47 protein-coding genes, 1 pseudogene and 1 riboswitch (1 of these 49 cut by a window edge) are annotated in these 57,148 nt (G+C 67.2%); of the genes and pseudogenes, 17 read left to right on the top strand and 31 right to left on the bottom strand.

Annotated elements, in window-relative coordinates; translation table 11 throughout:
* From oxc to FBQ73_RS04145, 6 genes are all read right to left on the bottom strand, one after another.
* Positions 1-1,331, bottom strand: the 5' portion of a protein-coding gene (gene oxc, locus FBQ73_RS04170; RefSeq protein ID WP_138398261.1) for an oxalyl-CoA decarboxylase. 424 nt of this gene lie to the left of the window's left edge; 1,331 of the gene's 1,755 nt are visible here — the first part of the coding sequence; its start codon is at positions 1,329-1,331; the stop codon falls past the left edge of the window.
* Positions 1,332-1,377: 46 nt separating this feature from the next.
* Positions 1,378-2,013: a GntR family transcriptional regulator gene (locus tag FBQ73_RS04165; RefSeq protein WP_138398267.1), complete on the bottom strand. Its 636-nt coding sequence runs from the start codon at positions 2,011-2,013 to the stop codon at positions 1,378-1,380.
* Between the two features lie 341 nt (positions 2,014-2,354).
* Positions 2,355-3,821 (bottom strand): tripartite tricarboxylate transporter permease, encoded by a 1,467-nt coding sequence (locus FBQ73_RS04160; RefSeq protein ID WP_392567221.1) that lies wholly within the window; start codon positions 3,819-3,821, stop codon positions 2,355-2,357.
* A gap of 488 nt (positions 3,822-4,309) precedes the next feature.
* Complete coding sequence (locus tag FBQ73_RS04155) at positions 4,310-4,825, bottom strand: tripartite tricarboxylate transporter TctB family protein (RefSeq protein ID WP_138398259.1); 516 nt, start codon at positions 4,823-4,825, stop codon at positions 4,310-4,312.
* Positions 4,826-4,903: 78 nt separating this feature from the next.
* Positions 4,904-5,917 carry a Bug family tripartite tricarboxylate transporter substrate binding protein gene (locus FBQ73_RS04150; RefSeq protein ID WP_138398258.1) on the bottom strand — a complete coding sequence of 338 codons (1,014 nt, stop codon included), beginning with the start codon at positions 5,915-5,917 and terminating at the stop codon, positions 4,904-4,906.
* 362 nt (positions 5,918-6,279) lie between these two features.
* Complete coding sequence (locus FBQ73_RS04145) at positions 6,280-7,134, bottom strand: IclR family transcriptional regulator (protein WP_138398257.1); 855 nt, start codon at positions 7,132-7,134, stop codon at positions 6,280-6,282.
* 205 nt (positions 7,135-7,339) lie between these two features.
* Between FBQ73_RS04145 and FBQ73_RS04140 the strand changes: the two genes are divergently transcribed.
* A complete protein-coding gene (locus FBQ73_RS04140) occupies positions 7,340-8,380 on the top strand; it encodes a 2-dehydropantoate 2-reductase (protein WP_138398256.1) in 1,041 nt (346 codons plus the stop codon).
* 176 nt (positions 8,381-8,556) lie between these two features.
* Here the strand turns inward: FBQ73_RS04140 and FBQ73_RS23345 are convergent, their stop codons facing one another.
* Entirely contained in the window at positions 8,557-8,682 is a 126-nt protein-coding gene (locus tag FBQ73_RS23345; RefSeq protein WP_269149852.1) for a hypothetical protein, read from the bottom strand.
* Positions 8,683-9,126: 444 nt separating this feature from the next.
* On the opposite strand from FBQ73_RS23345, the gene FBQ73_RS04135 reads away from it, so the two are divergent.
* Positions 9,127-9,708 (top strand): YqaA family protein, encoded by a 582-nt coding sequence (locus tag FBQ73_RS04135; protein WP_138398255.1) that lies wholly within the window; start codon positions 9,127-9,129, stop codon positions 9,706-9,708.
* Between the two features lie 96 nt (positions 9,709-9,804).
* Here FBQ73_RS04135 and FBQ73_RS04130 read toward each other — a convergent pair whose 3' ends face one another.
* Positions 9,805-10,590 (bottom strand): hypothetical protein, encoded by a 786-nt coding sequence (locus FBQ73_RS04130; protein WP_138398254.1) that lies wholly within the window; start codon positions 10,588-10,590, stop codon positions 9,805-9,807.
* Between the two features lie 652 nt (positions 10,591-11,242).
* Here FBQ73_RS04130 and gltB point away from each other — a divergent pair.
* Positions 11,243-15,946 carry a glutamate synthase large subunit gene (gene gltB / locus FBQ73_RS04125; protein ID WP_138398253.1) on the top strand — a complete coding sequence of 1,568 codons (4,704 nt, stop codon included), beginning with the start codon at positions 11,243-11,245 and terminating at the stop codon, positions 15,944-15,946.
* Positions 15,947-16,169: 223 nt separating this feature from the next.
* The gene (locus tag FBQ73_RS04120) at positions 16,170-17,591 is read left to right on the top strand and encodes a glutamate synthase subunit beta (RefSeq protein ID WP_138398252.1); all 1,422 of its coding nucleotides are present in this window, start codon (positions 16,170-16,172) and stop codon (positions 17,589-17,591) included.
* Between the two features lie 87 nt (positions 17,592-17,678).
* On the opposite strand, the gene FBQ73_RS04115 is transcribed toward FBQ73_RS04120, so the two are convergent.
* Positions 17,679-18,530 carry an outer membrane protein gene (locus tag FBQ73_RS04115; protein ID WP_170218739.1) on the bottom strand — a complete coding sequence of 284 codons (852 nt, stop codon included), beginning with the start codon at positions 18,528-18,530 and terminating at the stop codon, positions 17,679-17,681.
* Between the two features lie 105 nt (positions 18,531-18,635).
* Entirely contained in the window at positions 18,636-19,823 is a 1,188-nt protein-coding gene (zapE, locus tag FBQ73_RS04110; protein WP_138398250.1) for a cell division protein ZapE, read from the bottom strand.
* Between the two features lie 282 nt (positions 19,824-20,105).
* On the opposite strand from zapE, the gene FBQ73_RS04105 reads away from it, so the two are divergent.
* Positions 20,106-22,295: an FUSC family protein gene (locus FBQ73_RS04105; protein WP_170218738.1), complete on the top strand. Its 2,190-nt coding sequence runs from the start codon at positions 20,106-20,108 to the stop codon at positions 22,293-22,295.
* Between the two features lie 17 nt (positions 22,296-22,312).
* On the opposite strand, the gene FBQ73_RS04100 is transcribed toward FBQ73_RS04105, so the two are convergent.
* Complete coding sequence (locus tag FBQ73_RS04100; protein WP_138398248.1) at positions 22,313-23,440, bottom strand: 2'-deoxycytidine 5'-triphosphate deaminase; 1,128 nt, start codon at positions 23,438-23,440, stop codon at positions 22,313-22,315.
* A 75-nt stretch (positions 23,441-23,515) separates the two neighbouring features.
* Positions 23,516-23,596: riboswitch (SAM riboswitch) on the top strand.
* A gap of 80 nt (positions 23,597-23,676) precedes the next feature.
* On the opposite strand from FBQ73_RS04100, the gene FBQ73_RS04095 reads away from it, so the two are divergent.
* From FBQ73_RS04095 to FBQ73_RS04085, 3 genes are all read left to right on the top strand, one after another.
* Positions 23,677-24,897, top strand: a complete 1,221-nt coding sequence (locus FBQ73_RS04095; RefSeq protein WP_138398247.1) for an O-succinylhomoserine sulfhydrylase — start codon at positions 23,677-23,679, stop codon at positions 24,895-24,897.
* 112 nt (positions 24,898-25,009) lie between these two features.
* A complete protein-coding gene (gene apaG, locus FBQ73_RS04090; protein ID WP_138398246.1) occupies positions 25,010-25,402 on the top strand; it encodes a Co2+/Mg2+ efflux protein ApaG in 393 nt (130 codons plus the stop codon).
* 196 nt (positions 25,403-25,598) lie between these two features.
* Entirely contained in the window at positions 25,599-27,095 is a 1,497-nt protein-coding gene (locus FBQ73_RS04085) for a TrkH family potassium uptake protein (protein ID WP_210236659.1), read from the top strand.
* 71 nt (positions 27,096-27,166) lie between these two features.
* Here FBQ73_RS04085 and FBQ73_RS04080 read toward each other — a convergent pair whose 3' ends face one another.
* From FBQ73_RS04080 to FBQ73_RS04015, 14 genes are all read right to left on the bottom strand, one after another.
* A complete protein-coding gene (locus FBQ73_RS04080; protein WP_138398245.1) occupies positions 27,167-27,922 on the bottom strand; it encodes an SDR family oxidoreductase in 756 nt (251 codons plus the stop codon).
* 115 nt (positions 27,923-28,037) lie between these two features.
* Positions 28,038-29,162, bottom strand: a complete 1,125-nt coding sequence (locus FBQ73_RS04075) for a hypothetical protein (protein ID WP_138398244.1) — start codon at positions 29,160-29,162, stop codon at positions 28,038-28,040.
* On the bottom strand, positions 29,159-29,371 hold the full coding sequence (gene ccoS / locus FBQ73_RS04070; protein ID WP_138398243.1) for a cbb3-type cytochrome oxidase assembly protein CcoS: 213 nt from the start codon (positions 29,369-29,371) through the stop codon (positions 29,159-29,161). Before ccoS ends, FBQ73_RS04075 begins: the two co-directional genes overlap by 4 nt.
* Positions 29,368-31,599 carry a heavy metal translocating P-type ATPase gene (locus FBQ73_RS04065; protein WP_138398242.1) on the bottom strand — a complete coding sequence of 744 codons (2,232 nt, stop codon included), beginning with the start codon at positions 31,597-31,599 and terminating at the stop codon, positions 29,368-29,370. Before FBQ73_RS04065 ends, ccoS begins: the two co-directional genes overlap by 4 nt.
* A 211-nt stretch (positions 31,600-31,810) precedes the next feature.
* Positions 31,811-32,314 carry a FixH family protein gene (locus FBQ73_RS04060; protein WP_138398241.1) on the bottom strand — a complete coding sequence of 168 codons (504 nt, stop codon included), beginning with the start codon at positions 32,312-32,314 and terminating at the stop codon, positions 31,811-31,813.
* A 32-nt stretch (positions 32,315-32,346) separates the two neighbouring features.
* Positions 32,347-33,804: a cytochrome c oxidase accessory protein CcoG gene (ccoG, locus tag FBQ73_RS04055; protein ID WP_138398240.1), complete on the bottom strand. Its 1,458-nt coding sequence runs from the start codon at positions 33,802-33,804 to the stop codon at positions 32,347-32,349.
* A 422-nt stretch (positions 33,805-34,226) separates the two neighbouring features.
* Positions 34,227-35,111, bottom strand: coding sequence for a cytochrome-c oxidase, cbb3-type subunit III (gene ccoP, locus FBQ73_RS04050; RefSeq protein WP_138398239.1), 885 nt, complete (start codon positions 35,109-35,111; stop codon positions 34,227-34,229).
* Positions 35,112-35,115: 4 nt separating this feature from the next.
* Positions 35,116-35,277 (bottom strand): cbb3-type cytochrome c oxidase subunit 3, encoded by a 162-nt coding sequence (locus FBQ73_RS04045; RefSeq protein WP_138398238.1) that lies wholly within the window; start codon positions 35,275-35,277, stop codon positions 35,116-35,118.
* A gap of 4 nt (positions 35,278-35,281) precedes the next feature.
* Positions 35,282-36,028 carry a cytochrome-c oxidase, cbb3-type subunit II gene (ccoO, locus tag FBQ73_RS04040; protein ID WP_138398237.1) on the bottom strand — a complete coding sequence of 249 codons (747 nt, stop codon included), beginning with the start codon at positions 36,026-36,028 and terminating at the stop codon, positions 35,282-35,284.
* Between the two features lie 10 nt (positions 36,029-36,038).
* On the bottom strand, positions 36,039-37,706 hold the full coding sequence (gene ccoN, locus FBQ73_RS04035) for a cytochrome-c oxidase, cbb3-type subunit I (RefSeq protein WP_138398236.1): 1,668 nt from the start codon (positions 37,704-37,706) through the stop codon (positions 36,039-36,041).
* A 302-nt stretch (positions 37,707-38,008) separates the two neighbouring features.
* The gene (locus tag FBQ73_RS04030) at positions 38,009-39,145 is read right to left on the bottom strand and encodes an ABC transporter permease (RefSeq protein WP_138398235.1); all 1,137 of its coding nucleotides are present in this window, start codon (positions 39,143-39,145) and stop codon (positions 38,009-38,011) included.
* Positions 39,142-40,131 (bottom strand): ABC transporter ATP-binding protein, encoded by a 990-nt coding sequence (locus FBQ73_RS04025; protein WP_138398234.1) that lies wholly within the window; start codon positions 40,129-40,131, stop codon positions 39,142-39,144. Before FBQ73_RS04025 ends, FBQ73_RS04030 begins: the two co-directional genes overlap by 4 nt.
* Positions 40,128-41,102 carry an HlyD family secretion protein gene (locus tag FBQ73_RS04020; RefSeq protein WP_138398233.1) on the bottom strand — a complete coding sequence of 325 codons (975 nt, stop codon included), beginning with the start codon at positions 41,100-41,102 and terminating at the stop codon, positions 40,128-40,130. The genes FBQ73_RS04025 and FBQ73_RS04020 overlap by 4 nt, the downstream gene beginning before the upstream one ends.
* Positions 41,099-41,698, bottom strand: coding sequence for a TetR/AcrR family transcriptional regulator (locus tag FBQ73_RS04015; protein WP_246089556.1), 600 nt, complete (start codon positions 41,696-41,698; stop codon positions 41,099-41,101). Before FBQ73_RS04015 ends, FBQ73_RS04020 begins: the two co-directional genes overlap by 4 nt.
* Before the next feature lie 456 nt (positions 41,699-42,154).
* Between FBQ73_RS04015 and FBQ73_RS04010 the strand changes: the two genes are divergently transcribed.
* A complete protein-coding gene (locus FBQ73_RS04010) occupies positions 42,155-42,823 on the top strand; it encodes a transglutaminase-like cysteine peptidase (RefSeq protein WP_138398231.1) in 669 nt (222 codons plus the stop codon).
* Between the two features lie 129 nt (positions 42,824-42,952).
* On the opposite strand, the gene FBQ73_RS04005 is transcribed toward FBQ73_RS04010, so the two are convergent.
* The gene (locus FBQ73_RS04005) at positions 42,953-43,483 is read right to left on the bottom strand and encodes a gamma carbonic anhydrase family protein (protein WP_138398230.1); all 531 of its coding nucleotides are present in this window, start codon (positions 43,481-43,483) and stop codon (positions 42,953-42,955) included.
* A 138-nt stretch (positions 43,484-43,621) separates the two neighbouring features.
* On the opposite strand from FBQ73_RS04005, the gene FBQ73_RS04000 reads away from it, so the two are divergent.
* Together FBQ73_RS04000 and FBQ73_RS03995 are read left to right on the top strand one after the other, a co-directional pair.
* On the top strand, positions 43,622-45,331 hold the full coding sequence (locus FBQ73_RS04000; protein ID WP_138398229.1) for an O-linked N-acetylglucosamine transferase, SPINDLY family protein: 1,710 nt from the start codon (positions 43,622-43,624) through the stop codon (positions 45,329-45,331).
* Between the two features lie 67 nt (positions 45,332-45,398).
* A complete protein-coding gene (locus tag FBQ73_RS03995; RefSeq protein ID WP_138398228.1) occupies positions 45,399-47,111 on the top strand; it encodes an O-linked N-acetylglucosamine transferase, SPINDLY family protein in 1,713 nt (570 codons plus the stop codon).
* Positions 47,112-47,124: 13 nt separating this feature from the next.
* On the opposite strand, the gene FBQ73_RS03990 is transcribed toward FBQ73_RS03995, so the two are convergent.
* A complete protein-coding gene (locus FBQ73_RS03990) occupies positions 47,125-47,613 on the bottom strand; it encodes a low affinity iron permease family protein (protein ID WP_138398227.1) in 489 nt (162 codons plus the stop codon).
* 97 nt (positions 47,614-47,710) lie between these two features.
* On the opposite strand from FBQ73_RS03990, the gene FBQ73_RS03985 reads away from it, so the two are divergent.
* The 6 genes and pseudogenes from FBQ73_RS03985 to FBQ73_RS03960 form a co-directional block, all read left to right on the top strand.
* Entirely contained in the window at positions 47,711-48,067 is a 357-nt protein-coding gene (locus tag FBQ73_RS03985; RefSeq protein ID WP_138398226.1) for a hypothetical protein, read from the top strand.
* Between the two features lie 92 nt (positions 48,068-48,159).
* A complete protein-coding gene (locus tag FBQ73_RS03980; protein WP_138398225.1) occupies positions 48,160-48,822 on the top strand; it encodes a 5'-methylthioadenosine/S-adenosylhomocysteine nucleosidase in 663 nt (220 codons plus the stop codon).
* A 10-nt stretch (positions 48,823-48,832) separates the two neighbouring features.
* On the top strand, positions 48,833-50,134 hold the full coding sequence (locus FBQ73_RS03975; RefSeq protein WP_138398224.1) for an RsmB/NOP family class I SAM-dependent RNA methyltransferase: 1,302 nt from the start codon (positions 48,833-48,835) through the stop codon (positions 50,132-50,134).
* Between the two features lie 102 nt (positions 50,135-50,236).
* On the top strand, positions 50,237-50,461 hold the full coding sequence (locus FBQ73_RS03970; protein ID WP_138398223.1) for a hypothetical protein: 225 nt from the start codon (positions 50,237-50,239) through the stop codon (positions 50,459-50,461).
* 113 nt (positions 50,462-50,574) lie between these two features.
* On the top strand, positions 50,575-52,149 hold the full coding sequence (guaA, locus tag FBQ73_RS03965; RefSeq protein ID WP_138398222.1) for a glutamine-hydrolyzing GMP synthase: 1,575 nt from the start codon (positions 50,575-50,577) through the stop codon (positions 52,147-52,149).
* Positions 52,150-52,444: 295 nt separating this feature from the next.
* Positions 52,445-52,930, top strand: a pseudogene (locus FBQ73_RS03960) (tyrosine-type recombinase/integrase); the annotation flags it as partial.
* A gap of 37 nt (positions 52,931-52,967) precedes the next feature.
* Here FBQ73_RS03960 and FBQ73_RS03955 read toward each other — a convergent pair.
* The 4 genes from FBQ73_RS03955 to FBQ73_RS03940 form a co-directional block, all read right to left on the bottom strand.
* The gene (locus FBQ73_RS03955; protein WP_138398221.1) at positions 52,968-54,023 is read right to left on the bottom strand and encodes a hypothetical protein; all 1,056 of its coding nucleotides are present in this window, start codon (positions 54,021-54,023) and stop codon (positions 52,968-52,970) included.
* A 139-nt stretch (positions 54,024-54,162) separates the two neighbouring features.
* Positions 54,163-54,687, bottom strand: a complete 525-nt coding sequence (locus tag FBQ73_RS03950) for a phenolic acid decarboxylase (RefSeq protein ID WP_138398220.1) — start codon at positions 54,685-54,687, stop codon at positions 54,163-54,165.
* A 73-nt stretch (positions 54,688-54,760) separates the two neighbouring features.
* Positions 54,761-56,242 (bottom strand): UbiD family decarboxylase, encoded by a 1,482-nt coding sequence (locus FBQ73_RS03945; RefSeq protein ID WP_170218737.1) that lies wholly within the window; start codon positions 56,240-56,242, stop codon positions 54,761-54,763.
* Positions 56,242-56,874, bottom strand: a complete 633-nt coding sequence (locus tag FBQ73_RS03940) for a UbiX family flavin prenyltransferase (RefSeq protein ID WP_138398218.1) — start codon at positions 56,872-56,874, stop codon at positions 56,242-56,244. Before FBQ73_RS03940 ends, FBQ73_RS03945 begins: the two co-directional genes overlap by 1 nt.
* Positions 56,875-57,148: the final 274 nt, after the last annotated feature.

The following is a 57,148-nucleotide window of genomic DNA, read 5'->3' as shown; positions in this document are numbered from 1 at the left end:
ATGCCCATCACGCCCCAGGTGCCCACGTCCAGGCGCTTGCGCGGCTGGTACATGTCGATGATGCCGCGGGCGAGATCGAGCGTGTTGGCGCCCTCGTTGACGAGGATGGCGTCGGGCCGCTCCTTGATCACGTTCTTCAGCGCGCCGAGCGCCGAGTGGAAGTCCATGGGCACCGAATTCTTGAGCAGTTTCGGCGCCATCTTGGCGATGTTGGCTTCCTTCTTGGAGCGGATGGTCTCCACCCACTCGGCGGGCGGGGCCTGCCAGCTGCCGTCGATGCGGGCGTTCAGCGCCGCGATGACGGAGCCGATGTCACCCACCAGAGGAGCCTTGATCTCCACATTGGAGTCCATCTCGCGGGGCTCGATGTCCACCTGGATGAACTGCTTGGGCTTGTCGCCCCAGGTCTTGCCCTTGCCGTGGGACAACAGCCAGTTGAGGCGGGCGCCGACGAGGAGCACCACGTCAGCATCCTTCAGCGCGGTGGAGCGCGCGGCGCCGGCGGACTGGGGATGGGTGTCGGGCAGGAGGCCCTTGGCCATGCTCATGGGCAGGAAGGGAATGCCGCTGTTCTCGACGAACGCGCGGATCTCTTCATCCGCCTGGGCGTAGGCCGCGCCCTTGCCGAGGATGATGAGGGGCTTCTTGGCGCCCTTCAGGAGGTCGATGGCGCGGTCCACGGCGGCGGGCGAGGGGATCTGCGCCGGGGCCGCGTCGATCACCTTCACCAGCGATTTCGCGCCGGCTTCGGCATCCATCGCCTGCGAGAACAGCTTGGCCGGCAGGTCGAGATAGACGCCGCCGGGACGGCCCGACACCGCCGCGCGGATGGCCCGCGCCACGCCGATGCCGATGTCCGCCGCGTGCAGCACGCGGAAGGCCGCCTTGCACAGGGGCTTGGCGATGGCGAGTTGGTCCATCTCCTCGTAGTCGCCCTGCTGGAGATCGACGATCTCGCGCTCGGACGAGCCGGAGATGAGGATCATCGGGAAGCAGTTTGTCGTGGCGTTGGCGAGCGCGGTCAGGCCGTTGAGGAAGCCCGGCGCGGAGACGGTGAGGCACACGCCCGGCGTCTTGGTGAGGAAGCCGGCGATGGCCGCCGCGTTGCCGGCATTCTGCTCATGACGGAAGGAAATGACGCGGATCCCCTCCTCCTGGGCCATGCGGCCGAGGTCGGTGATCGGGATGCCGGGGACGCCGTAGATGGTCTCGATGCCGTTGAGCTTCAGGGCATCGATGACGAGGTGGAAGCCGTCGGTAAGCTCCTGCTCGGCCGCCGGGTCGAGATGCACCACGTTGTCTTCAATCTTGGTCTTTTCCGCCGTTGCCATGAGGCGTCTCCTTCAGCGCGTCGTCCCGGTTCGGCTTGTTCTCGGCCTATTCGGGAAAGACACCGTGCCGCTCCACATGGGCCGCAAGGCCCATGGTGTGTTCCCGCACCAGGCGCTCGGCGAGATCAGGGTCCCTTTGCTCGAGCGCGTCGATGATCGCCATGTGTTCCCGCATGGAGATTTCAAACCGGTTCTCCTGCCGCACCGACACCGCGCGGATGGCGCGCATGTGCAGGAACAGGTTCCCGGTCATGTCCACGATCAGGCGGCAACCTCCCATGCGGATGACCGCCTGGTGGAAGGCGATGTTCGCCTGCGAATATTCATGCATGGGACCCGCCGGCGGCGAGGCCTCGAATTCATTGAACAGCCGGCGCAGGCTGGCGATCTCGTCGTCGGAGGCATGGGTCGCGGCAAGCCGCGCCGCCATGCCTTCCAGCGCCGCCCAGACCACGATGAGATCGAGGATCTCGCGCTTGGTCTTGCGCACCACGAAAATGCCCCGGCGCGGCACCGAGCGCACGAAGCCCTCCTGCTCGAGGACCGTCATGGCCTCGCGGATGGGCGTGCGGGACACGCCGAGTGTCTCGGACAGCTGGCGCTCGTCGAGGCGGAACTCGGCGGCGCTGCCGTAGATATCCATTTGGGTGATGGCTCGCTTGAGCGCATCGTAGGCAAGCATGCGCAGGCTCGAGGCAGCCTCCAACGGCTCGACGTTGAGCTTCGGAGGGTCCGCGACCGTCGCGGGGGTCTGATGCACGGGCAATTGATGCACGACCTTGGCTTCCTCTCCCTGGAGCGGCCACCTTCTGGCGAGGCGGTCCAAATCCGTGAAATACTGTATACGGTCTTCATAACGCCAACGCAATCCCGCAGCCTGGACAATCGATTGCGCACCGCAGCATTACTGGGCTTTCGCGGGGTCGAGACAGGCCCGAAGTCCCCCGCGACTGTTCTCGTTCGGACCTGCCGAAGGCGGGGCGGCGACCGGTGCCGCCCCGCCGGATTTCGCTCAGGTCCGGCTCACTCGGCTGCGGCGGGCTTGGAGCCGTCCGCCTTGAACCGGGCGAGGAGCATGGCGATCAGCGGCCAGATCAGCATGACCAGGGCCAGCGTCACGATGGAGCCCACCAGTGGGTTGGACCAGAAGATGGAGAGGTGGCCCTGGGAGACCAGCATGGCCTGGCGGAACGAGGATTCCGCCATATCGCCCAGCACCAGCGCAAGCACCAGCGGCGCCAGCGGATATTGCAGCTTCTTGAACAGGTAGCCGATGACGCCGAACACCAGCATCACGGCGATGTCCAGCCCGGCATTGTGCACCGTGTAGGCGCCCACCGCGCAGATCACCAGGATGATGGGCGCGATGACGCTGAACGGGATGCGCAGGATGGCCGCGAAGATCGGGACGGTGGTCAGCACCACGATCAGGCCGGCGATGTTGCCGAGATAGATGGAGGCGATGAGGCCCCACACGAAGTCCTTCTGTTCCACGAACAGCAGCGGCCCCGGCTGGAGGCCCCAGATGAGCAGGCCGCCCAGCAGCACCGCCGCCGTGGGCGAGCCGGGGATGCCGAGCGTCAGCATGGGCAGCAGCGCCGAAGTGCCGGCGGCATGGGCCGCCACTTCCGGCATCACCACGCCCTCCAGTTCGCCCTTGCCGAAGTTGCGTCCGTTCTTGGAGAACTTCTTGGCGAGGCCGTAGCTCATGAAGGAAGCCGGCGTGGCGCCACCGGGGGTGACGCCCATCCAGCAGCCGACGATGGCCGAGCGCAGGCAGCCTACCCAGTATTGCGGCAGCTTCTTCCAGGTGTCGAACACCACTCGCGCGTTGATGGCGGCGCTCTTGCCCTTGAAGGCGAGACCCTCTTCCATGGTGAGCAGGATTTCACCGACGCCGAACAGGCCGATGACCGCCACCAGGAAGTCGAAGCCGCGCAGCAGCTCCACCGAGCCAAAGGTCATACGCAGCTGACCGGTCACCGTGTCGATGCCCACGGCCGCCAGGGCAAAGCCCAGCATCATGGCCGCGATGACCTTGGCCGCCGGTTCTCGCCCCATGCCCACGAAGGCGCAGAAGGTGAGGAGGTAGACCGCGAAGAACTCCGCCGGCCCGAACTGCAGCGCGAACTTCGCGATGACCGGCGCGAGGAAGGTGATGAGCAGCACCGCGAAGAAGGCGCCGATGAAGGAGCCGGTAAACGCCCCGGTCAGGGCTTCGCCGGCTTTTCCCTTCTGGGCCATGGGGTGCCCGTCGAAGGTGGTGGCGACACTCCATGGCTCGCCTGGAATGTTGAACAGGATGGAGGTGATGGCGCCGCCGAACAACGCCCCCCAATAGATGGAGGACAGCATGATGATGGCGGAGACCGGCGTCATGGAGAAGGTCAGCGGCAGCAGGATGGCGACGCCGTTCGCGCCGCCCAGCCCCGGCAGCACCCCGATGAGCACGCCGAGCATGATGCCGACAAACATGTAGACGATGTTCATGGGGTCGGCGAGGACACCGAACCCTCCGATGAGTGAGGTGAGCGCTTCCACGGGGTCCTCCGTTGCGCCGCCTCGACCGCATCCAGGGCGGCATCGAGGGGCGGGCGCGTTGTCTTTTCAGGGTTTGGCCGTGTTCAGGCATCGCGGCTGAGCCGGCGCGCCGGACTTGTCTTCGCGGGGCGCCCAAGGCCTGGGTCCACCGGACCAGGTGATGCGGGCGCAGCGCACGGTGCGCGGGCCTTGCCCTCGCGCACCTCGATCATTTTCGTGTTGTCCTAAACAGTAAAAAGGATCGATTACGAGATTCAGACCGTGCTCTTCGTGCGAACCGGCATGATGTTGTTTGCACATGATTTCGTGTGCAAAGACTCCGCCGTCCAAGCCCCGTGCGGGGAGGGCTTCGCCCAGACGCCGCGTGGAAGAGCCTTCCGCTCAGGCCCCGCGGACTTGGACCATGGCCGAAGAGTCAAGCTCTTCGGCCATGGACATCAGTAGCCGAGCGCGGTTTCGAGCGGCCCCTTCGGCAGGGGCACGAGGAACCAGACCTCGAACATCACGAAAAGCGCAAGGGGCACGCCCACCGCGACGGGGATGATCTTCGCCAGCGAATACTTGCCTAGCCACCACATGAAGAAGGCAATGAAGAGGGCGGAGGCGAGATAGATCCCCAGGAGGAAGATCAGCCCCACATAGGCCGTCGTCGGGATCAGCACCTGCATGACCGAGGCGAATTGCGTGCGATCGACGAAATTGGTGAGGTCGGGATGACGTGTGACCAGGTTCTGCACCAGCGTGACGGTGCTGGCGATGAACATGATGAGGCCCACGTAGAACGGGAAGTAACCCGCCTCGGGTCCGTCCGCCGCCCAGCTTGCGCCGACGCGCCAGCTGTCGCTCATCACCAGTGCCGAGAAGCCCATGAAGATGAGGGCCACCACCGCGTCCATGGTGCGGTTGGTGACGGTTTTCTCATTGCGGCCAGTATGGCCGGTTTCGCTGCTCATGACCCATTCTCCCGTTGACGAAGACAAGACTGCCGCGCCGGGAAGGGCTCCGCCGAAGGCCCGGCGGAGCCCCGCCCGCTACTTCGCGACGAAGCCGGCCTTCTCCATCAGGTCCTTGTGGGTCGCCTCGGCCTTGGTGAGCCAGGCGGCATAGTCGGTGCCGGTCAGGGCGGTGGTGTTGAACGCGCCCTTCTGCATGAAGTCTTGCCACTCAGGGGTGGCGCGCACCCGTTTGAACAGATCGACGAAATACTCGACCTGCTCTTTCGAGGCGCCCGGCGGCATGAAGATGCCGCGCAGCATCAGGTATTCGATGTCGAGCCCGGCTTCCTTGCAGGTGGGAATATCGGCCCACGCCTTGCCGTTGGCGATGGGCTCCTTGTAGGGCAGGCGCTTGTCGTCGAACACGCACAGCGGCTTCAGCTCGCCCGCGCGCCACTGGGAGACCGCCTCGATGGGGTTGTTCACCGAAGAGGTGACATGGCCGCCCACAAGCTGCGCCGCCACGTCGCCGCCGCCCTTGTAGGGCACATAGATGAACTTCGCGCCGGTCTTCTGCTCGATGGCGGCGGTGATGATCTGGTCTTCCTGCTTGGAGCCGGTGCCGCCCATCTTGAACACCTGATCTCCCGACGCCGCCTTCAGCGCCGCCAGATAGCCCTTCACGTCGTCATAGGGCGCCTTGGCATTCACCCACAGGACGAATTCGTCGAGGGCGAGCATGGAGACCGGAGTCATGTCCTTCCAGGAGAAGGGCACGCCGGTGGCGATGGGCGTGGTGAAGAGGTTGGACAGGGAAATGATGACCTTGTGCGGGTTCCGATTGGAGCCCTTCACGTCGAGAAAGCCTTCGGCGCCCGCGCCGCCGGACTTGTTGATGACGACGAGGGACTGATTCATCAGGTTGTTCTTCTGAACAATACCTTGAATCATGCGCGCCATCTGGTCGGCGCCCCCGCCCGTGCCTGCGGGCACGATGAATTCAACGGTCTTGGTCGGTTCCCAGGCGTGTGCCGCAAAGGGTGCAAGGGCAGTTGCTACTGCGAGCGCGGCCGCGCCTCGCCTGATCGTTCTGGCGATTGCCGAGTGCATGATGGTCTTCCTCCCGGATCGTCCGCTTTTTTGGTGTGCGGATCGAGACTGTGCCAATCGAGACTGAGCCGATCGAGATGGGAGCCGCATCAGCCCATGCCGGCTGGCCTGCGTGCAGGATCCATCTCTCGATTTTTGGAGAGAGACCGCTTTACCGGCCGGATGTGAATGTGATCGGGCCGAAACGGTCTCTCACGTCTTGTTTTATTTGGCGTTCTATTTGGCGCTTCCACCGCTTACGTTAGGGCGGCCCCCGAAGAGTATAATGCACTTGACCTGTGTCAATTGGAATTTTCAATTCCGCATTCGGTACTCTGTATTTTAATATTTTGGATAATGTATGCCAGTTTGGTCAGTAGATATTACCGATAGGCAGCATAGTCCTGCGAAAGGCTTTCATCGACGCCCGAATAAAGCCGCGTCATCTGCTCGGCCGCAGACGCCACGCGCCGCCCGAGGCGCAGGATGCGGTCCTCGCTCATGCGCACGGCGGGAGCGGAGACCGAGACCGCGCCGATGGGATCGCGCCACTCGTTGAGAATCGCGGCGGCCACCGCCCGCATGCCCGGCGCATGCTCCTCCCGGTCCACGGCGAATCCCCGTTCCAGAATCGCGCTCACGTCATCCATCAGCGCCCGCTCCTCCCGGTGGGTGGCGGTGGTGAAGGGTTCGTAGCGGATCTGGCCGAGGCAGGCGCCGCGGAAGGCGGGCGTGGCGGCGGCCAGCACCGCCTTGCCGGCGGCGGTGGCATGCAGCGGCAGCCGCGCCCCGAGCCGGAAGAAGGCGCGCACCGGCGCATGGGCCTCCGCCTGGGCCACCACAACCAGCTCCATGGCGTCGAACATGGCGAGGTTCACGGTTTCGTCGGTCTCGTGCAGCAGCCGGCGGATCACCGGGCGGCCGATGTCCGGTAGCTTGCGGATCCGCAGATAGGCAGAGCCGATGCGGAACAGGCCCAGTCCCACCGTCCATAGCCCGGTAGACAGATCGTGATTCACCAGTTGGCGCTTTTCCAGCGTGGTGAGCAGGCGATGCACCGTGGACACCGGCAGTTCCGCCCGACGGGCGATCTCGGCCAGCGCCATGCCGTCCTGATCCGCCACCACCCGCAGCAGGGCGATGGCGCGATCCAGCGACTGGACCTCGGCCCCACCCTCGGCGGCGGTGCCCGAGGCGGGGCGACCCCTGCGGCGTGGCGCGACCTCGGTCTCCGGCATCCCAATACTCCCTACCTGCTTGGCTGCGGCTCTGCGCGTCGGCCCCCAAAGTAGCTGTACGGCGGCCGACGTCCACCCTGTGACAAATTTTCCATCTTCCGGAATTAATTTCCACTGCTATCGTGAGGTCGATGGTTGCCAAGGGCGGAGCGTGCGCTCTAGTCTGGCATACATAATACGTAATGAACGACGGGAGGGATCTGCCATGAAGGTGTGCATCTACGGAGCCGGAGCCATCGGCGGATATCTGGGCGCCCAGCTCGCCAGCGCCGGAGCCGAGGTGAGTCTCGTAGCCCGCGGCGGCCACTTGGAAGCTATGCAGAGCAACGGCCTGAAGCTGCTGATCAACGGCGAGGAGCGCGTGAGCCACGTCCGCGCCACCGACGATCCCCGCGAGCTCGGTCCGCAGGATTACGTCATCATCGCCCTCAAGGGCCATTCGGTGCCGGGCGTGGTGGAGCGGATGCGCCCCCTCATGGGCAACGACACCGCCATCGTCACCGCCGTGAACGGCGTGCCCTACTGGTATTTCTACAAGCATGGCGGCGCGCTGGAGAACCGGACCCTGTCCACCATTGATCCCGGTGCCCGCCAGTGGGAGGTGCTGGGACCCGAGCGCGCGCTCGGCTGCATCGTCTACCCGGCCACCGAAGTGGTGGCGCCAGGCGTGATCCAGCACATCTACGGCGACAAGTTCCCCCTCGGCGAGCCCTCGGGCGAGATCACGCCGCGGGTGACCGCGCTCAGCCAGATGATGGAGAAGGGCGGCCTGCGTGCGCCGGTGCTGACCAACATCCGCGACGAGCTGTGGCTGAAACTGTGGGGCAACCTGTGCTTCAACCCCATCAGCGCCCTCACCCACGCCACCCTCGACATCATCGCCGCCGATCCCGGCACCCGCGCCGTGGCCCGGTCCATGATGCTGGAAGCCAAGGCGGTCGCCGAGAAGCTGGGCATCAACTTCCGCGTGGACGTGGAGCGGCGGATCAACGGCGCCGGGGCGGTGGGCGCCCACAAGACCTCCATGCTGCAGGACCTGGAGCGCGACCGCCCCATGGAGATCGACCCGCTGGTGAGCGTGGTCCAGGAAATGGCCCAGATGCTCGAACTGCCCACTCCCACCCTCGACGTGGTTCTGGCCCTGGTGCGCCAGCGCGCGGCCATGGCCGGCCTCGGCGACATCCTCGCCGTGCCGCCGGTCACCGCCGCCGATCTCGTGCCTGCGAAGAAGGCTGCCTCGCACTGAGCCGGGCGAGGCTCCGGCCGGCGGCAACGCCCCGGAGCCTCCCTGCCCTAGGGTAATGATGCAAGCAAAAGAAAAGGCCGGGTCTCGCCCGGCCTTTTTCATTTCAGTGGTTGAATGTCCGGATCACGCCCGGCCTCGCACGCTGCGCCGGCACGGGGCCAGCGCGGCGGATGCGATCACTCGCTCTCCGTCATCGGGGCGGCGAGGGGCGTTCCCGGGTTCGGCTGGCTGGCGTTCAGCGCCATTCCCGTCAGGACATAGCCGAGCACGAGAGCGGCAAACACGGCGATTCGCTTGAACATCCTCATCCCTCAACTTGGTCGCGGCCAGACCGAGCCGAATTGTGCATCGTCCCGACGTCGCATGCTTTAATCGCCATGCGCCGCACAAGAGCTGAACACCTACTTCAGCAGCGGTTCATAAAGCCTGAACAGGCTGATCCCATTTGACTTCCGGGTCTTCCCCGGAAGAACGGCACCATGCCCCCAGACACCGAAAACCGGGGCTCGCCCCGCGCGACTCAGGTTTCGGTGCCTGTGGTCTTACACCGCACAGAATGCCCTGTCTGTGTCCGGCCGGTCACAGCCTGTCTTTGCGTGGAGATCACGGTAAAGCAATGGTTTACGTGTCGTAAGGGGGGACTGGCGGGATGTCGCGGGGACCTTTCACAGCCTCCCGGCGCTTTACTCGACCGGTAGGACGCTCTAAGCCGAGGGACCTTTTATACCGCACCGCACAAGGCGCCCATGCTCCGCAAGCTCTACGACTGGATCATCGCCTATTCCGCGAAGCCGTCGGCGCCCTGGGCGCTCGCTTTGGTTGCATTTGCGGAAAGCTCCGTCTTTCCGGTGCCACCGGACGTGCTGCAGGTGCCCATGACGCTGGCGCGCCCAGATCGTGCCTGGCGCTATGCGCTCATCGCCACCGTCTCGTCGGTGCTCGGAGGGCTGGTGGGCTACGCCATCGGCGCGCTGCTCTATGATAGCGTCGGCAAGTTCCTGATCGACCTTTATGGCTACGGCTCGAAGGTGGACCAGTTCCGCGCCGCCTACGCCCATTACGGCCATTGGGTGATCCTGCTGAAGGGGCTGACACCCATCCCCTTCAAGCTCGTGACCATCACCTCGGGCTTCGCCGACTATAATCTGTTCTGGTTCGTGGTGCTGTCGATCATCACCCGCGGCGCGCGCTTCTTCATCCTCGCGGCGATCCTGCATTATTTCGGGCCGTCGGCGCGGGAGTTCATCGAGAAGCGGCTCGGCCTCGTCACCCTCGGCTTCCTCGGCGTTCTGGTGATCGGCCTCGTGGCGGCCGCCTATTTCGCCTGATGCGTTCCGGCCGCAGGCGGCCGGAACTGGAACTCGGGCGACGCCCGGACACATTCTGGACCAACGGCCGGTGAGCAAGCTCACCGGCCGTTTTCGTTACTGCGCCTTCGGTCGCGACAGCACCGAGGCGGAACCGGCGGTGGCGGTTTCCGTGGTCGCGGTGCCCGCCCCGGCCTTGCGCTTTTGCGGCGCGGCCGACGCCGATTGCGCCGCGGACCGTCCAGCCTCCGGGTTCGCGGGGGTGGCTCCTGGATTGGCCGGTGCAGCCTGCGGAGCGGCAGATTGCGCCGGCGGTGACGACGGCGCGGCGGCCGGCTGAGGTGAAGCAGGAGCCTGCGGCGCAGCGGATTTGGCCGCATCCGGCGCCGGAGCGACCTGGGGCACAGCTTGGGGCACAGCTTGGGGCACGGCCGGGGCCGGCGTCACCGTGGCCACGGCCGGCTCAGGCGGGCGCGACGGCGGCAGGGGCTTGGCGGGCGATGACGGCGCCGCAGCCACCGGCGGCTGGGACCGCGGTGGGGCCGGAGGCGGCGGGGGGCGGCGGGGTCCAGGCCCGGGCGGCGTCGGCACGGCGATGGTCGGGCCGCCATAGACGCTGCGCGCGCTCACCACCCGGCCGGTGAAGGCATCGAGCCGCAGCACGGCCGGCCCGTCCTCGTCCACTGCCGTTACCACATAGGTGCGCCCGGCCAGACGCGGGCGCGACACCTGCCGGTAGCCCATACCGACCACGATGGCGCGCACCTCGCCCGGCGGCAGCATGCCATAGCCGCGCGGCGGCGGTGCGGGCACATAACCACGGGGCGGAGGCCCATAGGGTCGCTCATAGCCATAAGGCACCTCATAAATCAGCGCCTGTGCCGCAGCGGGGGCAGATGGCATAATCGCAGCGCCCAAAATTAAGGCACTGATCCCGACCCGCACGAGACCTGTGAGGGTTCGCGGCATGGCGCGCCTCTCCATTCTTGAACCTCATTTGTCGCGACGCGCCAGCCGGCGCGGGGTATTGCGAAGACCAGGCCCGCCGCAGCAGCAGTGGAGGGCCTAATTGGAACGCAACTTAAGGCGCCCAATGCGGCAGCCTTTGGACGCACCCGCGGTGTCAGGGCGATAGCCGTTGAGGGGCCGCCCGAAACTCCGTTGCGTCGCGGCGCCGTGCGCCGTACCGTTCTTTCGTCCTGAAGGTATTGGGCGCAACTTTTCGCCGATCCGTCTGATTATGCGCCATTGAGGCGCTTGTAGGCGTGCCGCTTTTCTGGCATGTTCCTCGAGATAGGGAAACCATACTTCCCTATCCCCCGTGCCGATGGCTCAGATTGTCTCAAGCTCGCGTTCATACGAACGGGGGGCCTTCTGTGCGGCGCGGCAGTGGTGCAAAAGTTGCAGCGTAGCCGTAGGACATCATCGGGCGGGCCCGGACCGATGGGGGCTGCGGCCCGATCCGCGGGAAACCCGGATCGAGGCGCAAGGGCGTGAGTTGGGGAAGGACGGCGGGGCGCATCTGCCCGGCCGCCAGCACAGAAGGAACGACGAGATGGCAGCGACGGATCGCACAGATGGCTTGAACGGAAGCGTGGCTCGGACGGCCGCCGCCGTGAAAGACACGGCGATCGTCGGCCGACCGGAACCTTTCGGCCTGTTCGACCCTGCCCATGAAAAGGATTCCTGCGGCGTCGGCTTCATCGCCGACATCAAGGGCCGCAAGTCCCACCGCATCATCCAGGACGGCATCAACATCCTGCTCAACCTGGAGCACCGCGGCGCCGTGGGCGCCGACCCGCGTGCCGGCGACGGCGCGGGCATGCTGGTGCAGATCCCCCACAAGTTCTTCCTGAAGGAAGCGGCGCGGCTCGGCTTCTCCCTGCCGGAGCCCGGCCTCTATGCGGTCGGCCACATCTTCCTGCCCCGCGATCCCGAGGGCGAGCAGATCGTGCGCGCCACTTATGAGCGCGCGGTGGCGGAGGAAGGCCTCGTCATCCTCGGCTGGCGCGACGTGCCCACCGACAACTCCTCCCTCGGCTGGAGCGTGCTGCCCACCGAGCCCAAGCACGCCCAGGTGTTCATCGGCCGCGGCGAGTTCGCCGGCGACGAGGACGGCTTCGAGCGCCGCCTGTTCGTGCTGCGCAAGGTGATCTCCAACACCGTCTACGGCGCCAAGGACCCGCGCACCGCCGGCTATTATCCGGTGTCGCTGTCGTGTCGCACCCTGGTCTATAAGGGCATGTTCCTGGCCGACCAGCTCGGCGCCTATTACGCCGACCTGCACGACCCGGACTTCGAGAGCGCGCTCGCCCTCGTGCACCAGCGCTTCTCCACCAACACCTTCCCGGCCTGGCCGCTGGCCCACCCCTACCGGATGGTGGCCCACAACGGCGAGATCAACACCCTGCGTGGCAACGTCAACTGGATGGCGGCGCGTCAGGCGTCCGTGGACACCGAGCTGTTCGGCGCCGACATCTCCAAGCTGTGGCCCATCTCCTATGAGGGCCAGTCGGACACCGCCTGCTTCGACAACGCGCTCGAATTCCTGACCCAGGGCGGCTACTCGCTGCCCCACGCGGCCATGATGCTGGTGCCCGAGGCCTGGGCGGGCAATCCGCTCATGGACGAGGAGCGCCGCGCCTTCTACGAATACCACGCCGCCCTCATGGAGCCGTGGGACGGCCCGGCCGCCATCGTCGCCACCGACGGCCGCCAGATCGTCGCGACGCTGGACCGCAACGGCCTGCGCCCCGCCCGTTACATGGTGACGAGCGACGACACCATCGTGCTCGCTTCCGAAATGGGCGTGCTGACCCTCCCCGAGGAAAAGATCGTCACCAAGTGGCGCCTCCAGCCCGGCAAGATGCTGCTGGTGGACCTCGTGGAAGGCCGCCTCGTTCCCGACGAGGAGATCAAGACCCAGCTCGCCCGCGCCAATCCCTACAAGGAGTGGCTGAAGCACACCCAGCTGGTCCTGGAGGACCTGCGCCCCGTCGAGGCGCGCGAGGTGCGCACCGACGTGGCCCTGCTCGATCGCCAGCAGGCGTTCGGCTACACCCAGGAAGACCTCAAGCTCCTCATGGCGCCCATGGCCATCACCGGCCAGGAGGCAGTGGGCTCCATGGGCACGGACACGCCCATCTCGGTGCTCTCCAACAAGTCGAAGCTGCTCTACACCTATTTCCAGCAGAACTTCGCCCAGGTGACCAACCCGCCCATCGACCCGATCCGCGAGGAGCTGGTGATGAGCCTGGTCTCCTTCATCGGGCCACGGCCGAACATCTTCGACCTGGAAGGCACCGCCCGCCGCAAGCGGCTGGAAGTGCGCCAGCCCATCCTCACCAATGAGGACCTGGAGAAGATCCGCTCCATCGGCTTCATGGAAGAGCGGTTCGACACCCGCACCCTCGACATCACCTACCCGTCCGACAAGGGCGCGGCGGGCATGAGCGACGCCGTGGAGCGGCTGTGCGAGCGCGCCGAGGCGGCGGTCCACGGCGGCTACAACATCATCATCCTGTCCGACCGCCTGGTCGGCCCGGACCGCATCCCGATCCCGGCGCTGCTGGCCACCGCCGCCGTGCACCATCACCTGATCCGCAAGGGCCTGCGCACCTCCGTGGGCCTGGTGGTGGAGACGGGCGAGGCGCGCGAGGTGCACCATTTCGCCTGCCTCGCCGGCTACGGCGCCGAGGCCATCAACCCCTATCTCGCCTTCGAGACCCTGCTCTCCATGAAGGACGAGATCCCGGAGGAGGTGGACGACAAGGAGATCGTCAAGCGCTTCATCAAGTCGGTGGACAAGGGGCTGCTGAAGGTGATGTCCAAGATGGGCATCTCCACCTACCAGTCCTATTGCGGCGCCCAGATCTTCGACGCGGTGGGCCTCTCCTCCGAGCTGGTGAACAAGTATTTCTTCGGCACCGCCACCACCATCGAGGGTGTGGGCCTCGCCGAGATCGCCGAGGAAAGCGAGCGCCGCCATACCCTGGCCTTCTCCGACGCCCCGATCTTCCGCATGGCGCTGGATGTGGGCGGCGAATATGCCTACCGCATCCGCGGCGAGGATCACGCCTGGTCGCCGGAATCGGTGGCCGAGCTTCAGCACGCCGTGCGCGGCAATGCGCGGGACAAGTTCCGCGCATTCTCCAACATGATCAACGACCATGACTCCCGCCTGCTCACCGTGCGCTCCCTGTTCCGCATCAAGAGCGCGGAAGAGCTGGGCCAGGCGCCGGTGGACCTGTCGGAGGTGGAACCCGCCGCCGACATCGTGAAGCGCTTCGTCACCGGAGCCATGTCGTTCGGCTCCATCTCCCGCGAGGCGCACACCACGCTCGCCATCGCTATGAACCGGATCGGTGGCAAGTCGAACACCGGCGAGGGCGGCGAGGAGCCGGAGCGCTTCAAGCCCCTGCCCAACGGCGACAGCATGCGCTCCGCCATCAAGCAGGTGGCCTCCGGCCGCTTCGGCGTGACGGCGGAATATCTCGTCAATTCCGACGTGATGCAGATCAAGGTGGCGCAGGGCGCCAAGCCCGGCGAGGGCGGCCAGTTGCCCGGCCACAAGGTGGATGCGGTAATCGCCAAGGTGCGCCACTCCACCCCCGGCGTTGGCCTCATCTCGCCGCCGCCGCACCACGACATCTATTCCATCGAGGACCTCGCCCAGCTCATCTATGACCTCAAGAACGTGAATCCCGACGCGGACGTGTCGGTGAAGCTCGTGTCCGAGGTGGGCGTGGGCACGGTGGCGGCGGGCGTCGCCAAGGCGCGCGCCGACCACATCACCATCTCCGGCTTCGAGGGCGGCACGGGCGCCTCGCCCCTCACCTCCATCAAGCATGCCGGCTCGCCGTGGGAGATGGGCCTCGCCGAGACCCAGCAGACCCTGGTGGCCAACCGCCTGCGCTCGCGCGTCGCGCTGCAGGTGGACGGCGGCCTGCGCACCGGCCGCGACGTGATCATCGGCGCCCTGCTCGGCGCCGACGAGTTCGCCTTCTCCACCGCCCCGCTCATCGCGGCGGGCTGCATCATGATGCGCAAGTGCCACCTGAACACCTGCCCGGTGGGCGTGGCCACCCAGGACCCGGTGCTGCGCAAGCGTTTCAAGGGCACGCCCGAGCATGTGATCAACTACTTCTTCTTCGTCGCCGAGGAAGTGCGGGAGATCATGGCCACCCTCGGCTTCCGCAAGATCGACGAGATGGTGGGCCGCTCCGAGGTGCTCGACCAGAACGCGGCCATCAACCACTGGAAGGCGAAGGGCCTCGACTTCTCGCGCATCTTCGCCAAGCCCGACATGCCGCCCGAGGTGGGTATCCGCCACACCGAGCGCCAGCATCACCCCATCGAGAAGGTGCTGGACCGCACCCTCATCGCCAAGGCCGCTCCGGCCCTGGAAAAGGGCGAGCGCGTCGAGATCAAGACGCCGATCCGCTCGGTGGACCGCTCGGCCGGCGCCATGCTCTCCGGCGCCGTAGCCAAGGCCTATGGCGGCCAGGGCCTGCCCGACGACACCATCCATGTGGAGCTGAGCGGCACCGCGGGCCAGGCGTTCGCCGCCTTCCTCGCCGCCGGCGTCACCTTCGACCTCATCGGCGAGGCCAACGACTATGTGGGCAAGGGCCTGTCGGGCGGGCGCATCATCGTCCGGCCGCCGGCCAATGCGGCCATCGTGCCGGAGGAGTCCATCATCGTCGGCAACACGGTGATGTACGGCGCCACCGAGGGCGAATGCTACTTCCGCGGCATCGCCGGCGAGCGCTTCGCGGTGCGTAATTCCGGTGCAATCGCCGTTGTTGAAGGCACCGGCGACCACGGTTGCGAGTACATGACCGGCGGCATCGTGGTGGTGATCGGCCAGACCGGGCGCAACTTCGCGGCCGGCATGTCCGGCGGCGTCGCCTATGTGCTGGACGAGGACAAGAGCTTCGCCAAGCGCTGCAACCTCTCCATGGTGGACCTGGAGCCGGTGGAGGAGGAGGAGGACCTGCTGGAACGCCTCCACCACCACGGCGGCGACCTGGAGTTCAAGGGCCGCATCGACGTGCAGGGCGACATGTCCCGCCACGACGAGGAACGCCTGCATCAGCTCATCGCCAAGCACCTGCACTACACGGGCTCGGCGCGGGCGCAGGCGATCCTGGATAACTGGGCCGACTACCGCTCCAAGTTCGTCAAGGTGATGCCGGTGGAATACCGCCGCGCCCTGCGCGACATGGAGAAGCGTCGCGGTCTGGCGGCGGCGGAATAGCGCAAAGCACGCGCTCTTCTCGTCCTCTCCCGCAAGCGGGAGAGGACATTCGGCCGGTGTGCTCGACGCCGGTGTGTTGGACCTGGACGGGCGCGCGGATCAGGCGCGCGAATTCCGAGTCCTCAAGCTGGAACAATTCTTGTATTTGGACACGTGGCGCGGCACCCGGACTGATGCGGTGCGCGCGGCGGTTCCCTCAACGAGGTTCGCCTAAGGGGTTCTGATGGGCAAGGTCACGGGTTTTCTGGAGATCGACCGGCGGGAGCAGAAGTATCAGCCCGCCTCCGACCGCATCCGCCATTTCCGCGAGTTCACGCTGCCGTTGCCCGACGCCGAGGTGACGAACCAGGCGGCGCGCTGCATGGACTGCGGGATCCCCTTCTGCCACGGGCCCAATGGCTGTCCCGTGCACAACCAGATTCCGGACTGGAACGACCTCGTCTATCGCGACGAGTGGGAGGAAGCCGCGCGCAACCTCCACACCACGAACAATTTCCCCGAGTTCACTGGCCGCGTCTGCCCCGCCCCATGCGAGGAAGCCTGCACCCTGAACCTCGAGGACATGCCCGTCACCATCAAGACGGTGGAGCAGGCCATCGCCGACAAGGCGTGGAAGAAGGGCTGGATCAAGCCCGAGCCGGCCGCCGTGAAGACCGGCAAGAAGGTGGCCATCGTCGGCTCCGGCCCGGCGGGCCTTGCCGCCGCCCAGCAGCTCGCCCGCGCCGGCCACGACGTGCACGTCTTTGAGCGCGAGCCCAAGGCCGGCGGCCTGCTGCGCTACGGCATCCCCGACTTCAAGATGGAAAAGCACCACATCGACCGTCGCGTGAAGCAGATGGAAGCGGAAGGTGTGACGTTCCACTACAACGAGAACATCGGCATCGTCCGGCCGTTCCAGGAACTGCTCGACACTCACGACGCCGTGCTGCTGGCCGGTGGCTCGGAAGCCCCGCGCGATCCCAAGCTGCCGGGCCAGGAGATGGAGGGTGTGCACTTCGCCATGCCCTATCTCGTGCAGTCAAACCGCCGCGAAGGCGACGAGCCGGTCAACGAGATCCCGATCCTCGCCGGCGGCAAGCACGTGGTGGTGGTGGGCGGCGGCGACACCGCCTCGGATTGCGTGGGCACCGCCTTCCGCCAGGGTGCGCTATCGGTCACCCAGCTCGACATCCGCGCCGTACCGCCCATGAAGGAAGACAAGCTGGCGGTGTGGCCCTATTGGCCCACCAAGTTCCGCACCTCCTCCTCCCAGGCCGAGGGTGCCGAGCGTGAATTCGCCTGCGCCACCCTGGGCATCGAGGGGCGTAACGGCCGCGTCACCGGCGTGAAGTGCGCCCGCGTGGACCAGAAGCGCCAGCCCATCCCCGGCACCGAGTTCGTGCTGCGCGCGGACCTCGTGTTCCTCGCCATCGGCTTCGCCCATGCGGCCCATCCCGGCCTCATCGAGCAGTCCGGCGCGGCCCTGGACAAGCGCGGCAACGTCGAAGCCGACGACCTCGCCTATGCCACCTCCGTGCCCAAGCTGTTCGCTGCGGGCGACATGCGGCGCGGCCAGTCGCTGGTGGTGTGGGCCATCCGCGAGGGTCGCCAGGCCGCCCATGCCATCGACAAGGAACTCATGGGCGCGACCACCCTGCCGCGCTGAGCTGGCAGGGGACGGAGCGGTCCCTCAGGACCGCTCACGCAATCCCCGCACACGGGGCCGAAAGCGGCGCCGTGTGCGGGCGGGTCTTCAGAACTTATAATTCACGCCCAGCCGCGCGACATTCAGCTTGGTCGAGCTGGTCCAGGTGACGAATTCATCACCGCCAGCTGCCTCGGGAATCCGGTAGTCGTTGCTCCCGAGATCGACGTAGAGATATTCGCCCTTTATCGTGATGTTGTCGGTGATGGCGTATTCAAGTCCGCCGCCCACCGTCCAGCCCCAGCGTACCGAGCTATCGGAGCCGCCGAATCCGCCACTGCGGTCAAAGGCGTGGTCGCCAGGGCCGCCCCACCAGTAGCCGTATTCACGCCACGAATAGCTGCCGCTGCCGCTCACCTTGCCATAGGCTGCGCCGCCCGTCGCATAGACCAGGAGGCGGTCGAGTGCAGTGACGCCCAGGCGGGCACGGATGGTCCCGAACCACTCCACCGAGGTGCTCGCATCAAGCTGCTCTCTCAGGTGGTAATTGTAATCGGGCCGATCGACGGGATAAGGGTAAAGATCATAAACGCTGCTTGCGGCATAACTCTTGCTCACATCGGCATAGTTTATATCCGCCTCGAACCCTAAAACCGCTCGCCCAATCTGATAATTATAGCCGGCCTGCGCACCGCCGGTGAAAGAGTTGCTTCCGGATGATCTCTGCCCGTTGAACCAGCCATTGCTGTAGGTGCCGTAATCATTCCCATAGATATAGCCGACACCATCCAACGCGCCGGAGCCCCAAGCATAGCCGGCATTGCCGCCGATATAGAAGCCTGTCCAGCTGAAGGATGCAGGTGCAGGCGGCGCCTTGGTGACGGCGACCGCCAAATCTGCCGCGCATGCGGCTCCACTCATCATTGAAGCAGCAAAAACCGCGACGAAGTAGGAGCGCATCGGTCTCTCCCCAGGGCAAAGAAGTCCCTTACCCGCACGGCAAAATTGCGTCAATACGCCCATGCAAGAGCGCCGGGTACCAGCCCGCGCGGCGGCCACGCGGGTTCAGGTTTCCACCAGGCCCGTCGTATCTCCGGAGGCGGCCGAATCCGGGCGGCCGTGGGGCTTCGCCAGATATTCACCCGAGCGCATTTCGTGGATGCGCGACACCGTGCGGGCGAACTCGAACACCTCCGTGCCGTCCGTGCCGAGATACAGCGCGTCCGGCTCCGCCGCCGCCGAGGCGATGAGCTTCACATTGGAATCATAGAGCGTGTCGATCAGCGAGATGAAGCGCTTGGCCTCGTTGCGCTGGTCCGGCCCCAGGATGGGGATGTGCTCCAGCACGAGCGTATGGAACATGCGCGCGAGCCGCAGGTAATCGGGGTTCGGCCCCAGCGCCGCCTCGCACAGATCGGCGAAGGTGAAGCGGGCGGCGCCGTTGGCCATGGCCGGGATCGCGACGTGCCGCCCCTTCAGCACGACCTCGCCGGGAACGCCGCCGCCGGGGCCGGCGAGCCGGCGCCACGCCTTCGCCACCGCCGCATCCGCATCCGGACCGAGGGGGGTGTGCCAGGTGGACACCCCTTCCAGCTTCTCCATGCGGTAGTCGGTGCGCGAATCCAGCGTCATGACCTGCATGCGATCCTCGATCATGCCGATGAACGGCAGGAAGAGCGCGCGGTTGAGGCCGCCGGCATACAGGTCCTTCGGCGCCACGTTGGAGGTGGCCACCACCACCACGCCGTCGGCGAACAGCTTCTCGAACAGCCGGCCGAGGATCATGGCGTCGGCGATGTCGGTGACGTGGAATTCGTCGAAGCACAGGATCTTAGCCTCGTCGGCCAGCGCCGCCGCCACCGCTATGATGGGGTCGGCGGCCTTGCGGTCGCCCTGCTTCTGGGCCTGACGCTCGCGGAAGATGCGCTCGTGCACGTCGCCCATGAATTCGTGGAAATGGGCGCGCCTTTTGGCCCGGGCCGGCAGGGCATCGAAGAACAGGTCCATGAGCATGGTCTTGCCGCGGCCGACCTTGCCGTAGACATACATGCCCTTGGGCGTCACCGGCGCGCGGCGCTGGAACAGCCAGCCCAGCGCCGAAGACTTCTGGGCCATGGCCCGCTCGCGCAGCTCCAGCTCCAGGCGGGCGAATTCCTGCACCACCATGGCCTGTGCCGGATCGTCCGAGATATCGCCTCCGGCCAGCTTTGCCGCATACAATTCCCGTACCCGCGCCTTCGTTTCCGCTGTCATTCCGCCTGTTCCCGTTCGCCGCTAGGACGTCTCGGCGCCGTGCTTCGCCGAAGGCAGGGCTGGCTATAGAGCAGATGCGGGAAAAGTTGAATGCATTGCGGCGCACCTCTCGCCGCACTGGACAGGCCCGGCGAACCATGAATTCCTCCGCCCATGCCCGAGACGCCGCACCGCCCCGGACCTGCCCCCATGTCGCCGCCCGAATCTCCGTCCAAATCGGCATCCCCGTCGGCTCCGGTCCGGCCAGCTCCGCCCCGCCCCCGCGAGCCGCTCCTGGACCAGTTGAAGGGGTGGCTCGCAGATCATGATCCCGGCGGGGTCGATCTCACGCGCGCGTTCCATCTCGGCATCTCGTTCGTGATCGTCATCCTGGTGGGCTACGCCACCTCGATCGCGTTTCGCCTGGGCATGGAAGTCACTTTTCCCATGATGGCCGGCTGCGCCGCGCTGGTGATGATCAGCTTCAATCCTGCGGCGAGCGTTGGCGCCGAAGCGCGCACCATGGGGCGGCTGTTCGGCCTCGGCTTCGCCTTCCTGCTGGCGCTGACGCTGGTGGGTCCCGGCGAAGGGCCCGGCAACGACATCGTCCAGAAGCTGCTGCTCATCCCCCTCGCCTTCTTCGCCCTCGCCCTGCGGCGCTACGGCATGGAGGGACAGCGGCTCGGCCTCGCGCTCATCGTCGTCGCCACGGTCGGCACCATCCTCCAGCCGACACGGATCGAGGCGGCGCTGCTGCTGGTCGCCTTCTGCCAGGGCTCCCTGGTGGCGGCGGTGGTGCGTCTCTCGCCATGGCGGCCCTCCGCCGTCAACGCCTTTGTCGAGACCACGCTGGATATGCAGGGCGCGGTAGCGAACTATCTGCGCGAGCTGTCCGAGGCGGTGCGCCACGGCCGGCCGTTTCCGGAAGAGGCGAACGATGCGCTGGAAAACCTGCGCGGGCGGGTGTGGAACGCACTCGCCTCGGCTATTGCCGAAGCCCCCGACGCCCAGCCGGACTTCGAGCGCCTCAGGGTGCGCTTCTACCGTCTGCGGGTGGCGGTGGAACTGCTCGCCAGCTGCGTGCCCGAAAAGGCACCCGACACGCCGGACTGGCGGCATCCCTTCGCCGCCGCCGCCGATCACATCGCCCGCCGGCTCGAGGCGGTGGAGGTCTCCGACGTGCATGCGGAGGAGCGCTTCGAGCGCGCGGTGGCGTCGTTGCGCGCCCTTGCCTTCGCGCCGGAGCTGCCGCCGGACGCCCGCTTCGCGCTGCTGCGGGCGCTGACAGCGTTCGATCGCCTGTCCCTCGTCGTCACCGGCATCGCCGCCGCCGAGACCGCGCCGTTTCCGCCGCCCCACGATGAAACAGCGGCCACTCCGCCGGCGCCACGTGTCATCCCCACACTGGTGCAGGGGCCGGACGGCCGGCGCACCCTGTCCGCGCCCATGCGCGTCGCCTGCCAGGGGGCCATCGCCACCGCCGTCACCACCGCCCTCGATCTCGGGGTGCATCTGGACCACGCCTATTGGGCGACCATGACGGTCATGTTCGTCATCGGCAACAGCGTGGGCGAGACCTATATGCGGGTGCGCTACCGCACCGTGGGCACGCTCATCGGCGTGGTGCTGGGCATGGGTCTGTTCCTGGGGCTTGGGCCGCACATCTGGATTCTCGCCGCCTTGTGCATGGCGGCCCAGATGATCGCCCTCGTCACCCAGAAGGACCGCTACGACGTGGCGTCCGCCGCCGTGGGCTTGTCTGTGGTGCTGGGACTGCACATCATTTCCGGGCTCGGCACCGAGGGCATGCTGGCGCGCATCTATGAGACCGCCATCGGTGCTGCCATCGCCCTGATCGTCTCCTATCTGGTGCTGCCGGTCTATCTGGCCGAGCAGCTGCGGCCCGAGGTGAAGGCGCTGGTGCGCCGGGCCCGCGTTGCCTTCGCATCCTGGTGGCCCCACCAGGGTGAGAAGGCGAGTGTCTCCGCCCTCGCCCAGGACGTGCGGGCCATGGGCACGCGCCTGCCCAATCTGGGCGCCGAGCAGGTGTTCGGCCATTCGGCGGGGGACGCGGCCAACATCGTCTCCACCCTCGACGTGCTCATCACCTATCTCGCCCTGATGGAGGACGTGGCTTTTCGCCTGTCCGCCATGGGCGCCGATGCGCGCGAAGAGGTGGTGGCCGTGGTGGAAGCGGCGCGCTCGCGCATCCTCACCGGCTTCGAAGTGGTGTTGGGCGAGGCGGGCAGCGGCAGCGCTGATGCGGCGACGCCAGCGGTGGACGCCGCGGTCTCCACCGTGCTGGGCATGGCGGACGACCCCGCCGTGATGGAGGTGCTGCCGCTGGTGGCGGACTATCTCGCCTATTCCGACGCTGTGCTGCGCCCGCTGCGCGAACTCAACGCCGCGCTGAACGATGCCGTGCCCTGGCGCAAGGAGGAGATGATCGCCGCCGGCCGCGCCGCCGCGACCGGGACCGTCGGCAAGGGGTGAGGGGGTCGCGCCGGCCCTCAGGTCCCCACGGGCTTGAAATGCTTGGAGAGCTTCAGTCCCTGACCCTGGTAGTGGGAGCGCATGTCGGCGCCGTAGAGGGTGCCGGGGCGGCCCGCCATGCGCTCGTAGACGAGGCGGCCCACCGTCTGGCCGTGCTCCAGGATGAAGGGCACCTCCCGCGAGCGCACTTCCAGGACCGCGCGGGCGCCGCGCCCGCCGGCCGCCGGATTGCCGAAGCCGGGATCGAAGAAGCCGGCATAATGCACCCGGAACTCGCCCACCAGGGGATCGAACGGCACCATCTCCGCCGCATAGTCCGGCGGCACGTGCACCGCCTCCCGCGAGGCGAGGATGTAGAAGGCGTCGGGATCCAGTACCAGCCCCGCCGTGCGGCCCGGTCGCACCCGGATGGGCTCCCAGAAATCCTCCACGTCGAGCACGCCGGCCTCGTCCACGTCGATGACGCCGGTATGCTTCTTGGCCCGGAAGCCCTGCAGGCCGGGGATCACCTCGCCGGCGAGATCGACCCCCAGCGCGATGCCGCCCGCCGCCACGTCCGGCTGGGCGGCGTCCACCAGGCATTCGGCGGACTGGAGGCTCAAGAGTTCGAGATCCGACAGGCGCGAAACGCCGCGACGGAAGCGTACCTGCGACAGGCGCGAGCCGGTGCGCACCAGGATGGGGAAGGTGCGCGGGGAGATTTCCAGATAAAGCGGGCCGTTGTAGCCGGCGGGAATGGTGTCGAAGGCCCGCGCGCCGTCGGTGATGACGCGCACGAACACGTCCAGACGGCCGGTGGAGCTTTTGGGGTTCGCCGCCGCCGCGAGATCAAAGGGTAGCTTCAGGCGCTCGAACAATTCCACCAGATAGACGCAGCCGGTCTCCAGCACCGCACCCTTGGCAAGGTCGAAATCGTGCAGGGCGAGGTCGGCCAGGCGCTCCTTCACCGAGACGCCGGCCCCCGGCAGGAAGCTCGCGCGCACCCGCCACGCCGTGCGGCCGAGCCGCAGGTCCAGGCTCGCCGGCTGGATCTGGTCCACATCAAGCGGCCGGCGGCAGGAGATGGCACCCGTCGCCTTCAGCGCCGAAATGGCCTCGGCGGGCAGGATGCCGGGCTTCTGATGCTCCGTCGCTCGCACGGTCATATCCGCTTTCCCGTCCTTATTGTTCGCTTTACCGGACGAAACCCTTGACGCCAAGGGGAGGCCGGGCGTTTACTGCTGCTCACTCGTGGTGAATTTGAGCCGGCCCGCTTGCAGCCACGTTAAACAACCTTGCTAAAAGGCCGGGGACGAACAGACGGGCAAGCCGCGCGCGCCGCACACCGGCCACCGCGGCGGCGAACCGCGCCTGATCCCCTCGGCCTCCCCCGGAGACCGTCATGTCCGTGGCGCAAAAGCCAGCCCCCAAATTCATCCCCAAAGATCCCCTTACACTCCACCCGGAGACGCGCCTAGTCCATGGTGGTACCACCCGCTCGCCTTATGGGGAGACCTCCGAGGCGCTGTTCCTGACCCAGGGCTTCGTCTACGACAACGCCGAGTCCTGCGAGGCCCGCTTCAAGGGCGAGGATCCGGGCTTCGTCTATTCCCGCTACGGCAATCCCACCACCGCCATGTTCGAGGAGCGCATGGCGCTGCTGGAAGGTGCGGAGGCGGCCCGGGCCACGGCCTCCGGCATGGCGGCGGTGAACGCGGCGCTGCTGTGCCAGCTCTCCGCCGGCGACCATGTGGTGGCAGCGCGCGCCCTGTTCGGCTCGTGTCGCTGGATTCTGGAAGATTTCCTGCCGCGCTACGGTGTCGAAACCACGCTGGTGGACGGCACCGACCTTGCCGCCTGGCGGGCGGCGGTGCGGCCGAGCACCAAGGTGTTCTTCCTGGAAAGCCCTACCAATCCCACCCTGGAGCTGATCGACATCGCGGCGGTGGCTGAGATCGCCCACGCCGCCGGCGCCCGGCTGGTGGTGGACAATGTGTTCGCCACCCCCCTGCTCCAGCACCCGTTCGAGCTGGGCGCGGACATCGTGGTCTATTCCACCACCAAGCATGTGGATGGCCAGGGCCGCTGCCTCGGCGGCGTCATCCTCTCCTCCCAGCAGTTCGTGACCGACCACCTCCAGACCTTCCTGCGCCAGACCGGCCCCTCCATCTCCCCCTTCAACGCCTGGATCATGCTGAAGGGCCTGGAGACGCTGGCGTTGCGGGTGGAGCGCATGCAGGCGAGCGCGGGCCGCATCGCCGATGCGCTGGCCGGCCTGCCGAACATCCAGACGGTGCTCTATCCCGGCCGCGCCGACCATCCGCAGGCGGAACTGGCGCGCCGGCAGATGAAGGGCGGCGGCACCCTCGTGACCTTCGTGGTGGAGGGCGGCAAGGAAGGCGCCTTCCGCTTCGCCAACGCGCTGGGGCTGATCCGCATCTCCAACAACCTCGGCGATGCCAAGAGCCTCATCACCCATCCGGCCACCACCACCCACCAGCGCTTCACGCCGGAGGCCCGCGCCGAGATGGGGATTTCCGACGGCCTGCTTCGCCTGTCCGTAGGGCTCGAGCATCCCGACGACCTGATCGCCGATCTCGTCACCGCCGCCAGAGCCTTGTAACGGCTCCATTCCCACGACCGGGCAGAGCAGACTGTTGCGCCCGGACGGCAACGCGGGTTCACTGTGGCCCGCGGGGGCATTTTCTCCCGCGGTGAGGGGAGCTCGAGCGGGTATGTACCGCGCCATCACTCGAAATATTCAGGTGACCGCAACGCCGCGTTATGTGGCGGAGCGTTCGGAGCCCGATCAGGGCCGTCATTTTTGGGCTTATACCGTCGAGGTGGCCAATTTGGGCCAGGAGACTGTGCAACTGAAGGGCCGCCACTGGATCATCACCGACGCCAATGGGCACACCGAGGAGGTCCACGGATCGGGCGTTGTGGGCGAGGAGCCCACCCTGCCGCCCGGAGGCCGATTCGAATATACCAGCGGCGTGCCGCTCAACACCTCCACCGGGATCATGAGCGGGCATTATGAAATGCTGGCCGACAACGGCGAGACCTTCTCCATCGAGATCCCGGCCTTCTCGCTGGATGTGCCGGATGTGCGCCGGGTTCTGAACTGACGTCGCCGCGGGCGAGAGCATTTTCCGTGCACACCCGTTCGCGGGAAATGCTCTATCTCGTTGGCGCATGGCATTTTCTTAAACAAACCGAGATCCACTCCGCTCGCAGGTGCTTTCGAATCTCGTGTTGACGCGTTTTCTTCAAGCGAATCGGTATCCGCTTCGCTTGAAGACGCTTTGGGGGAAGGGGGACGTCATGCACGCCGCGCGCTTACCAACGGTGGAGGCCGAGGCCGTTTCGGTGCTCAGCCTGCGCCCGGTGGCGGCGACGCTCGGCGTCCTCCTCTCCATCCTCGGCGTCGCAATGCTGGTGCCGGCGATAGTGGATTTCGCCACGCGGTCCGGCGGACAGGGTGCCTTCGTGGGCGCCTCGGCCATCACCATCTTCGTCGGCGTGCTGCTGTGGATGAGCGGGCGCAGCCAGACCGTCAGCAAGCTGGACCTGCGGCAGGCCTTCCTTCTGACCTCCTCGGTCTGGGTGGTGCTGTCGCTGTTCGCGGCCCTGCCGCTCATGTGGGGTCCCTCCCACCTCTCCTTCACCGGCGCCATGTTCGAGAGCATGTCCGGGCTCACCACCACCGGCGCCAGCGTGATGTCGGGGCTGGATGCCATGTCTCCCGGTATCCTGTTGTGGCGGGCGCTGCTGCACTGGTTTGGCGGCATCGGCATCGTCGCCATCGCCATCGCGGTGCTGCCGGTGCTTTCCATCGGCGGCATGCAATTGTTCCGCACGGAATCCTCCGACAAGTCAGAGAAGTTCCTGCCCCGCGCCGGCGCCATCGCCAAGCGCCTGCTCATCGCCTATGTGCTGCTCACCGCCATCTGCGCCGGCTTCTTCCTGCTCGCGGGGCTGAAGCCGTTCGACGCGGTCACCATCGCCATGTCCACCCTGTCGAGCGGCGGCTTCGCCAATTCGGACAGCTCGCTCACTGTGTTCGCGAAGCCCGCGGTGGATTACGTGGCCGCGGCCTTCATGCTCATGGCCGCCCTGCCCTTCCCGCTTTATGTGCGCGCCCTGTCCGGCGACCCGTGGCGCCTCTTCTCCAATCCGGAGGTACGGCTGTTCTTCGCCATCGTGGCGGTGTTCACCATCCTCTCCTTCCTGCAACTCACCTTCAGCGGCATCGCCTCCGGCGAGACGGCTTTGCGTTGGGCTCTGTTCACGGTGGCCTCGCTCATTTCCACCACCGGCTTCATGGCGGCGGACTACACCAACTGGGGCACAAGCTCGGATGCCATCTTCTTTGTGCTGATGTTCATCGGCGGCTGCACCGGCTCCACCTCCGGCGGCCTGAAGGCCCTGCGCCTCGCCATCACCGCCAAGGCCATCCGCCAGCACCTGAAGCGCATTTCCTTCCGCGCCGGGGTGTTTCCCCTGCGTTACGGCGGCGCGCCGGTGGCGGACGACGTGGTGGCTTCAGTGCTGTCCTTCGTCTTCCTCTATCTGCTCGCCTTCTTCCTCTTCGGCGTCGCCCTCAACATGCTCGGCCTCGACGTGAGAACCGCTTTCTCGGCCGCCATCGCCTGCCTTGCCAATGTGGGGCCGGGGCTGGGGCCGCTGGTGGGGCCGGCCTCCAATTATGGCGTCCTGCCCGATTCCGCCCTGTGGCTGCTCACGGCGGCCATGCTGCTGGGACGGCTGGAAATCCTGACCGTGCTGGTACTGTTCCTGCCGCGCTTCTGGGTGCGCTGACCCGGCGCGGCAGCTGGGAACAGACGCCCCGAAAACCCCGCAAAACCCGCGCGGCGCTTAAGCGAAGCCGCTCAGAAATGCGCCATGTAGCCGCCATCCACCGCCAGCACATGGCCGGTGATGTAGGAGGCTGCTGGTGAGGCGAGGAACACCGCCGCCCCCGCCACCTCTTCCGGTCGCCCCCAGCGAGCCAGCGAGGTACGGCGTGAGAGCCATTCCCCCACGGCCTGGTCGCGCGCCAGCTCGGCATTGGGCTCCGTCAGGAAATAGCCGGGGGCGATGGCGTTCACCGTGATGGCGTGCGGTCCGAGATCGGCGGCGAGCGCCCGCGTCAGCGCTTCCAGGGCGCCCTTCGCCGTGGTGTAGGCGGCATCGCCCGCCCGCGAGAGCGGCCCGGCGATGGAGGTGATATTGATGATGCGCCCGCCCTTGCCGCGCGCCACCATGCTCTTCGCCACCTCCCGCGTGAGATGGGCGGGGGCGAAAAGGTCCAGCTCCACGAGGCGGCGGAAGGCGGCATCTTCCATCTCGAGAAAACCGCGCCGGTCGCGGGCGCCGGCATTGTTGACGAGGATGTGGATGGGCGGTGCCGCCGCTATCGCCTTGGTGACCGCATCGGCATCGCACACGTCGAGGACGTAAGGCTCGGCCTTACCGCCCTTGCGGATGATGGTGGTGACCGCCGCGCCGAGGCGGGCGGCGTCCCGGCCGTTCACCAGCACATGGGCGCCGGCCAGCGCGAGGGCGGTGGCGATCTCGAAGCCGAGGCCGGCCACCGAGCCGGTGACGAGAGCGGTCTGGCCGTCCAGCGAGAAGGGATGGGTCAAGGGCGGGCTCCCGACGATTGGGCGATCCCTTTGTCCTACCCTCCGGCGCGGGATCTGGCCAAGCCGATCGCCCAGCTGGCCCGGGTTTTTCACCGGCGCAACCATCCGCCCGGGGTCAGGCCAGAAGAAAGCCCAGCAGCGCGCCGCAGATGGCGCCGAAGAACAGGCCTCCGTCATGCAGCGCCAGAGCAAGGCGGCTCGGCTGGCCAGCGCGATAGATCCACGCCGTCGCGCCCACAGTGGCCACCGACCAGCCGGCACCCACGCAGATGAGGGCGGCGGTGATGCTCTCCGGCGTCCCCAGGCTCTGGAGCGGGATGCCGATGGCGACCAGAACCGCGCCGGCGGTGGCGATTGCCACCGGCGACACACGATCTCCCACGAAGGCGAGCGGCACGGCCGGCGCGTACATGGCCGCCACGTGCAAAGCGATGAAGCCGAACACCGCGGCCCCGCCGATGCCGCAGCCCACCAGCGCCAGCGGCGCACCCGACATGACAGTGTTCATTCCGAACCAGGCCGCGCCACCCACCAGGGTCGGCCACAGGATGGCGGACAGGGGCGCCCTGGCCTTGGGGTGGAACACGGTGGTGGGGTCGGAGGCGAGCATCACCGCGACCCCGAGGGAGCAGGTGTGCGCCAGCGCCGCCAGCCCGGCCGCGCCCACCAGGAAATAGGGCGCGGCGAGCTGTTCCGCGAAGCCCGCCAGGGTCGGTCCAGCGAAGGCGGCGGCGACACCGCCCGCCAGCACGCCGGCCGTGGCAGCGGCGGGCCGCCCGCTCGCGGCGGCGGCCTCATGCCGGTAGAAGAAGGAGAAGCCCTGCGCCATGCCGAGCCACAAGGCACCAAGGCAGGCCCAGGCAAACTGGCGCTGCATCAGCGCTGCCACCAAAAGGGCCCCACCGGCGATGCCCAGCGATGCGCCAAGGGCAAAGCCGGTGCGCCGGCCGAACGCGTCGCGCAGGAAGGACGCCGGGAAAGAGGCGAGCGCCGCCCCGAGGAGCATGGCCGCGAACGGCCAGGTGACCAGTTCCGGCCTCGGCGCCAGCTGGGCGCCGGCGAGCGGCAGGGCGGCGGACGCCACCGTCTGCGCCAGCACGGCGAAGGCGAAGCCGACGGCCAGGCCAAAGGTGGAAGCCGGGCGTGGCCCGTTGTCGTTGGCAGGGGCGTCGAGCTGCGGGTCGCAGACGCAAACGAGCATGCCCGCACGGGGCTCGGGGGCAGGCGCGGTACGTCTCATGGCTTGGACGCACCGGTTCGGGGCGGACCGGACGGAGATTTGCGCTCGGGAGCGGAACCGTGATCGGGCAGGTCGTCGTCCGACAAGACGCGCACGGCGGCGCCGTCGAGATCGTCGTACTGGCCAGTCTTCAGACTCCACAGGAAGGCGAAGAGGCCGGTAAGGCCGAGCAGCAGCGCGAGCGGCAGGAGATAGACGAGGACGTTCACGCGGCCGCCTCCTCCAATGTGCGGGCATCGCCGCCGGCAGGGGTCGCGGCGTCGGTTGCCTCATCCTTGCGCCCCGGCCGCGCCGCGCGCAAGGCGTTGACGGTCACGAGTATGGAAGAGCCGGACATGGCGAGCGCCGCCACCAGCGGCGTGACAAAGCCGGCGATGGCGAGCGGCACCGCGATCACGTTGTAAAGTACAGCGATGGCGAGGTTCTGTCGCATCAGCCGCGCCGCGACCCGCGACCCGTCCACCGCCGCCAGCACCGGCGCGAGACGCCGGCCCAGGAACACCGCATCCGCATGGGCCTGCGTCACCGCCGCTCCGGTGGCGGGGGAGAGGGAAACCGTGGCGGCGGCCAGCGCCGGGGCATCGTTGAGGCCATCGCCAACCATCAGCACCCGCCGGCCATCCGCCTTGAGGCGATCGAGCACGGCGATCTTGTCCGCGGGCTTGAGGCCCGCATCCCAATGGGCGATGCCCAGCGCCTGCGCCACGGGAGCCACCGCCGCCTCCCGGTCGCCGGAAAGGATGCGCACATCAAGGCCGCGGGCCTTCAGCGCGGCCACCACCTCCAGCGCGTCCGGCCGCAGGGCCTGTTGCACGCCCATGACCAAGGTCTCGGCGCCACGGCGCAGCGCGATCAGCGAAGCGCCGTCCGGCAGGTCGGCCGGCAGCGACGCGCCGCAGAAAGCGAGGCTGCCGAGGCGCACGACCTCGCCGTCCACCAGCGCCTCCACCCCCTGCCCGCTCACTTCGGTCACGCCCTCGATGGCCGGCCCGTCCGCGCGCGAGGCGAGCGCCCTGGCCAGCGGGTGGCGGCTCGACAGGGCCAGCCGCCCGGCAAGGCCCACCAGCCCCCGGTCCGCACCACGCGGCAAGGCAAGGGCGGGCTCAGGCAGGGTCAGGGTTCCGGTCTTGTCGAAAACCACCGTGTCCACGGCGGCGAGGCGCTCCAGCATATCGCCGGCATTGATGAGAAGGCCGGCGCGGAACAGGCGGCCGGTGGCCGTCACCTGCACCGCCGGCACGGCGAGGGCCAGCGCGCAGGGGCAGGTGATGATCAGCACCGCCACCGCGATCATCACGGCATGATGAAGGTCCGCCCCGGCGAGTAGCCAGCCGATGGCGGCGACCAGCGCCGTCAGATGCACCATGGGAGCATAGAGCCGCGCCACCCGGTCGGCGAGGCGCACATAGGCGCCCTTCTCGGCCAGCGCGCCATCGAGCAGGCGCTGCACGTCGTCTACCAGGGTGTTCTCTCCGCCCGCTGTCACCGTGAGATGCAGGGCACCCTCACCGTTGAGGCTGCCGGCGTAGACCGCATCGCCTGCCTTCAGCGCGCGCGGCAGGGTCTCGCCAGTGACGAGGCTTTCATCAATACTGGATCGGCCGGAAGCGATGACGCCGTCCGCCGCCACCCGCTCGCCGGGGGCGACGAGGATGGTGTCGCCCGGCTGGAGGGCCTGCACCGGCACCAGCACCGGTACGCCGTCCGCGCCGAGGCGATGAGCCATCTCGCCGCGCAGGGCGGCGATGTTGCCGGCCGTGGCGCGGGTGCGCCGGCGCGCCTCATGGTCGAGATAGCGCCCGGCCAGAAGGAAGAACAGCAGCATGATGGCACTGTCGAAATAGGCGTGGGGCTGGCTCAGCGCCGTTTCCAGCACGCTCATGCCCAGCGCCAGGGTGACGCCGATGGTGATGGGCACGTCCATGTTGAGCCGGCCCGAGCGCACCGCCCGGAACGCGCTCTGGAAGAAGGGCTGGCCGGCATAGGCCGCCGCCGGAAGCGCGATGAGGGCCGAGACCCAGTGGAAGAAGTCCCGCGTCTCCGGAGTGATGTCGGTGACGTTGCCCGACCACACCGAGACCGACAGCAGCATGATGTTCATGGCTGCGAAGCCCGCGACGCCCAGGCAGCGCAGCAGCCAGCGGGCGTGACGCGCCTCGTTTTCCTCGGCCCGGCCGGCGAAAGGGTGGGCTCGGTAGCCCAGCGATTCCAGCTGGCTCACCACCCGATCCGCCGAAGTGTCCTCGCGCCAGGCGACGGTGAGGCGGTGGGTGGAATAATTGAGGCGCGCGCGCACCACGCCGGGCAGCGCCTTCACCCCGTCCTCGATCTCGGCGATGCAGGCGGCGCAGTCGATGCCGTCTACGGCGAGGCTCATCTGGGCGAGGCCATCCTCGGACCGCGCGACGAAAACGGAATAGTCGATCGCCTCAGCCATGGCTCCATCCCCGGGGGCTGCGGGGCCCAGCTGCACCGCGCAGCGGGAAGGTGCGGACCCGAATGAGAGAAAGGTACGACAGGCCAGCCGGCGCGACGAGCCAGCCGGCCTGATCGTACTCAAGGTGCAGGCGACCCTGGACGGATGCCGCCCGGCAGTCTCGTTGCCGCCTCGGGAGGCCGGAGGAAGCCGGTTGCCCGTTCATAGCGGCTTACGGAAGCTGCACGCGATTTTTGGACCGGAACTGGCGCTCTCCGCCTTGCGCAAAATCAATCACCAGATCCCACTGGCCCGGTCCCGCCACCGCCGTGGCGCGGTAGCGTCCGTCGCCGATGGGCTTGAGGTCCAGGTCCACGTCATGCCGCGCGTCGGTCGGGTGGGCGAAGCGCCCGTCCGGCGTGAGCTGCGACAGGGGCGCCCCGGCGAGGTCCAGCACCCGGATGGTGACCACGCGCGCCTCGTTCCCAGGCGAGGCGAGCTCCACGTTCACGCTCCAGTGCCGGGCAACCTGCGCCTCGGCGGCGCGGTGCTCGGCCGAAAAGGCGAGACCCGCTTTGTAGGAACTTGCCGTCTCCACGCCCGCGAAGGTGGAGACGGCAAAGTGCGCCATGATGACATTGACCGCGATCACCACGCCAAAGAAGGCGAGGAGGATCAGGAGCACCGCGCGACCCGTCAGTTCGCGCGGTCCCCGGGGGACATCAGCATGGGCCATGTCGTCCCTCTCGTGTTTGCCCGGTCCGCTGCTCACGGGCCGATGAAGTGGTCATTGACCGCCGCCGTCAAGCCCGAGGCCTTGTCGCGGATGCGGAAGGTGATGGGCAGAGACGCCTGCGGCGCAAGCTTGTCGCGGGTCGTCACCAGCACGCGCACCTCGCGAGTCTGGTCCGGCCCGATGGTGAGGCCGTCGGCATTGTCGCCGACCACCTCGAGGCTGGCACCGGGCACGCCGTCCGCCGTGAGGATGAAGGTGCGCTCCTCCAGCAGCTTGTTGATCAGGCGCACCGTATAGGCATTGCGGACCGAACCGTCCGACAGCCGCACGAACAGCGGGTTGCGGTCGTGGATGGCGGCGAGGCCTTCCGTCGAGCGGCCGAGGAGCGAGGTCAGCATCAGGCCGCCCACCAGGCAGATCAGCACCGCGTAAAGGATGGTGCGGGGCCGGATGATGCGCTGGGTGAACGACTTGTGGGCAAGCCGTGCTTCGAGGTTCGCTTCGCTGTCATAGGCGATCAGTTCGCGCGGGCGGCCGATCTTGTCCATCACCGTGTTGCAGGCGTCGATACATAGCCCGCACTGGATGCAGGGCAGTTGCATGCCCTGGCGGATGTCCACACCCGTGGGACAGACGGCGACGCACTGGCCGCAATCCACGCAGTCGCCCGCCGGCTCGCCCTTTTCGCGGGCAGCCTCGGCCTTCTTCAGCGAGCCGCGCGGTTCGCCGCGATCATAGGCATAGGTGACGTTGAGCGCGTATTCGTCGGTGAGAGCGGCCTGGATGCGCGGCCATGGGCACATGTAGGTGCACACCTGCTCGCGCATGTGGCCGGCGAGCGTGTAGGTGGTGAAGGTCAGGATGCCGATGGAAATATAGGCCACGGTCGGCGCCTGGAGGGTGGCGAGGTCCTTCACCAGCGTGGGCGCGTCGGCGAAGTAGAGCACCCAGGCACCGCCGGTCCACCAGGCGATGAGCAGCCAGATGGAGTGCTTCGCCGTCTTGCGGGCGAACTTGTCCATGGTCCAGGGCGCGGCGTCAGCGCGGATGCGTTCGCGCCGGTCACCCTCGATGAAACGCTCCACCGCCATGAACAGGTCGGTCCAGACGGTCTGCGGGCACATGTAGCCGCACCACACCCGCCCGGCGACCGCGTTCATGAGGAACAGGATCAGCGCCGCCAGGATGAGCAGGCCCGCGACGTAGTAGAACTCCTGTGGCCAGATCTCGAGGAAGAAGAAGTAGAAGCGGCTGGAGGTGAAGTCGATCAGCACGGCCTGCCCCGGCGCATCGGGACCGCGGTCCCAGCGCACGAACGGCAGGAAATAATAGATGCCGAGCGTGACCGCGAGCACGATCCACTTGATGGTGCGGAACCGGCCGTGGACGCTCTGCGGATAGATCTGGCGCCGGGCCTCGTAGAGCGGAATATCGTCCGGGTCGGTCGCGGCGGCGGCCTTCTGCTCGGATTTTGTGGTCAGGGCAGTCATGGGTTGCTTGCCGAAGGTTGGCCAGCCACCTCTGGCCGGCGATGCGGGTTGAGGGCGGGCCCTCATTGGGCCGGCTCTGATCTCGGGACATCGGCCCGGACGCCGGCACAACAACATTCATAGCTTAGAATGTTTGTCCCGACTCCAGACGAAAGGTCGCGCCGTCGATTGGTCGCACGACCCCAGCCTCCCCAGCGCCCCGCGTCGGCTCCCCTCGATGCCGGCGCGTGTCCCGCTTGCTCCGGCCGGATGGAAGATGATGGCCCGAGCCAGTCGGACTGCATCTTGCCCCGCCGGCCAATCCGCCCCCAGCTGCGAAAGCGCGCGCGCCGGACCGGGCGACAGCCCAGATCCGGCGCGCTTCACGTTACAATCTGCGCGCCCGGCGAACGCGGTGCAAGCCGGGCCGCCGGACCCTCCCGTCAGCGACCGCCGCCGAGAGAGTGGACATAAACGGTCAGCGCCTTGATGGTGGTCGGCTCAAGGCGGGCGTGCCACGCCGGCATCACGTTGCCGCGGCCGTTGACGATGCCGTACTCGATGGTGGCCTTGTCCGAACCGTAGAGCCAGATGCCGTCCGTCAGGTTGGGGGCGCCCAGTTCCAGGTTGCCCTTGCCGTCTTCGCCATGGCACGCGGCGCAATTGGCAGCGAACACTTCCTTGCCCTTGGCGAAATCCGCACCGGGCTGGGCAATACCGGACAGGGTGCGCACATAGTCCGCCACCGCCGAGATTTCCGCCTTCTGCAGGATACCGTCGCGACCGAAGGCCGGCATCGATCCAGTCCGCGCCTCGGCGTCGCCGGAGCGGATGCCGTACTGGATGGTCTGCTGAATCTGCTCCAGCGAACCGCCCCACAGCCAGTCGTCGTCATTGAGGTTGGGGAAGCCTGTCGCCCCGCCGCCACCGGCGCCGTGGCACGGCGCGCAATTGTCAGCGAAGGCGACGCGTCCCTGGGCCCGGGCGAGGGTCAGCAGCGCCGGCGTCTGCTCGATCTGCTCGAGCGAGGCGTTGGCGAGCTTTGCCGCGCTTTCGGAGCGCAGCGTCTGGAGATCGGCAAGCTGCACCTGGACCGCCGTGCGCGAGTGCCAGCCGAGCAGGCCGGGCGTCGCGGCGTTGATCAGCGGCCAGGCAGGGAACAGGATCCAGTAGCCGATCGCCCAGACGATGCAGGCATACCAAACCCACAGCCACCACCGAGGAAGCGGGTTGTTCAGCTCCGAGATGCCATCCCATTCGTGACCGGTGGTCGAGACGCCGGTTGCGGCATCCACCTTGCCATGGTGGGTATCTTGAGTCGTGCTCACGGGATCAATCCTCTTTGAGCGGGATGTTGGCGGCGTCGTCGAATTCCTTCTTCCTCGTTTTCGAGGGCCAGAAGACGTAGGCGATCACCAGCAGGAAACCGAGGACGAAGAGCACGAGGCCCCAGGTCTGGGCGAAGGTCGCGAGCCAGAGATAGGTCTCGTGCATGGGATCACCTCACGTTGGCTTGGTTGTCGTAGAGCTTGAAGTCCACGAGCGTGCCGAGCATCTGGAGATAGGCGATAAGCGCGTCAGCCTCGGTGAGCTCGCCGGGATTGCCGTCGAAATCACGCGCCTGGGCCTTGGGATAGCGCTTGTCGAGACCGCTCGTGTCGCCATCGGTGGTGGACTGCGCCTTCAGGTCTTCCTGCACCTTCTCGATCATCTCGTCCGTGTACGGGACGCCGAGCAGCTTCAGGTCCTTGAGGTCGGCAGCCAGATGCTTGGTGTCGAGCTTGGTTTGGGCGAGCCAGGGATAGCTCGGCATGATGGAGGCCGGCACCACGGCGCGCGGGTTGTGGAGATGCTCGCGCTGCCACAGGTCCGAATACTTGCCGCCCACGCGGGCGAGGTCCGGGCCGGTGCGCTTGGAGCCCCACTGGAAGGGGTGGTCGTACATGCTCTCGGCCGCCAGCGAATAGTGGCCGTAGCGCTCCACCTCGTCGCGCAGCGGACGGATCTGCTGCGAGTGGCAGTTGTAGCAACCCTCGCGGACATAGATGTTGCGGCCCGCCAGTTCGAGCGGGGTGTAGGGGCGCATCCCCTCCACCTTCTCGATGGTGCTCTTCAGGTAGAAGAGCGGCGCGATTTCCACCAGGCCGCCGATCGAGATCACGATCAGGATGCCCAGCATCAGCCAGTAGGAGTGCTTTTCGAAGATCTGGTGCTTGGACCAGATGGACGTGCCTTGCGTTGCCATGAGTTCCCCCTCATTCCGCAGGCGCAAGGGCGAGCGACTGCTCGGCCGCCGCTTCGGGCATGGTGATGGTCTTCCACACGTTCCAGGCCATGATCAGGGCACCCGACAGGAACAGGATGCCGCCAATGGCGCGGATGACGTAGAGCGGGTGCATGGCCTCGACGCTCTCGATGAACGAGTATTCGAGGAAGCCGAGCTGGGTGTAGGCGCGCCACATGAGGCCCTGAAGGATACCGGCCACCCACATGGAGGAGATGTAGAGCACGATGCCGAGCGTCGAGACCCAGAAGTGCCAGTTCACAGCCTTGAGGGAGTACATTTCGCGCTTGTTCCACAGCCAGGGCACCATGCAGTAGATGGCGCCGAAGGAGATGTAGGCCACCCAGCCGAGCGCGCCGGAATGCACGTGGCCGATGGTCCATTCGGTGTAGTGGCTGAGCGAGTTGACCGCCTTCACCGACATCATCGGGCCTTCGAAGGTGGACATGCCGTAGAAGGCCACCGCCACCACCATCATTCGGATGATCGGGTCGGTGCGCAGCTTGTCCCATGCCCCCGACAGGGTCATCAGGCCGTTGATCATGCCGCCCCAAGAGGGCATCCACAGGATGATCGAGAAGGTCATGCCCAGCGTCTGCGCCCAGTCCGGCAGGGACGTGTAGTGCAGGTGATGCGGGCCGGCCCAGATGTAGATGAAGATCAGCGCCCAGAAGTGGACGATGGACAGACGGTAGGAATAGACCGGCCGCTCCGCACGCTTCGGGATGAAGTAGTACATCAGGGCGAGGAAGCCGGCGGTCAGGAAGAAGCCCACCGCGTTATGGCCGTACCACCACTGGAACATGGCATCCTGGACGCCCGACCAGAGGATATAGGACTTCGGCGAGAACACCGACACCGGCACCGAGGCGTTATTGCCGAGATGCAGTACCGCGATGGTGATGATGAAGGCGAGGTAGAACCAGTTCGCCACGTAGATGTGGGGTTCCTTGCGCTTCAGGATCGTCCCCAGGAACACCAGCAGGTACGTGACCCAGACCACGGTGAGGAACAGGTCCGCGTACCATTCCGGCTCGGCGTATTCCTTGCCCTGGGTGATGCCCAGCAGATAGCCCGTGCCGGCGATGACGATGAAGAGATTGTAGCCGAGGACCACGAACCACGGAGCAAGATCACCCACCAGGCGAGCATGGGAGGTGCGCTGGACGACGTAGAACGAGGTGCCGATCAGCACGTTGCCGCCGAAGGCGAAGATCACCGCCGACGTGTGCAGTGGACGCAGGCGACCGAAAGAGATCCAGGGCAGGTCGAAATTGACCACCGGAAAGGCCAGCTGGAGCGCGGCGATCACGCCCACCAGGAAACCCGCGATGCCCCAGACGACGGCGGCTATGGTGCAAAACTTCACCACGTCGAAATTGTAGTTGGGCTTGCCGTCGGCATTGACCTGCGGCACGGGCCCGGCCGGCCGGGCCATGTAGCGGTTGCCGATGGCGAACACCGCCGCAATGCTGGCGGCCGCGAACAAATAGGCATGGAACGCATAGGCCGGCGTGTAGGCCTTGGCCGCCACAATGATCGCGAAGAAGGCGAAGGCGGCGAAAACCACCAGCAGTCCGGCTTCGCCGAACCGCAGGGCCTTCGCCGGCGTCCGGATCGGATCTTGGATTGTTGACATCTGAAAACCCTTCGCGCCGAAGCGTAAAGATTGCACCGGGGACCTCGGCTCGCACCATCGCCTTAGGACCCTTTTTCACCTTGACACATATCAAAGAAGTGCATGCTAGGCGCGCTGCGACTGGCCGTCGCAAGTTCGCCCGTACCGGTACCCCGCGGCACCCCGGCGGGGGGTCGCGGCTGCTCAAAAAGACCAGCGCAGCTAGGTGGAACGGCCTGCGCCCCCAATTTCCAGATGCGAACTTTTCCACACAGGACGCAGCGCGAATTGCGGCGATTTCGCGTCGACATGCCGCATGTCATTTAGTCCAAGGTTTGCCGGAATCTGGCCACCGCGATGCCCATGGCCAGCAGCATGAGCGCCACCAACGCAGCGGCATCCACCCGGAGGTCGGCAAAACCCGCCCCTTTCAGCAGGATTCCCCGTACCATGCGCAGATAGTGGGTGAGCGGCAGCGCCTCGCCGATCCACTGCGCCCATAAGGGCATGCCCGAGAACGGGAACATGAAGCCCGACAGCAGGATCGACGGCAGGAAGAACATGAAGGACATCTGCACCGCCTGGAGCTGGTTTTGCGCCAGGGTGGAGAAGGTGTATCCGACCGACAGGTTGGCGGTGATGAACAGCAGCGTCGCCACCGCGAGGAAGATGGCGCTGCCCTCCAGCGGCACCCCGAACAGAATCATGCCGGAGCCGAGGATCAGGATCGCCTGCACGATGCCCACCAGCACGTACGGAATGATCTTGCCCAGCATGATCTCCACCGGGTGGATCGGCATGGACAAAAGGCTCTCCATGGTGCCGCGCTCGGTCTCCCGGGTCACCGACAGGGCGGTGTAAATCAGCATGGTCATGGTGAGGATGGTGCCGAGCAGGCCGGGCACGATGTTCAGCTGGCTGGTGCCGGCGGGGTTGTAGCGCCGGTGCTGGACGATCTCGAACGGCATGGCTCCCGCCGCATCGACAAACCGCTCGCGCACGAGGGCCGAACCCACCACCCCCGCCAGCGCAGCCAGCGCATTGGCCGAGCCCACCGGGTCGGTGGCGTCCGCCGCCACCAGCAGCTGGGGCTGGTCCCCGCGCCTGAGCGCCCGCTCGAAGCCCGCCGGAATCTCGACGAAGAACAACACCTCGCCGGCGCGGATCATATGCTCCGCCTCCTCCGCGCTCCCGGCTTCCTTCACGAAGGAAAAGAAGGCTGTGTTGCGCAAGGCGGCGAGGATGGCGCGGCTGGCGTCCGTGTTCTCGTGGGCGAACACCGCCGTGGGCAGGTGGCGGGGTGTGGTGTTGATGGCGTAGCCGAACAGGATGAGTTGCAGTAGCGGGATCATGATCATGGTGGCGAAGGTCACCCGATCGCGCCGCAGCTGGATGAATTCCTTCACGATCATGGCGCCGACGCGCCTGAGGAAGCCGACCGTGGCCGTGAGCGCGCTCATCGCAGTTCATCCTTCGAGCGGCTCATGAGGTCGATGAAAACGTCCTCCAGCGTCGGGGCATCGGCGCGGATGACGAGGCGCGCATCGCCGCGGTAGGGCGCGATCGCCGCCTCCAGCGCCACCGGGTCGCGCCCCGAGACGTGCAGCGCGGTGCCGAAGGGCGCCACCATCTCCACCCCATCGAGGGCGGACAGCTCGCGCGCAAGTCGGGTGACAAGCAACCCCGCCTCGTGGCCCACCGCGCCGGCGATCTCCACGGTGACGGTGGCAAGGCCGGCCGCCGCGATCACGCTCTGCACCGTGCCCTGGGCCAGTAGCTGGCCATAGGCGATGTACGCGATTTCGTGGCAGCGCTCTGCCTCGTCCATGTAATGGGTGGAGACCAGCACGGTGAGCCCTTCCGCCGCAAGATCATGGATCTGCGCCCAGAACTCGCGCCGCGCCTTGGGATCGACGCCGGCGGTTGGCTCGTCGAGCAGCAGCAGGTCGGGGCCGGGCAGAATGCAGGCGCCAAGGGCGAGACGCTGTTTCCAGCCGCCGGAGAGCGCGCCGGCCAGCTGCTTGCCCCGCCCTTCCAGCCCCAGCCGCTTCAGCGCGGTGCTCGCGGCCTTCTCCGGTTCAGGAACGCCGTAGACCCGCGCCACGAACTCCAGGTTCTCCCGCACCGACAGGTCCTGGTAGAGGGAGAAGCGCTGCGTCATGTAGCCCACATGCTCGCGGATGCGCCGGGCCTGGGTGAGGATATCCATGCCCAGGCAGGTGCCGCGGCCGGAATCCGGCGTCAGCAGCCCGCACAGCATGCGAATGGTGGTGGTCTTGCCCGAGCCGTTGGGGCCAAGGAAGCCGTAGATCTGTCCGCGCATGACGCGCATGGAGAGATTGTCCACCACCCGCCGGCCGCCGAAGCTCTTGCAGAGGTTCTCCACCTCGATGGCGACTTCCGGCGCGGAACGGCCGGGCGTTGGCGCCTCCGGGGCCGCAGTCACGGCGCTGCCCCGAGAGACACGTTCACGGGCTGGCCCGGTCGCGCCCTGGCGGGATCGTCGGGGCGCGCCTCCACCAGATAGACGAGCTTGGAACGCTCCTCCCGGCTGTAAATGACGGGCGGGGTATATTCGGCCTGGGTCGCGATGAAGAAGACCTTCGCTGTGGTGAGCGGGCAGCCATCGCAGGTGACGGTGACGCGGCCGCCCAGGGCGACCTTCGGCAGCTCTTGTTCCGGCACGAAGAACCGCACCTTCACCAGGCCCGGCGGCAGGATGGAGATCACCGGCCGGCCCTCCGGCACCAGTTCGCCGACGCGGTAATAGACGGTCTGCACCGTGCCGTCCGTCGGCGCCTTCAGGACGCGCCGGTCGAGCCGCACCTGCGCCGCGGCAAGGTTGGCGCGCGCGGCAGAAACCGCCTGCTCGGCGGCTTCGATATCCTGGGTGCGTGAGGCGATGCGGGCGGCGGAAATACGCTTGCGCGCCTCATCAAGGGCCGCCTGGTTCTGGTCGTACTGGTGCTGGGCCGCGTCAAGATTGGCTTGGGATGAAGCCCCCTTCGGCACCAGCGCCTTCTGGCGCTCGAGATCGACGCGGGACTGGTCGAGGGCGGCGGTGGCGCGCTGCTCGGACGCCTGAAGCACCGCGATCTCCTCCGGCCGCTGGAGCGGCGAGCGCGCATTGGCGAGCCGCGCCTCGGCCTCCTTCAGCTGGGCGGCGGCGGCGTCACGATCGGCAGTCTGGAGGTCGTCCTCCACCCGGGCGACCACCTCGCCGGGCTTGACCGCGCTACCCTCCTCCACCGCGAGCGCGCTCACGCGCCCGGGCTCGGTTGGCCCGATGAAGACGAGGTCGCCCTCCACATAGCCGGAGAAGCTGTCAGCGGGCGCAGGCGCGCAGGCAGCAAGGCCGAGCAGCGCGAAGACGGAGGCGACAGATGGGAGCGGGAGGAAGAATCGATGGGGTTTCACGTGTCTCTCCATCCGAGCCCGCGTAGCAGCAGGTCCCGGTGAGCCGAGAGGAACGCCCTCACGTCGAGCGGATCGAAGGCGCCGAACATGCCGTTCCAGACCACGGCCACGACGGCGGGGGAAATGACGAGCTGAGGAAAGCGGACCGCGATGTCGGACGTGATCTCGCCCCGGTCGAGCCCGCGCTGGGCGATGGCGCGCACGATGCCGAGGGCCCGCGACACCACCTCCCGATGGTAATAGGCGGCAAGCTCGGGAAACCGCGGCCCCTCAGCGATCATGAGCCGCACCAAAGCCTCCGCCGGGGTGCCGATGACCCGCTCGACCAGGATCGCGATGAGCAGGTCGATGAGGTCGCCGGTCGTGCCCGGAAACCGGGCGATGGCCGCATCGGCATCGGCCAGCACAGGGGCGATGTTCTGCTCCACGAGGCCGCGAAAAAGCGCTTCTTTGTCGGCGAAGTGCAGATAAAGCGTGCCCTTGGCCACGCCGGCCTCTCGGGCCACGTCGTCGAGGCGGGCGCCCGCAAAGCCGTGGCCGGCGAAAACCGTCAGCGCGGCCGCAAGGATGGCGCGCCGCCGTTCGGCCTTGTCCATGGGTGCGGCCCGCTGCCGGCGTCCCCCGGGCGCCGGGGCCAACGGCGCCGTTTGTTGCGGATCCGGGTTCGGCGGGCGCGCCACAATCGTTAACTTTCACTGACTGACCCGTCAGTCACTAACATGAATGCGGCGGCGCTCCAACGTTCTCTCCAGCGGACTTTTCACCAGCGACCTTCTGGCCTGGACGAAGTCGCCGCCCCGGACCGGACCGGACTTTTTGCGCTATTGCATTGATTGAATAAGATTTCAGCATTTCGACGTCGCCGCCAGGCGGCCCGCCGAATGCATCCGGCCGGTGCCCGCGCACCCGCCTCCCCGTGCGGTACCGACAAAAGGCCGCACCGATCAGAGGTATCTAAAAACCTGGCCCATTAAGGTTAATAGAAGGTTGACGGCGCAAATGCGGCGAGCATCGGGCATTATCATTTCATTAACCGGGTCGGATTTCCCGCCATGTCGAAGCGCATCTCGCCTCCCCGCCTCCTGTTGGCCCTCGCCGCAGCGCTCCTGTGCGCCGGGGTGAGCGCCGCCAGTGCTCAAGAGCAGCGGGCCCAGAACACGCGCTTCGCCAATCTCGCCTCCGCCTTCGCGCCCCGCCATCTCGCCGACGGCCGCGTCACCACCGCCCCTACCGGCTACGTGCGGTTCTGCGCCGACCACGCCCACGATTGCGAGGCGGCCGGTGCCGGCGTCGCGGTGATGAAGCTCGACACCCAGCGCTCGGCGGAGCTGGACCGCATCAACCGCATCGTGAATGAGGCGGTCCAGCCCGAGACCGACCTCGACCATTACGGCGAGACCGAGCGCTGGGCCTATCCCGATGACGGTCGCGGCGACTGCGAGGATTATGTGCTGGAGAAGCGCCGCCGCCTCATCAACCTGGGCTGGCCCAGCTCCGTCCTGCTCATCACCGTGGTCCGCGACCGCGAGGGCGACGGCCACGCGGTGCTCACGGTCATGACCGACAAGGGCGACCTCATCCTCGACAATCAGGAAACCGACGTTCGCGCCTGGAAGGATACCGGGTACCGCTACGTGAAGCGCCAGTCCCAGGTCGATCCCTCCACCTGGGTGTCCCTGGGCGAGACCCGCGTGCCGCCGGTGGTGGGCACCGGGCGCTGATCCCGGCGCGCCGCAAGGCACGCTTCAAGCTTCCGCCTAAGCGCCTTCGAACGCGCCACGGCGGCAAGACGGGCCGGAACCGACGCCGCGGTTCCGGCCCGTTTTCCTTTTGGGGCTCGGACCGCCTGATCAGTCGATGCGCTTCAGGCCCTTGGCGTAGCGCTGCCAATTGTGCTGGTAGTGCTCGGCGGTGCCGACGAGGCGCGCCGCCGTCGCCTCGTCGATCTGCCGCGCCACCTTGGCCGGCGCCCCGACGATGAGGGAGAAGGGCTCGAACACCTTGCCCTCGGTCACCAGCGCCTTGGAGCCGACGAGACAGCTCCCCGCGATGTTCGCACCGTTCAGCACCGTGGAGCCCATGCCGATGAGGCTGCCGTCGCCCACGATGCAGCCGTGCAGGGTCGCCATGTGGCCCACGGTCACATTGGTTCCGAGGGTGAGCGGAAAGCCGGGATCGGTGTGGAGCACGCAGTTTTCCTGGATGTTGGAGCCCTCCCCCACCACGATGGGCTCGTTGTCGCCGCGCAGCACGCTGCCGAACCAGACGCTCGCGCCTTCCTTCAGGGTCACGTTGCCGATGATCACCGCGTCCGGCGCGATCCAGTAGTGTCCCGAGGCGGGCAGGGTGGGCGCGACACCGTCGAGGGCGTAGATGGGCATGGCGGTCTCCGGTCGGGTACAGGGTCCGGTTGCGTCACTATACCGGCCCCGGCCGCCGTGCTAGCGTCGAAACACATCACGCTGGCGTAACTCGCCGGCGCAAACCGCGCGTGCGCTCAGAACCTTCCGAAGCCCTTCGTGCCGATCCCCCCGCTTTCCCCCGACCAGACCCGCCTGCTGCACGACGGCTACCAGGCCCAGGTGCGCGGCCTTCTGGACGACGCCGCCCGCCAGTATCGCAAGATCCTGAAGAAGGTGCCGGACCACCCCGACGTCATGCACCTTCTGGCCATGGTGCGGGCGCGCCAGAACCGCACCGACGAGGCCCTCGCGCTCTACCGCGCCGCCGCCGCGCTGAAGCCGCAGGACGCCAAGCTCTGGTATAATTTCGGTCTCGCCTGCACCGCCGTGGAGCGCAACAGCGAGGGCGCCGAGGCCTTCGCCCGCGCCCTGGCGCTGGATCCCTCCCTCGCCGAGGGGATCGGCATGCTGTTTTCGGCGCGCCGCTCGGTCTGCGACTGGCGGGACGACGCGCAGCTTCTGGCCGCCATCGCCCGCGCCGGGGACCCGGCCCGGCCGGAGATCCCGCCCTTCTTCACCCTGTGGCTCGACGACCCGGCGCTGCAGCTCGCGGCCGCGCGCCGTACCGTCCGCCGGCGCTGCGCCGGCATCGTTCCGACGCCCCTCCCCGCCCGGGCGCGAACGGACGGGCGCGTGCGCATCGGCTACCTGTCGGCCGACTTCCGCAACCACCCGACCACCCATCTCCTGGTCCGGCTGCTGGAAGTCCACGACCGCTCGAAATTCGAGATCACCGCCCTCTCCATCGGGCCGAACGACGCTTCCCCGGCCCGCAGGCGGGTGGAGGCGAGCGTCGACCGCTTCATCGACTGCGAGCGGGACCAGCCGGCCGAGACCGCCGCACGCGCCCGCAGCCTCGGCATCGACATCCTGGTGGATGTGATGGGCCACACCAACGGCAACCGCCTGGAGATCTTCGCCGCCCGCGCCGCTCCGGTGCAGGTGAGCTATCTCGGCTATCCGGGCACCAGCGGCGCCGATTTCATGGACTATGTGATCGCCGATCCCTTCGTCCTGCCGCTGGAAGACGCCCGCTTCTTCAGCGAGAAGGTGGTTCAGCTTCCCGATACCTACCAGCCCAACGACCCGACCCTTGCCCCCGCCACCCGCCCCGGCCGGGCTGAATGCGGCCTGCCCGACACCGGCTTCGTGTTCTGCGCTTTCAACAATACGCGCAAGCTCGATCCGGCGACCTTCGCCCTCTGGCTGCGCCTCCTCATGGAGGTGCCGGGCAGTGTGCTGTGGCTGCTCGCAGGGGAGGACGCCCGCGCCAATCTCCGGCGCGAAGCCAAAGCCACCGGCGTGGCGCCCGACCGGCTCATTTTCGCTCCGCACCGGCCGCTGCCGGAGCATTTGGCCCGCATGGCGCTGGCGGACCTGTTCCTCGACACCTTTCCCTATACCGCCCACACCACGGCCTCGGATGCGCTTCGGGTGGGGCTGCCGCTGGTAACGCGGACCGGCCGTTCCTTCGCCTCCAAGGTGGCTGGCCGCCTGATGCATCTCGCCGGTTTGGGCGATCTGATCACCGACAGCCCGGCCGCCTACGAGGCGCTGGCCCTCACCCTCGCCCGCGACCCGGAGCGGCTTGCCGCAATCCGCGGCGGGCTCGAGGACGGTGCCGCACGGGCCCGCCTGTTCGACATCCAGCGCTACCGCATCCAGATCGAGGCGGCCTATCTGGCCATGATGGAGCGCGCCCTGGCCGGCGCTGCGCCGGACCATATCGTTCTGGCACCTCCCCCTGTCGAAGGGTCCGGCGCCTGAGCGCGGCGCTATCGCCTCGGCCATCCCCATGCTAGAGGCGGGCTCCAAGGTTCAACCGCACGCAGCCATGCCAACGACGCCCCCGCCCCTGACGCCCGCACTCCAGAAGCTGCTCTACGATGGCTACCAGCACCAGCTGCGCGGCCAGTATGAGGACGCGGCCCGGCACTATCGCAAGATCCTGCGGGCGGCGCCCGACCATGTGGACGTGATGCACCTGCTCGGCATCGTCCGCGCCCGCCAGAGCCGGGAAGTCGAGGCCATCGAACTGTACAAGAAGGTGCTGGCGCGCCGGCCGGACGATGGCAAGGCCTGGTACAACCTTGCCTTGGCCCAAGGCGCCCTGAAGCAGGAGGACGATGCCCGCGCCACCATGGAGCGCGCCTTCGCCCTCGACCAGAGCCTTCCTCTGGCGGCCAATCTGCTGGTTCCCAGCCGTCGTGCGGTCTGGGACTGGCGCCACCACGATCGCCTGTTCGAGCACCTGAAGCGCGGCGTCGCGGACCCGTCGGTCCCGACCCTGCCCTTTCTGATGCTGTATGTGGACGATCCGGCCCTCCATCTGGCAGCCGCCCGCCGCAAGGTCACGGACGAGGCCCCGCCCGCCCGCCCGCGGGGCTTCGACCATGCGGACCGCCGCGCCGCCACCGGGCCGATCCGCATAGCCTATCTGTCCGCGGACTTCAGGACGCACCCCACCACTTTCCTGATCTCCAAGCTGCTGGCGCGGCACGACCGCAGCCGGTTCGAAATTACTGCCATATCGGTGGGGCCCGACGACGGCTCGGCGGACCGCCAGAGCATCGTCGATGCCGTCGACCACTTTCTTGACCGGGAGAAGGCCTCCCCGGCGGCCATCGCCGAGGAGGTCGCCGCCCTTGGCATTGATGTGTTTATCGATCTCATGGGCCACACCAGTGGCGAGCGCCTTGCCGCCTTCGCCGATCGCCCTGCACCGGTGCAGGTGAACTATCTCGGCTATCCGAGCACCAGCGGCGCGCCCTTCATGGACTATGTGATTGCCGACCCGGTGGTGCTGCCGTTTTCGGACGCGGCCTTCTACACCGAGAAGATCGTCCATCTGCCGGACTGCTACCAGCCCAACGACCCCGAGCTGCCGGTGGGCGAACGCCCGACCCGGGCCGATTGCGACCTGCCGGACGAGGCATTCGTGTTCTGCGCCTTCAATTCGGCCTGGAAGCTCGATCCGGAGGTGTTCTCCGCCTACACGCGCATCCTCAAGGCCGTGCCCGGCTCGGTCCTTTGGGTGCTGGAGAATCGAAAGAACAGCGCCGACACCCTGCGCCGCGAGGCCGAGGCGCGCGGCCTCGATCCCGCCCGCCTCGTGTTCGCGCCCATCGTCCCACTCAAGGACCATTTCGCCCGCCTCCCCCTGGCGGATCTCTTCCTCGACACCTTCCCCTACACCGCCCACACCACCGCCAGCGACATGCTCCGCATGGGCCTGCCCATGGTGACGCGCACCGGCCGCTCGTTCGCCTCGCGGGTCGCGGCCAGCATCATGACGCAGATGAATCTGGCGGACTTCATCACCACCGATGTGGAGGGCTTCGTGGCCAGGGCCGTCGCCCTCGCCAACGATCCAGCCGCCCTGGCGGAGGCGCGCGCGCGCCTTGCCGCCGCCCGCCCCACCTCGCCCCTGTTCGACATCGACCGCTATGCCCGCCACATGGAACGGGCGTTCGAGACCATGGTGGCACGCTCCCGCGCCGGTCTGCCACCCGAAGCTTTCGCCGTGGAGCCGCTGCCGCGCGGCTGAGCGCGCGGCCCGGTCAGGCCTTCGGAACGGAGGGGTCCGCCGGTGCGGGGCTCGAGGCCTCCGGTCCGGCTCCGGAATCCGAGCGCTCGCGCGCCTTGTCGGCGAGCAGGGCGTGTTCGAGGCGCAGGCGCTCCAGCGTCTCCTCGTCCAGATCCTCCAGATCCAGCAGCACTTCGCGCGGCCCGTCGAGGCGCGCGATCAGCTCGTCCAGCTTGATCTGGAGCGCCGCCGTGTCCCGGTTCTGGCTGTTCTGGATCAGGAACACCATGAGGAAGGTGACGATGGAGGTGGAGGTGTTGATGACCAGCTGCCAAGTGTCGTTGAAGCCGAACAGCGGCCCCGTCATCCCCCACACCACGATGATGGCCATGGCACCGATGAAGGTGGCGGGCTTGCCGGTGTAGCGGGCCGCCATCTGGGAGAAGCGGGTGAACAGCGGGCGCGGCGCGCGGCCCTGCTCCACCTGGCGCCGCAGCTCCTTCATCGATGCCTGTGCGACCATGACGCTTCCTCCTCGCCTCAAGGGAACGAACCGCCGCGGCCGCGGTTCCTCTTCTTGGCGACGCTTGAGCTTGCGCGTCCCCACGGCGGAGGCCCTCATGTCGGTGCAGATGATCCTTCTTCCCCTTTTCGTGCACGTCGCGCTGGTGCTCGCGGTGCTGCTGCGCGCCGTCAAGTCCACCGAGGTGACGGCCGACGGCCTGCGCGCCGGGCTCGCGGCGGTGCTGTTCTACACGCTGACCATCCTCGCCCTGTACACCCGCAAGGCGGACATCATCTTCGTGGTGCTGGCCTGGGTATTCGTGCTGCTGCGCCTGATCTCCGCCTTCCCGCACCTGCTTTCCGCCGAGGCGCGCGGGCGCATGAATTTCGGGGTCAGCTTCGACCTGGCAAGCCTTGCAGTCCTGGCGCTGATGTGGGGCCTGTTCGCCTTCGCCATCCTGCTCAACATCTGAAGGCGGCTGGTTGACAGGCGAAGCGGGGCGGTCGAGGAGTTGGACTTTGCGCTCCAGACGTTTCGCTCCAGCTTGCGCCTCAGGTGACCTTGATGACCGACCCCGCCCGCCACCTGTCTTCCATCGGCGGCCATTCCATTTTGTTTGTGATGGCCACCAGCCAGGAATACGGCCCCCATCTGAAGTCCCGCATCGATCCCCTCATCACCGGGGTGGGGCCGGTGGAGGCGGCGGTGGAGACGGCACGGGCCCTCGCCCTCCTCGCCCACCAGAACCTTCTGCCTGACCTGGTCTTCACCCTGGGCTCGGCCGGCTCGCGCAGCCTTGACCATGCGGAAGTCTACCAGGTGGCACGGGTCGCCTATCGCGACATGGATGCCTCCGCCCTGGGCTTCGAGAAGGGGCGCACCCCCTTCCTCGACGAACCGGCGGTGATCGAGCTTGCCCACCGCATCAAGGGCGTGCCGGAAGCCTCCCTTTCCACCGGCGGTGCCATCATCTCAGGCGCGGCCTATGATGCCATCGCCGAGGACATGGTGGACATGGAGAGCTTCGCCGTGCTGCGCGCCGCGCGGCGCCACGGCCTGCCCATGATCGGCCTGCGCGGCATCAGCGACGGCAAGGCCGAGCTGACCGGCTATGGCGACTGGACCGAATATCTCCACGTGATCGACGAGAAGCTGGGCTCAGCCCTCGACCTCTTCGCCCGGCAGCTGGAGGCGGAAGGCCTTCAGCCCGCCCCCGCGCGCCCCTGACGGATAGACCATGATCCCCGCCGCCCGTATCTCCGCCGCCATCGAGGTCCTCACCGACCTCACCACCCGCCGCCGGCCCGCTGCCGACGCACTGAAGGACTGGGGCCTCTCCCACCGCTTCGCCGGCTCCGGCGACCGCGCCGCCATCGCCGGCATCGTCTATGACACCCTGCGCCGGCGCGCCTCCGCGGCCCACGTGATGGGCTCCGAGGAGCCGCGGGCGCTGGTGCTGGGCATGCTGGTGCTGATGCGGGCGCTGGATGGCGAGGCCATCGCGGCGCTGGCGGACGGCTCCCGATTCGCCCCGGCGCCCCTGACCGAGGACGAGCGCGCCCGCCTCGCCGACCCGAGCATCAAGGGCGCGCCGCCCTTCGTGCGCGGCGACTATCCCCAGTGGCTCCACGCCTCCCTGCGCCACGTGTTCGGCGAGGACGTGGTGGCGGAAGGCGCGGCGCTGGCCACCCGCGCGCCGCTGGACCTGCGCGTCAACACCCTGAAGGGCGAACCGGAGGCGGTGCGCGCCGAACTCTCCCATCTCAACCCGGCACCCGGCCGCTTCTCGCCTCTCGCCCTGCGCATCCTGCTGGATTCCGAGGGCAAGGCCCCGCCCGTCTCCGCCGAGCCCGCCTTCCTGCGGGGCGAGGTGGAGGTGCAGGACGAGGGCTCGCAGCTCGCCGCTATCCTCGCCCGCCCGGTGCCCGGATCGCAGGTGCTGGACCTGTGCGCGGGCGCCGGCGGCAAGACGCTGGAATTTGCCGCCCTCATGGACAACAAGGGCCAGCTCTACGCCCACGACAGCGACATCCGTCGTCTGAAGCCCATGCACGAGCGCCTCGCCCGCGCCGGCGTGCGCAATGTGCAGGTGCGCAGCCCGCGCGGCGCCGAGGACGTGCTCCACGACCTCGAAGGCCACATGGACCTCGTTCTGGTGGACGCCCCTTGCACCGGCACCGGCACCTGGCGCCGCAACCCGGACGCCAAATGGCGGGTGCGCCCCGGTGCCCTCGCCCAGCGCACATCCGAGCAGGCCAAGATTTTGGAGGAAGCCGCCCATTATGTGCGCCCCGGCGGCCGGCTCGCTTATGTCACCTGCTCCCTGCTGGACGAGGAGAACGGCGCCCAGGTGCGCGCCCTGCTCTCCAAGCGGGAGGATTTCCACGTGGTGCCGCCCAACGAGACGGTGCTCTCGCTGGGCGCGCAGGGGGCCGCCCTTGCGGATGCCGCCCTCACCAGCCGCGAGGGCATCCTGATGACCCCCCGCCGCACCGGCACGGACGGCTTCTTCGTGAGCGTGATGAAGCGGGCGGGGTGAGGCCCGCGACACCGAAATGAACCTTCAGCGCAAGCGGAGCGTTATGGCTGCGATCAGGCTGGCGCGCGCGTCCGCCTCCCGGCTCACGAGAAAGAACCCGCCATGGGCATCATCCGACTGCTGCTGATCGCCGTGCTTGTCGTCGGCGGCTACTGGGCCTTCTACGTCTACGCCTCCGGCGAGCCCTATGACGAGATCGGCACCGCCATCAATTCCAGGCTTCCCACCGATGCCCGCGCCTTCAGCTGCGCCGAGCTGAAGCGCCGCCACGGAGCCACAGCCGCAAAGCCGCCGGCCGGGTGCGAGCCGTACTGGACGGCCCTCTGAGCAGGCCTCACCCGGCGCAAGGCCGACCTGCGCCGGCCTTGACTTTTTAAATGGCCGCTTTGCCGCTAAAGGAGGGCGCAACATTTCCTCCTTCGCGCGCAAGGTGCCCCTTCATGTCCTCCCCCGCTTTGGATACTGCCGCCCAGGAAACCATCCTCATCATCGACTTCGGCAGCCAGGTGACCCAGCTCATCGCCCGGCGGGTGCGTGAGGAGGGCGTCTATTCCGAGGTGGTGCCGTTCCAGAAGGCGGCGGAAGCGTTCCGTGCCATGAAGCCGAAGGCGGTCATCCTGTCCGGCGGCCCGGCTTCCGTCCCGGATGGCGACAGCCCCCGCGCGCCGCAGGAGGTGTTCGAGGCCGGCATCCCCGTGCTCGGCATCTGCTATGGCCAGATGACCATGGCCGAACAGCTGGGCGGGCAGGTGGAAAGCGGCCACCATCGCGAATTCGGGCGCGCCACCCTGCAGGTGGAGGCCACATCCGACCTGTTCGATGGCCTGTGGCACCCCGGCGAGGGCCACACGGTGTGGATGAGCCACGGCGATCGCATCACCGCCCTGCCCCCCGGCTTCAAGGTGATGGGCACGTCGGCCAATGCCCCCTTCGCCGCCATCGAGGACGAAGCGCGGCGCTTCTACGGCCTCATGTTCCACCCCGAGGTGGTGCACACCCCGGACGGCGCACGCCTGCTCTCCAATTTCGTGCGCAAGGTGGCGAAGCTCGAGGGCGCCTGGACCATGGGCGCCTTCCGCGAGCGCGCCATCGCCCGCATCCGCGAGCAGGTGGGCACGGGCCGCGTCATCTGCGGCCTGTCCGGCGGCGTGGATTCGTCCGTTGCGGCGGTGCTCATCCATGAGGCCATCGGCGACCAGCTCACCTGCGTGTTCGTGGACCACGGCCTGATGCGCCAGGCGGAGGCCGACGAGGTCGTCTCGCTGTTCCGCGGCCACTACAACATCCCGCTGGTGCATGTGGACGCCTCCGAGCTGTTCCTGAAGGAACTGGAGGGCGTCGAGGACCCCGAGGCCAAGCGCAAGACCATCGGCCGGCTGTTCATCGACGTGTTCGATGCCGAGGCCAGGAAGGTGGGCGGTGCCGATTTCCTCGCCCAGGGCACGCTCTATCCCGACGTGATCGAGAGCGTCTCGTTTGCCGGCGGCCCCTCGGTGACCATCAAGAGCCACCACAACGTGGGCGGGCTGCCCGAGCGCATGAACATGAAGCTGGTGGAACCCCTGCGCGACCTGTTCAAGGACGAGGTGCGCGCGCTCGGCCGGGAGCTGGGCCTGCCCGAGAGCTTCGTGGGCCGCCACCCCTTCCCCGGCCCCGGCCTCGCCATTCGCTGCCCGGGCGCCATCACCCGCGAGAAGCTCGACATCCTGCGCAAGGCCGACGCCATCTATCTGGAAGAGATCCGCTATGCCGGGCTCTACGACGTGATCTGGCAGGCCTTCGCCGTGCTGCTGCCGGTGCGCACCGTGGGCGTGATGGGCGACGGCCGCACCTACGACCACGTCCTCGCCCTGCGCGCGGTGACCTCCGTGGACGGCATGACCGCCGACTTCTACCCCTTCGACATGGGCTTCCTCGGCCGCACCGCGACCCGCATCATCAACGAGGTGAAGGGCGTCAACCGCGTAGTCTACGACGTCACCAGCAAGCCCCCGGGGACCATCGAGTGGGAGTGATTCAGGCCCATCCGAACGCCGCCGATTTTGCGCTGTGATACGACATAACGCACTGTAAATAAAAATAAATTACTCCTATGCCTATCGACATCTATCGGTGGGCATAGATCGCGTTCGGCGGCCTCGCTGACGGGCCTTGCCCCCCATTGATCAACCGGAAAAACGAAAGTACCGTCAGGAGCAATGAGGCTCATGACGGTACTTTTTTCGATATAAGACGCTGAAGTATAAGCATTTTCTACGCCATCGGCCTCCAAAGACCGCGTGACGGTACTTTTCCGCGAGGAGACCCGAAATGTTGACCGATGCAGAACTTAAGTGTCTGAAATCAAAAGATAAAATGTACAAGGTATCTGATCGTGACGGCATGTATGTGCGCGTCGCACCGTCGGGCGCCATCTCGTTCAGGCTCGACTATCGGCTGAACGGCAGGCGGGAAACCGTCTATCTCGGTAGGTATGCCCGTGACGGGATATCGCTCGCCAGGGCCCGCGAGTTATGCATCGACGCGCGCCGGGCAATCGCCGAGGGGCGGTCCCCCGCCATCGAGAAGCAGCGGGAGAAGCGCCGGATCAAGGAAGCAAAGAGCTTCGGCGAATTCGGTGAGAAATGGCTGACCAATGCGACCATGGCCGACAGCACGCGCGCGATGCGTCGCTCTATCTTCGAGCGCGAGCTCATGCCCGTCTGGCGGAATCGTCTACTGACAGAGATCACGCCGGACGACCTTCGCGCTCACTGCGGCAAGATCGTCGAACGGGGTGCCCCTGCCACCGCCATGCCGCTCGCACAATTAGAGAGGACTGATGAGCGATTTTTCAGTCCATAAGATGTGAGATCTCACCTGCAACGTCTGCGGCGGTTTGCCTGAGGAACTTCAACGTCTGCACGGTTCTCCTCGCACCATTCTCTCCCAGGAAGAACATGTGGTTGCCCGGCAGCGTCGCGCTCAGCCGCTGGGCGGCGTGCCCGACATGCTCGACCAGCAACGCCCATGTCTCGGGGGGAAGCGCGGCGAGCTTGTCTGGCTGCGAGAAAACGAGACCTTCGCAAAGCTGCTGGGTGATGTAGACGCCCCATGTGGAGCGATCCGTGAGAGCGTGCCGGGCGTCGATCGCGGAGGCGTGTGTCATCAAAGCGAGCGGCGGAAAGGCGCGGTAGCGCGCGGTGCCGACCTCACGCGCGTCTCCGGCCGGGTCGGGAACGAAAGCTCCGTCTCTGTAGCGCATTGCCGATGCGGCCAGCCCGACCGGGAAATCACCGGTCATCTCGCGTGTGAATGCGTCGGCATCGAGCACCACGTGGCCGGCAGCCGCGTTCTGATCCGTGAGGCAGTGGAGCAGCCAGTCGAGGTAGGCTCCCTTGACCCCAGCGAGGCCACTCGCCGCCGGCTTCAGGTGGTCGAGGCCAGGCAGGGTATGGGGAAGCGCCGATGCCGCCGCCATCGCGACGAAGAGTTCGATGCCCTTTCCCTTTCGTCGCAGCGCCGCATGAAGCGGCTCGGCAATGCGCCCCGCCATGCTCCAGCCGAGCACGATGGCGTTGGCCGGCAGGCCATTGCGGTCCATGTAGCGGGCGATGATCTCGGCGCTCTGCTCCGCCCAGTCGGTGACCGAAAACTGTGGGAATGCGGTGTCGAACACCCCCCTGCTGTCGATGGGATAGGACAGGACCAGCGACGGGAAGCCTTCCTCATGCAGCCAGTGGCACAGGAAGTCGGCAGCCCTTCCCCCGGGCGGTCCGTAGGCGATGCGGCCGAGCACCCCTCCGCCTGTCACGAACACCACGACGGGGAGGCCCTCGCGCCCCGGTTCGAACCGCACCAGAGCCGGATAGCCGGCCGCCGCGGTCAATTCCTCGCCCGGATAGAGCATTGGGGATCTCGTCTGTGCTTCCGCCGGAGCGCGCCATGTCGCGGCCAAGGCTACGCCGAGCATCGCGACTTGACGACGATTAAGGTCCCGGATCACCACCTTCGAATGCCTCCGTGTTGCATCCGGCCGCGGGAGCCCATTAGCCCACATTGCGACGCGTAGCATAGCCCGGAGGCAGATCCTCGGGGGCGCAGGCGATCACGCTCTCGTCGTCCCGGCCGCACTCTTCCACGAAGGTGATATCGGCGAATTCGTCGACGAGAAGGGTCGGATAGGTCGGCCCCGCGTCGCGATACTGGCGCATTAGGTCGATTTTCTCGTTCTGGAAGCCGATAATCTTCTTCGGTTCCTGTTCGATCCAGCGGGGGAAGAAGGTGGCGCCGTGGGCGCGGTTCTCGTTGAAATTGTAGGCGACACTCACGCAGGTGCCGGTCGGCTCGTGCCAGGAGACCTTGTACACGCCGTCGGCCAGGCGGACGATGTGGACCTCCTGGCCCTTGACCCAGCGCCCGCCGACCATGCCGCCATGGACGCGGTAGTCGATGGTGCGGTCGTTCTTGAAGTACATCTCATACTGCCAGCCGTTGGCATAGGTATAGATGATGTGTTTGCCCACGAAGCCGGCGATCTCCGACGGATGGGTGGATTCGAATGCGTCGGTCATGGTTTTCCTCTCTCCGGCGCCGGGTGATGATGCCCGGACCGCCGGCTGTTGACGTGGGGTGGATGGGCGACGCTTATTTGAAACCGTACTCGCTCCAGCGCCGACGCACGCGGTCGACGATCTCCGCCGGATAGCCGTGGCGGAACGATGCCCGCATCGGCAGGGCTTCGCCCCATTCGTCCGGGGCAAGGCAGTTGTAGACGATCTTGCCGGTATGGCCCGAGACCTTCTCGCTCCCGCGGAGATAGGCCAGCATCGGCGCTCCCTCGACATCGTCGAACACAACATGGCCGAGCAAGGGATGGCAGCGCGTGGCGAAGGCCCAGACCAGTTCCTTCAAGTCGGTCGGATCGACGTCGTCATTCAGCACGATCACCTTGGGGATCACCGCTCCCGCCTTGCTCGCGAAAACCGTCTGACCGATGCGCCGGCAGAGCGCCTCGCTCTCGCTGACGCCGCTGCGACGGCGCCAATCACGGGGAACCGTGACCACCAGCCAGTGCAGCGCCGACTGCAATGGGATCCAGGCCGTGGTGGCCGGAATGCCGGCCGTGCGCAGCTCGTACAGAAGCTGTGCCGAGCTGGGCAGGCCCCAGGCGGTGTGGTTCTCTTCCGCCGGCTCACCGGCGACCACCACAGGCAGGATGGCGTTGTCACGATGGCTGATGGCGGAGACCCGGTAGGTGGGCCGGCGCGTCTGCGTATCGAGAGGGATGTAGCCGGCGAACTCGCCCATGGGGCCTTCCTCGACCAATTCGTCGAGATGGAGGTGCCCTTCGATCAGGATCTCTGCGCTGGCGGGAGCTTCAAGATCGACCGTCCTGCACTGCACGGTCCTGACGGCGCGCCCCAGCAGCGCGCCGAGGCGCCCGCCCTCATCGACTTGGGCGGGAAGCGGCATGCCGCAGATGAAGGGAATGGCAGGCTCGACCCCGAGCGCCAGCGCGAACGGCATCGGCCTGCCCAGATCCGCCCAGGCCTTCGCCACCATCCCTAGGTGCTGCTGCGGCGCCACGATCCCCGAGAGACGCTTGCCGTCGATGACCATCATTCGGGCGATGGACCAGTTGGTCCAGGTTCCGTCCGGCGTGCGAGCGACGATGCAGCCGAAGGTGTTGAGATAGCGCCCGCCGTCCCCGTAGTGCAGCAGCGGCACGGGAAGCGCGGTGAGGTCCACCGCGGCGCCGGTGACGGTGTTCTCGAAGACCGGCGCATCGTCCACGACCACCGGGTCGATGGCGAGCCTGTCGAGGCTCGCGGCAATGACCTCGGCGATCACAAGGCCGCCCGTGGTCGGCGGCAGCTCCAGCGCGACGGCAACGCGAACGAGCTCCATGCCGGACTGCGCGCTGGTACCGCCCGGAGCACCAAGAATGCGGAAACCACCGGGGTGGTCCGAGAAGCTCTTGAACAGGGGGGCCGGCGCCCCGGTCTCAATGCAGCGCCGGATGATGGCACCGAGCTCCAGATCGAGGGCGACCGGCGCGTCGATCTCCTGGATCTCCCCGAGGGCGCGCAGAGCCTCGACATAAAGGCGCAGGTCGGTGAGGGGCATCAGGCGTCTCCCCTGGCGCGCACGTCGTCGGGAGGAACTGCTTCCGGCTGGCCGCCCCATCGATTGAACAGGCCTGCGTCGAGGTCGTACAGATCGAGCACGCGCCCGACGGTGTGGTTCACCATCTCGTCCAGCGAAGCCGGCCGGTCATAGAACGCCGGCACCGGCGGGAAGACGATGGCGCCGTTCTCGGTGGCCTGTGCCATGGCGCGGATGTGCCCGGCATGCAGGGGCGTCTCACGGAACATGAGGACCACCCGGCGACGCTCCTTCAGGCAGACGTCGGCCGCGCGGGTGAGCAAGCCGTCGGTGTTGCCGGTGGCGATAGCGGACAGGCTCCTCACCGAACAGGGCGCGACGATCATGCCCATAGTGCGGAACGAGCCTGAGGCGATGGCGGCGCCGACGTCGGCATCCAGATAATTGAAGTCCGCCATGGCGCGGACGTCGCGCACCTTCAGCTCGGTTTCGTAGGCGAGGGTGCGCTCGCCCGGCTTCGACATGACGAGGTGGGTCTCTATGTCGAGGCGCCGCAGCACCTGCAGGATGCGCAGCCCGAAGATGATCCCGGTGGCGCCGCTGATGCCGACGATCATGCGCCGGCGCGGCGCAGGGGTGACGTGCTGTTGCATGGCGTGCATCCGGTCCCGGTTCGATTGAACGGAGCCTAGCCAGCCGGGCCAGAGGCCTCATCGTCAGAACTGTCTATGCGGGAAACGAAGCGACCGACGGGCCGGCGGAAGATCCTTCAGCGCAGCTGCGGCACGAGCGCCCCGAGCGTCGCCATGGTGCGCTCGAAGTCGCGCAAATTCTCCGCTTCCGACTTGCCCAGGATCGAGCGGATCTGGCTGCGGACGGTCATGAGCGAGACCCCGCGTCCGCGCGCCACGTCCTCGGCGCTGGCGC

Origin of the sequence: Xanthobacter autotrophicus (assembly GCF_005871085.1) — a bacterium.
Classification (GTDB): domain Bacteria; phylum Pseudomonadota; class Alphaproteobacteria; order Rhizobiales; family Xanthobacteraceae; genus Xanthobacter; species Xanthobacter autotrophicus.
Note: the sequence above shows the minus strand (reverse complement) of the source record. Positions and strands in the feature narration are given on the sequence as shown.

What these genes read in the sequence shown, in the direction of transcription:
- FBQ73_RS04165 (WP_138398267.1), bottom strand. Translation starts at nt 2,013, where the DNA reads ATGCTTGCCTACGATGCGCTCAAGCGAGCCATCACCCAAATGGATATC.
- FBQ73_RS04160 (WP_392567221.1), bottom strand. Translation starts at nt 3,821, where the DNA reads ATGAACATCGTCTACATGTTTGTCGGCATCATGCTCGGCGTGCTCATC.
- FBQ73_RS04155 (WP_138398259.1), bottom strand. Translation starts at nt 4,825, where the DNA reads ATGAGCAGCGAAACCGGCCATACTGGCCGCAATGAGAAAACCGTCACC.
- FBQ73_RS04150 (WP_138398258.1), bottom strand. Translation starts at nt 5,917, where the DNA reads ATGCACTCGGCAATCGCCAGAACGATCAGGCGAGGCGCGGCCGCGCTC.
- FBQ73_RS04145 (WP_138398257.1), bottom strand. Translation starts at nt 7,134, where the DNA reads ATGCCGGAGACCGAGGTCGCGCCACGCCGCAGGGGTCGCCCCGCCTCG.
- FBQ73_RS04140 (WP_138398256.1), top strand. Translation starts at nt 7,340, where the DNA reads ATGAAGGTGTGCATCTACGGAGCCGGAGCCATCGGCGGATATCTGGGC.
- FBQ73_RS23345 (WP_269149852.1), bottom strand. Translation starts at nt 8,682, where the DNA reads ATGTTCAAGCGAATCGCCGTGTTTGCCGCTCTCGTGCTCGGCTATGTC.
- FBQ73_RS04135 (WP_138398255.1), top strand. Translation starts at nt 9,127, where the DNA reads ATGCTCCGCAAGCTCTACGACTGGATCATCGCCTATTCCGCGAAGCCG.
- FBQ73_RS04130 (WP_138398254.1), bottom strand. Translation starts at nt 10,590, where the DNA reads ATGCCATCTGCCCCCGCTGCGGCACAGGCGCTGATTTATGAGGTGCCT.
- gltB (WP_138398253.1), top strand. Translation starts at nt 11,243, where the DNA reads ATGGCAGCGACGGATCGCACAGATGGCTTGAACGGAAGCGTGGCTCGG.
- FBQ73_RS04120 (WP_138398252.1), top strand. Translation starts at nt 16,170, where the DNA reads ATGGGCAAGGTCACGGGTTTTCTGGAGATCGACCGGCGGGAGCAGAAG.
- FBQ73_RS04115 (WP_170218739.1), bottom strand. Translation starts at nt 18,530, where the DNA reads ATGCGCTCCTACTTCGTCGCGGTTTTTGCTGCTTCAATGATGAGTGGA.
- zapE (WP_138398250.1), bottom strand. Translation starts at nt 19,823, where the DNA reads ATGACAGCGGAAACGAAGGCGCGGGTACGGGAATTGTATGCGGCAAAG.
- FBQ73_RS04100 (WP_138398248.1), bottom strand. Translation starts at nt 23,440, where the DNA reads ATGACCGTGCGAGCGACGGAGCATCAGAAGCCCGGCATCCTGCCCGCC.
- FBQ73_RS04095 (WP_138398247.1), top strand. Translation starts at nt 23,677, where the DNA reads ATGTCCGTGGCGCAAAAGCCAGCCCCCAAATTCATCCCCAAAGATCCC.
- apaG (WP_138398246.1), top strand. Translation starts at nt 25,010, where the DNA reads ATGTACCGCGCCATCACTCGAAATATTCAGGTGACCGCAACGCCGCGT.
- FBQ73_RS04085 (WP_210236659.1), top strand. Translation starts at nt 25,599, where the DNA reads ATGCACGCCGCGCGCTTACCAACGGTGGAGGCCGAGGCCGTTTCGGTG.
- FBQ73_RS04075 (WP_138398244.1), bottom strand. Translation starts at nt 29,162, where the DNA reads ATGAGACGTACCGCGCCTGCCCCCGAGCCCCGTGCGGGCATGCTCGTT.
- FBQ73_RS04065 (WP_138398242.1), bottom strand. Translation starts at nt 31,599, where the DNA reads ATGGCTGAGGCGATCGACTATTCCGTTTTCGTCGCGCGGTCCGAGGAT.
- FBQ73_RS04060 (WP_138398241.1), bottom strand. Translation starts at nt 32,314, where the DNA reads ATGGCCCATGCTGATGTCCCCCGGGGACCGCGCGAACTGACGGGTCGC.
- ccoG (WP_138398240.1), bottom strand. Translation starts at nt 33,804, where the DNA reads ATGACTGCCCTGACCACAAAATCCGAGCAGAAGGCCGCCGCCGCGACC.
- FBQ73_RS04045 (WP_138398238.1), bottom strand. Translation starts at nt 35,277, where the DNA reads ATGCACGAGACCTATCTCTGGCTCGCGACCTTCGCCCAGACCTGGGGC.
- ccoO (WP_138398237.1), bottom strand. Translation starts at nt 36,028, where the DNA reads ATGGCAACGCAAGGCACGTCCATCTGGTCCAAGCACCAGATCTTCGAA.
- ccoN (WP_138398236.1), bottom strand. Translation starts at nt 37,706, where the DNA reads ATGTCAACAATCCAAGATCCGATCCGGACGCCGGCGAAGGCCCTGCGG.
- FBQ73_RS04030 (WP_138398235.1), bottom strand. Translation starts at nt 39,145, where the DNA reads ATGAGCGCGCTCACGGCCACGGTCGGCTTCCTCAGGCGCGTCGGCGCC.
- FBQ73_RS04015 (WP_246089556.1), bottom strand. Translation starts at nt 41,698, where the DNA reads ATGGACAAGGCCGAACGGCGGCGCGCCATCCTTGCGGCCGCGCTGACG.
- FBQ73_RS04010 (WP_138398231.1), top strand. Translation starts at nt 42,155, where the DNA reads ATGTCGAAGCGCATCTCGCCTCCCCGCCTCCTGTTGGCCCTCGCCGCA.
- FBQ73_RS04005 (WP_138398230.1), bottom strand. Translation starts at nt 43,483, where the DNA reads ATGCCCATCTACGCCCTCGACGGTGTCGCGCCCACCCTGCCCGCCTCG.
- FBQ73_RS03995 (WP_138398228.1), top strand. Translation starts at nt 45,399, where the DNA reads ATGCCAACGACGCCCCCGCCCCTGACGCCCGCACTCCAGAAGCTGCTC.
- FBQ73_RS03990 (WP_138398227.1), bottom strand. Translation starts at nt 47,613, where the DNA reads ATGGTCGCACAGGCATCGATGAAGGAGCTGCGGCGCCAGGTGGAGCAG.
- FBQ73_RS03985 (WP_138398226.1), top strand. Translation starts at nt 47,711, where the DNA reads ATGTCGGTGCAGATGATCCTTCTTCCCCTTTTCGTGCACGTCGCGCTG.
- FBQ73_RS03980 (WP_138398225.1), top strand. Translation starts at nt 48,160, where the DNA reads ATGACCGACCCCGCCCGCCACCTGTCTTCCATCGGCGGCCATTCCATT.
- FBQ73_RS03975 (WP_138398224.1), top strand. Translation starts at nt 48,833, where the DNA reads ATGATCCCCGCCGCCCGTATCTCCGCCGCCATCGAGGTCCTCACCGAC.
- FBQ73_RS03970 (WP_138398223.1), top strand. Translation starts at nt 50,237, where the DNA reads ATGGGCATCATCCGACTGCTGCTGATCGCCGTGCTTGTCGTCGGCGGC.
- guaA (WP_138398222.1), top strand. Translation starts at nt 50,575, where the DNA reads ATGTCCTCCCCCGCTTTGGATACTGCCGCCCAGGAAACCATCCTCATC.
- FBQ73_RS03955 (WP_138398221.1), bottom strand. Translation starts at nt 54,023, where the DNA reads ATGCTCTATCCGGGCGAGGAATTGACCGCGGCGGCCGGCTATCCGGCT.
- FBQ73_RS03950 (WP_138398220.1), bottom strand. Translation starts at nt 54,687, where the DNA reads ATGACCGACGCATTCGAATCCACCCATCCGTCGGAGATCGCCGGCTTC.
- FBQ73_RS03945 (WP_170218737.1), bottom strand. Translation starts at nt 56,242, where the DNA reads ATGCCCCTCACCGACCTGCGCCTTTATGTCGAGGCTCTGCGCGCCCTC.
- FBQ73_RS03940 (WP_138398218.1), bottom strand. Translation starts at nt 56,874, where the DNA reads ATGCAACAGCACGTCACCCCTGCGCCGCGCCGGCGCATGATCGTCGGC.